General features: G+C 70.8%; 45 protein-coding genes. 30 read left to right on the top strand and 15 right to left on the bottom strand.

Features of this window, described 5'->3' with window-relative positions:
• From ON30_RS23760 to ON30_RS23730, 7 genes are all read left to right on the top strand, one after another.
• Window positions 1-353 (top strand): LuxR C-terminal-related transcriptional regulator (locus ON30_RS23760; RefSeq protein WP_040710272.1); only part of this gene is annotated, 353 nt, incomplete at its 5' end.
• 89 nt (window positions 354-442) lie between these two features.
• Window positions 443-925 (top strand): FxsA family protein, encoded by a 483-nt coding sequence (locus ON30_RS23755; RefSeq protein WP_040710271.1) that lies wholly within the window; start codon window positions 443-445, stop codon window positions 923-925.
• Between the two features lie 58 nt (window positions 926-983).
• Entirely contained in the window at window positions 984-2,582 is a 1,599-nt protein-coding gene (locus tag ON30_RS23750; protein WP_040710270.1) for an amidohydrolase, read from the top strand.
• Window positions 2,572-4,236, top strand: coding sequence for an apolipoprotein N-acyltransferase (lnt, locus tag ON30_RS23745; protein WP_083911624.1), 1,665 nt, complete (start codon window positions 2,572-2,574; stop codon window positions 4,234-4,236). The genes ON30_RS23750 and lnt overlap by 11 nt, the downstream gene beginning before the upstream one ends.
• 400 nt (window positions 4,237-4,636) lie before the next feature.
• Window positions 4,637-18,310, top strand: a complete 13,674-nt coding sequence (locus tag ON30_RS23740) for a non-ribosomal peptide synthetase (RefSeq protein ID WP_083911623.1) — start codon at window positions 4,637-4,639, stop codon at window positions 18,308-18,310.
• A 115-nt stretch (window positions 18,311-18,425) separates the two neighbouring features.
• The gene (locus ON30_RS23735) at window positions 18,426-19,421 is read left to right on the top strand and encodes a daunorubicin resistance protein DrrA family ABC transporter ATP-binding protein (protein ID WP_040710269.1); all 996 of its coding nucleotides are present in this window, start codon (window positions 18,426-18,428) and stop codon (window positions 19,419-19,421) included.
• Window positions 19,422-19,525: 104 nt separating this feature from the next.
• The gene (locus tag ON30_RS23730; protein ID WP_040710286.1) at window positions 19,526-20,308 is read left to right on the top strand and encodes an ABC transporter permease; all 783 of its coding nucleotides are present in this window, start codon (window positions 19,526-19,528) and stop codon (window positions 20,306-20,308) included.
• Window positions 20,309-20,371: 63 nt separating this feature from the next.
• Here ON30_RS23730 and ON30_RS23725 read toward each other — a convergent pair whose 3' ends face one another.
• The gene (locus ON30_RS23725) at window positions 20,372-20,707 is read right to left on the bottom strand and encodes an RNA polymerase-binding protein RbpA (protein ID WP_040710268.1); all 336 of its coding nucleotides are present in this window, start codon (window positions 20,705-20,707) and stop codon (window positions 20,372-20,374) included.
• Between the two features lie 205 nt (window positions 20,708-20,912).
• Here ON30_RS23725 and ON30_RS23720 point away from each other — a divergent pair, with 205 nt between their 5' ends.
• Window positions 20,913-21,266 (top strand): hypothetical protein, encoded by a 354-nt coding sequence (locus ON30_RS23720; protein ID WP_169334947.1) that lies wholly within the window; start codon window positions 20,913-20,915, stop codon window positions 21,264-21,266.
• Here ON30_RS23720 and ON30_RS23715 read toward each other — a convergent pair.
• Together ON30_RS23715 and ON30_RS23710 are read right to left on the bottom strand one after the other, a co-directional pair.
• Window positions 21,238-22,263 (bottom strand): hypothetical protein, encoded by a 1,026-nt coding sequence (locus ON30_RS23715; protein WP_040710265.1) that lies wholly within the window; start codon window positions 22,261-22,263, stop codon window positions 21,238-21,240. The two genes, ON30_RS23720 and ON30_RS23715, sit on opposite strands and share 29 nt — an antisense overlap.
• Window positions 22,264-22,472: 209 nt before the next feature.
• A complete protein-coding gene (locus tag ON30_RS23710; protein WP_040710264.1) occupies window positions 22,473-23,240 on the bottom strand; it encodes a M23 family metallopeptidase in 768 nt (255 codons plus the stop codon).
• A 183-nt stretch (window positions 23,241-23,423) separates the two neighbouring features.
• Here ON30_RS23710 and ON30_RS23705 point away from each other — a divergent pair, with 183 nt between their 5' ends.
• Window positions 23,424-23,783 (top strand): ArsR/SmtB family transcription factor, encoded by a 360-nt coding sequence (locus ON30_RS23705; protein WP_040710262.1) that lies wholly within the window; start codon window positions 23,424-23,426, stop codon window positions 23,781-23,783.
• Between the two features lie 177 nt (window positions 23,784-23,960).
• Here the strand turns inward: ON30_RS23705 and ON30_RS23700 are convergent, their stop codons facing one another.
• The gene (locus ON30_RS23700) at window positions 23,961-24,941 is read right to left on the bottom strand and encodes a glycosyltransferase family 9 protein (RefSeq protein WP_085999398.1); all 981 of its coding nucleotides are present in this window, start codon (window positions 24,939-24,941) and stop codon (window positions 23,961-23,963) included.
• 238 nt (window positions 24,942-25,179) lie between these two features.
• Between ON30_RS23700 and ON30_RS23695 the strand changes: the two genes are divergently transcribed.
• The 5 genes from ON30_RS23695 (at window position 25,180) to ON30_RS23675 (ending at window position 29,619) form a co-directional block, all read left to right on the top strand.
• Window positions 25,180-25,593 (top strand): VOC family protein, encoded by a 414-nt coding sequence (locus ON30_RS23695; protein ID WP_040710258.1) that lies wholly within the window; start codon window positions 25,180-25,182, stop codon window positions 25,591-25,593.
• Between the two features lie 95 nt (window positions 25,594-25,688).
• A complete protein-coding gene (locus ON30_RS23690; RefSeq protein WP_040710255.1) occupies window positions 25,689-26,267 on the top strand; it encodes an HdeD family acid-resistance protein in 579 nt (192 codons plus the stop codon).
• 158 nt (window positions 26,268-26,425) lie between these two features.
• Window positions 26,426-27,829: an amidohydrolase family protein gene (locus tag ON30_RS23685; RefSeq protein ID WP_040710254.1), complete on the top strand. Its 1,404-nt coding sequence runs from the start codon at window positions 26,426-26,428 to the stop codon at window positions 27,827-27,829.
• Window positions 27,830-27,834: 5 nt separating this feature from the next.
• Window positions 27,835-28,779, top strand: coding sequence for an antibiotic biosynthesis monooxygenase (locus ON30_RS23680; RefSeq protein WP_040710252.1), 945 nt, complete (start codon window positions 27,835-27,837; stop codon window positions 28,777-28,779).
• Between the two features lie 111 nt (window positions 28,780-28,890).
• Window positions 28,891-29,619 carry a hypothetical protein gene (locus tag ON30_RS23675; protein WP_157183815.1) on the top strand — a complete coding sequence of 243 codons (729 nt, stop codon included), beginning with the start codon at window positions 28,891-28,893 and terminating at the stop codon, window positions 29,617-29,619.
• Between the two features lie 7 nt (window positions 29,620-29,626).
• On the opposite strand, the gene ON30_RS23670 is transcribed toward ON30_RS23675, so the two are convergent.
• On the bottom strand, window positions 29,627-30,838 hold the full coding sequence (locus ON30_RS23670) for a pyridoxal phosphate-dependent aminotransferase (protein WP_040710282.1): 1,212 nt from the start codon (window positions 30,836-30,838) through the stop codon (window positions 29,627-29,629).
• A gap of 92 nt (window positions 30,839-30,930) precedes the next feature.
• On the opposite strand from ON30_RS23670, the gene ON30_RS23665 reads away from it, so the two are divergent.
• Complete coding sequence (locus ON30_RS23665) at window positions 30,931-31,515, top strand: winged helix-turn-helix transcriptional regulator (protein ID WP_040710248.1); 585 nt, start codon at window positions 30,931-30,933, stop codon at window positions 31,513-31,515.
• Here ON30_RS23665 and ON30_RS23660 read toward each other — a convergent pair.
• Window positions 31,512-33,104 carry an alkaline phosphatase D family protein gene (locus ON30_RS23660; protein ID WP_040710246.1) on the bottom strand — a complete coding sequence of 531 codons (1,593 nt, stop codon included), beginning with the start codon at window positions 33,102-33,104 and terminating at the stop codon, window positions 31,512-31,514. The two genes, ON30_RS23665 and ON30_RS23660, sit on opposite strands and share 4 nt — an antisense overlap.
• Before the next feature lie 133 nt (window positions 33,105-33,237).
• On the opposite strand from ON30_RS23660, the gene msrB reads away from it, so the two are divergent.
• The 4 genes from msrB to ON30_RS39345 all read left to right on the top strand — a co-directional run bounded on the left by msrB (window position 33,238) and on the right by ON30_RS39345 (window position 35,176).
• Window positions 33,238-33,690, top strand: coding sequence for a peptide-methionine (R)-S-oxide reductase MsrB (gene msrB / locus ON30_RS23655; RefSeq protein ID WP_040710245.1), 453 nt, complete (start codon window positions 33,238-33,240; stop codon window positions 33,688-33,690).
• Between the two features lie 44 nt (window positions 33,691-33,734).
• Window positions 33,735-34,202, top strand: a complete 468-nt coding sequence (gene msrA / locus ON30_RS23650; RefSeq protein ID WP_373282622.1) for a peptide-methionine (S)-S-oxide reductase MsrA — start codon at window positions 33,735-33,737, stop codon at window positions 34,200-34,202.
• 75 nt (window positions 34,203-34,277) lie between these two features.
• On the top strand, window positions 34,278-34,928 hold the full coding sequence (locus tag ON30_RS23645) for a hypothetical protein (protein WP_051029877.1): 651 nt from the start codon (window positions 34,278-34,280) through the stop codon (window positions 34,926-34,928).
• Window positions 34,929-34,948: 20 nt separating this feature from the next.
• Complete coding sequence (locus ON30_RS39345; protein WP_157183814.1) at window positions 34,949-35,176, top strand: hypothetical protein; 228 nt, start codon at window positions 34,949-34,951, stop codon at window positions 35,174-35,176.
• Between the two features lie 508 nt (window positions 35,177-35,684).
• On the opposite strand, the gene ON30_RS23640 is transcribed toward ON30_RS39345, so the two are convergent.
• On the bottom strand, window positions 35,685-36,662 hold the full coding sequence (locus ON30_RS23640; protein WP_051029873.1) for a fatty acid desaturase: 978 nt from the start codon (window positions 36,660-36,662) through the stop codon (window positions 35,685-35,687).
• A gap of 353 nt (window positions 36,663-37,015) precedes the next feature.
• On the opposite strand from ON30_RS23640, the gene ON30_RS23635 reads away from it, so the two are divergent.
• Window positions 37,016-37,330: a hypothetical protein gene (locus ON30_RS23635; RefSeq protein WP_040710241.1), complete on the top strand. Its 315-nt coding sequence runs from the start codon at window positions 37,016-37,018 to the stop codon at window positions 37,328-37,330.
• A 40-nt stretch (window positions 37,331-37,370) separates the two neighbouring features.
• Here ON30_RS23635 and ON30_RS23630 read toward each other — a convergent pair whose 3' ends face one another.
• The 3 genes from ON30_RS23630 to ON30_RS23620 all read right to left on the bottom strand — a co-directional run bounded on the left by ON30_RS23630 (window position 37,371) and on the right by ON30_RS23620 (window position 40,216).
• Entirely contained in the window at window positions 37,371-37,940 is a 570-nt protein-coding gene (locus ON30_RS23630; RefSeq protein WP_040710239.1) for a hypothetical protein, read from the bottom strand.
• A gap of 145 nt (window positions 37,941-38,085) precedes the next feature.
• Window positions 38,086-39,366, bottom strand: coding sequence for a glycosyltransferase 87 family protein (locus ON30_RS23625; protein WP_245554189.1), 1,281 nt, complete (start codon window positions 39,364-39,366; stop codon window positions 38,086-38,088).
• A gap of 109 nt (window positions 39,367-39,475) precedes the next feature.
• Window positions 39,476-40,216 (bottom strand): glucose 1-dehydrogenase, encoded by a 741-nt coding sequence (locus ON30_RS23620; protein WP_040710237.1) that lies wholly within the window; start codon window positions 40,214-40,216, stop codon window positions 39,476-39,478.
• 105 nt (window positions 40,217-40,321) lie between these two features.
• Here ON30_RS23620 and ON30_RS23615 point away from each other — a divergent pair, with 105 nt between their 5' ends.
• Together ON30_RS23615 and ON30_RS23610 are read left to right on the top strand one after the other, a co-directional pair.
• Entirely contained in the window at window positions 40,322-41,419 is a 1,098-nt protein-coding gene (locus ON30_RS23615) for an NAD(P)H-dependent amine dehydrogenase family protein (protein ID WP_040710278.1), read from the top strand.
• A gap of 474 nt (window positions 41,420-41,893) precedes the next feature.
• Window positions 41,894-42,220, top strand: coding sequence for a hypothetical protein (locus ON30_RS23610; RefSeq protein WP_040710235.1), 327 nt, complete (start codon window positions 41,894-41,896; stop codon window positions 42,218-42,220).
• A 3-nt stretch (window positions 42,221-42,223) separates the two neighbouring features.
• On the opposite strand, the gene ON30_RS23605 is transcribed toward ON30_RS23610, so the two are convergent.
• On the bottom strand, window positions 42,224-43,882 hold the full coding sequence (locus ON30_RS23605) for an acyl-CoA synthetase (RefSeq protein ID WP_040710233.1): 1,659 nt from the start codon (window positions 43,880-43,882) through the stop codon (window positions 42,224-42,226).
• Between the two features lie 188 nt (window positions 43,883-44,070).
• On the opposite strand from ON30_RS23605, the gene ON30_RS23600 reads away from it, so the two are divergent.
• The 3 genes from ON30_RS23600 to ON30_RS23590 are packed head-to-tail and all read left to right on the top strand — an operon-like array spanning window position 44,071 to window position 46,649.
• Entirely contained in the window at window positions 44,071-44,373 is a 303-nt protein-coding gene (locus ON30_RS23600) for a hypothetical protein (RefSeq protein WP_040710231.1), read from the top strand.
• Between the two features lie 23 nt (window positions 44,374-44,396).
• Window positions 44,397-45,374, top strand: a complete 978-nt coding sequence (locus tag ON30_RS23595) for a phosphotransferase family protein (RefSeq protein WP_040710277.1) — start codon at window positions 44,397-44,399, stop codon at window positions 45,372-45,374.
• Window positions 45,375-45,383: 9 nt separating this feature from the next.
• The gene (locus tag ON30_RS23590) at window positions 45,384-46,649 is read left to right on the top strand and encodes an acyl-CoA dehydrogenase family protein (protein WP_040710229.1); all 1,266 of its coding nucleotides are present in this window, start codon (window positions 45,384-45,386) and stop codon (window positions 46,647-46,649) included.
• A 54-nt stretch (window positions 46,650-46,703) separates the two neighbouring features.
• Here the strand turns inward: ON30_RS23590 and ON30_RS23585 are convergent, their stop codons facing one another.
• Window positions 46,704-47,045, bottom strand: coding sequence for a DoxX family protein (locus ON30_RS23585; RefSeq protein ID WP_051029884.1), 342 nt, complete (start codon window positions 47,043-47,045; stop codon window positions 46,704-46,706).
• A 117-nt stretch (window positions 47,046-47,162) separates the two neighbouring features.
• The gene (locus ON30_RS23580; protein ID WP_040710226.1) at window positions 47,163-49,040 is read right to left on the bottom strand and encodes an AMP-dependent synthetase/ligase; all 1,878 of its coding nucleotides are present in this window, start codon (window positions 49,038-49,040) and stop codon (window positions 47,163-47,165) included.
• Between the two features lie 263 nt (window positions 49,041-49,303).
• Here ON30_RS23580 and ON30_RS23575 point away from each other — a divergent pair, with 263 nt between their 5' ends.
• The 3 genes from ON30_RS23575 to tatC all read left to right on the top strand — a co-directional run bounded on the left by ON30_RS23575 (window position 49,304) and on the right by tatC (window position 53,392).
• Entirely contained in the window at window positions 49,304-50,536 is a 1,233-nt protein-coding gene (locus ON30_RS23575) for an oxygenase MpaB family protein (protein WP_040710224.1), read from the top strand.
• Window positions 50,536-52,362, top strand: a complete 1,827-nt coding sequence (locus tag ON30_RS23570) for an acyl-CoA dehydrogenase (protein ID WP_040710223.1) — start codon at window positions 50,536-50,538, stop codon at window positions 52,360-52,362. Before ON30_RS23575 ends, ON30_RS23570 begins: the two co-directional genes overlap by 1 nt.
• A 91-nt stretch (window positions 52,363-52,453) precedes the next feature.
• Window positions 52,454-53,392, top strand: a complete 939-nt coding sequence (tatC, locus tag ON30_RS23565) for a twin-arginine translocase subunit TatC (RefSeq protein ID WP_040710221.1) — start codon at window positions 52,454-52,456, stop codon at window positions 53,390-53,392.
• 63 nt (window positions 53,393-53,455) lie between these two features.
• Here tatC and tatB read toward each other — a convergent pair whose 3' ends face one another.
• A complete protein-coding gene (gene tatB, locus ON30_RS42105) occupies window positions 53,456-53,935 on the bottom strand; it encodes a Sec-independent protein translocase protein TatB (protein ID WP_083911622.1) in 480 nt (159 codons plus the stop codon).
• 123 nt (window positions 53,936-54,058) lie between these two features.
• Window positions 54,059-55,135, bottom strand: coding sequence for an alpha/beta hydrolase (locus ON30_RS23555; protein ID WP_083911621.1), 1,077 nt, complete (start codon window positions 55,133-55,135; stop codon window positions 54,059-54,061).
• A 215-nt stretch (window positions 55,136-55,350) separates the two neighbouring features.
• Here ON30_RS23555 and ON30_RS23550 point away from each other — a divergent pair, with 215 nt between their 5' ends.
• Together ON30_RS23550 and ON30_RS23545 are read left to right on the top strand one after the other, a co-directional pair.
• Window positions 55,351-56,778 (top strand): condensation domain-containing protein, encoded by a 1,428-nt coding sequence (locus ON30_RS23550; protein WP_040710220.1) that lies wholly within the window; start codon window positions 55,351-55,353, stop codon window positions 56,776-56,778.
• A partial coding sequence (locus ON30_RS23545) for an MFS transporter (protein ID WP_157183813.1) occupies window positions 56,775-57,623 on the top strand: 849 nt, incomplete at its 3' end. The genes ON30_RS23550 and ON30_RS23545, both read left to right, overlap by 4 nt.

The raw sequence follows: 57,623 nt of genomic DNA, 5'->3' as shown, positions 1-57,623 counted from the left end.
TGCTCAAGGACACCCCGCCGGAGGATCTGGTCTCGGCCATCCGCAGCGTCGCCGCGGGTGACGCGGTGGTCTCGCCGAAGGTCACCAAACGTCTGCTCGACCGGCTGATCGCCGACGATCCCGCCGGGATGCGCGACGCCTCGATGCTGGACGTGCTCACCGCCAGGGAGCGCGAGGTGCTCGAACAGATCGCGGCGGGCCGCTCCAACGCCGAGATCGCCGAACAGCTGTACCTGTCGGAGGCCACCGTCAAGACCCACGTGGGCCGGGTGCTGACCAAACTGGGGTTGCGCGACCGGGTGCAGGCCGTGGTGCTGGCCTACGAGACCGGGTTGGTGCGGCCCGGGGGATAGGCGTCCTCTCAGCGAGCTATCAGGTGGATTCGGGAGCAGAATCGGACATTCGGACGTTGGACCGGATAGACCGTCCCGGAAGGAACGCCATGCCCGCCCTGTTGTTCGTGCTCTACGCAGTCGTCGAGATCGCCGCACTGGTCGCGGTGGGGCAGTTGCTCGGCGTCGTCCCCGCGATCCTGCTGCTGATCGCCACCTCGGCGGCGGGCCTGCTGCTGATCGGCTCGCAGGGCAGACGGGTGTTCGAGCAGTTCCGCCGCGTCTCGCGCGGCGAACTCGACCCGGGCACGGCCGTCGCCGACGGCGCGCTCGTCGCGCTCGGCGGTCTGCTGATGTTCATCCCCGGCCTGGTCACCGGCGTGCTCGGCCTGCTCTTGCTGCTGCCGCCCACCCGCGTGCTGGTCCGTCCGCTGATCACCGCGTTCGCCGCGCGGCGTATCGCTCGTCTCGCCGCCGCCCGGCCCTACCGCGGCGTGGTGATCGACGGCGGCGAGGTGATCGACGGCGTCGTCGTGCAGCAGTGGTACGACGACGGCCAGGGCAACGCCCGCCGCGCCGTCGGCCCGGCCTGATTCCGGGCGGGTGTCCGCCGCGAAGGCCGCGCGCGGGCATACGGCAGACTGATCCCCCGTGAGTACCCAGTTGCTGATCGGCGGTCGTTTCTACAGTGCGAGCGCACCCGACGCGACAGCGATGGCCGTCACCGACGGCACGGTGGTGTGGCTGGGCGCCGAACGCCCAGGGCGGGCGCTGCACCCCGACGCCGAGATCATCGATCTGGCGGGCGCTTTCGTCGCCCCCGCGTTCGTCGACCCGCACGTGCATCTCACCGCGCTGGGCCTGCGCCTGACCGGACTCGACCTCGCGGCCGCCGACTCGCTGGCCGACTGCCTCGCCCGCGTGCGCGCCCACGCCGCGGCCGAACCCGGCGGCCCGATCCTGGGCGACGGCTGGGACGAGACCCGCTGGCCCGAGGGCAGGCCGCCGACCGTCGCCGAGATCGACGCCGCGGCAGGCCCGGGCCGACCGGTCTACCTGGCCCGCGTCGACGCCCACTCCGCGATCGCCTCCACCGCCCTGCTCGACGCCGTGCCCGCCGTGACCGCCGCGACCGGTTTCACCCGCGGCGAACCGGTCCGCGCGCGAGCCCACCACCTCGTCCGCGCCGCCGCGCTGGACCTGCTCGACCGCGACCGCCGCGACCGGGCCCGCCGCGCCGCGCTCGATCACGCGGCGGCCAACGGCGTCGCCGCCGTCCACGAATGCTCCGGCCCCGAGATCGCGGGCCGCACCGACTTGGCGGAACTGCGCGAGTTCGCGCACGGCGTCGAGGTGCGGACCTACTGGGGCGAGGCCGTGCGCACCGCCGAGGAGGCGAAAGCGCTGGTCGCCGAACTCGGCGTCGACGGCCTGGCCGGTGACCTGTTCGTCGACGGATCGCTGGGGTCGCGCACCGCCTGGCTGCGCGAGCCCTACGCCGACGATGCCGGCGCGGGAGTCGGCTATCTGGACGCCGACGCCGTCGCCGACCACGTGCGGGCCTGTACCGAAGCCGGCGTGCAGGCCGGATTCCACGTCATCGGCGACGCCGCGATGGACGCCGCGCTGATTGGATTCCGCCGCGCCGCCGACGCCCTCGGCACACCGGCGGTCGCCGCGCGCGGTCACCGGGTCGAACACGCCGAGATGCTCGACGCCGAGCAGATCGCCGAACTGGCCGCCCTCGGCGTGATCGCCAGTGTGCAACCGGGATTCGACGCCGCCTGGGGCGGACCCGACCGCATGTACGCCGCGCGCCTCGGCGCCGACCGCGCCGCCGCCATGAACCCCTACGCCCGCATGGCCGCCGCCGGGATCGCGCTCGCGATCGGATCGGACGCACCGGTCACGGCACTGAACCCGTGGGCGGCGGTCCGCGCGGCGGTGCACCACCGCACCCCGGGCAGTGGACTGTCTCCGCGCGCGGCCTTCGCCGCCGCGACCAGGGGCGGTTGGCGCGCGGGCGGGGTCCGCGACGGTGTCTCGGGCACGCTGGTGCCCGGCGCCCCCGCCTCCTACGCGGTCTGGGCGGCCGAGGACCTGGTGGTCGCCGCCGCCGCGGACGCCGTGCAGCGCTGGTCGACCGACCCCCGCTCGCGGGTGCCCGGCCTGCCGCCGCTGGACCCCGACACCGCCCTGCCCACCTGCCTGCGCACCGTCCACCGCGGAGTCGTCATCCATGAAGCCTGAGTCGGCGACCGCCGCGAGTCCCGAAACCTCCGCCGCGGCGGAGGTTTCGCCGGTGCGTGTGCGCTGGTTCGAGCGCTGTCCGGCGGTGACCAGGTCGGTGGCGGCGATCGTGGCGGGGCTGCTGCTGTTCGGCAGTTTTCCGCCACGGCCGTACTGGTTCCTCGCACCGCTGGGAATCGCCCTGCTCACCTTGGTCGTGCGCGGTCGGGGCCCGCTGCGCGCGGGCTTCGGCTACGGCCTGCTGGCCGGGCTCGGTTTCTTCCTGCCGCTGCTGCCGTGGACCGGCATCTACGTGGGGCCGGTGCCGTGGCTGGCCCTGTCGCTGGCCTGTGCTGTGTTCCTCGGACTGTTCGGTCTGCTGGCCCGCCTGCTGGGCGGTCTGCCGGGGTGGCCGCTGTGGATCGCGTTGGCGTGGGTGACCGCGGAATGGGGACGGTCGAACTTCCCGTTCGGCGGATTCCCCTGGGGGCGGCTCGCTTTCGGCCAGGCCGACGGCTGGTTCCTACCACTGGCCATGTTCGGCGGGCCGGTACTGATCGGTTTCGCCGTCGCGCTCACCGGCACCACCGCCGCCGCCCTCGTGGACCACCTGCTCGCCCGCACTTCCCCCGAACCGCCCGCGCTGGCCCCCGAGCGCATGACCCGCGCCGCCACGACAGTCACCGCCGCCACCCTGGTGGCCGTTCCATTGGCGGGCCTGCTGCTGCGCCCCGCGCTGCCCGCGCCCGACGCGGGCGACAGCACGGTCACGGTGGCCGCGATCCAGGGCAGCGTGCCCCGTCTGGGCCTGGATTTCAACGCCCAGCGGCGGGCGGTGCTCGACAATCACGTCCGGCGCACGCGGGAACTGGCCCGCGACGTCGCGGCGGGGCGGAGTCCGCGTCCCGACGTGGTGATCTGGCCGGAGAACTCCTCCGACATCGACCCGCTGCGCAATCCCGACGCCGCCGCGCTGATCACCGAGGCGTCGGTGGCGGTGGGCGCGCCCATCCTGGTCGGCGCGGTGCTGGTCAACGGGGATCGCACCACCACCAATTCGGTGATGGTGTGGGACGGCGCGGCGGGGCCGGGTGACCGGCACGACAAGAAGATCGTGCAACCCTTCGGCGAGTACCTGCCGATGCGTTCGTTCTTCAGCCTGTTCTCCGATTACGCCGACCGCGCGGGCTACTTCGTCCCGGGCCACGGTGACGGCACGGTCCGCGCGGCCGGGGTCAGGATCGGGGTCGCGACCTGCTACGAGGTGGCCTTCGACCGGGCTTTCCGCGAGTCGCTGGATTCGGGCGCGCAACTGCTGACGGTGCCGACCAACAACGCGACCTTCGGCGACAGCGAGATGACCTACCAGCAGTTGGCGATGTCACGGGTGCGCGCGGTGGAGCACGGCCGGGCGCTGGTCGTGGCGGCCACCTCCGGGGTCAGCGGGATCATCACCGCGGACGGGGCGGTGCGGCAGCAGACGCCGCTGTTCGTGCCCGCCGCGCTGGTCGCGGATCTGCCGCTGCGCACCGACACGACGATCGCCACCCGGATCGGCGGCGTCCCCGAGGCGCTGTCCGTTATCCTCACCGGGGTCGCGGCGGCGTTCGTGCTGTTCCGGCGCCGGTCGCGGCAGCGCGGCGGCGTGGCCGCGGCGGCCGCCGTCCAGGGGTGACGAGGGACCCGGTGACGGTGTCGACGAGTCGGGGGATTACCCCCTCCTAATCGAACAACAAGTTCGTTTCGCGCCGCTCCAGAGTGTTGCGGGTTGGTTACTGCCGTCTCGAACGGGGGTCGCCACAGTATTGCCAATCTCACACTTTTGGGTGGATTGCTCCCGGTAAACCCGACATTTGCCGCTGTTTACGCCAGGTCTGGTGGTTAGCGGATATTTTGCTGGTGAATTCGGCCACCCGACAATGCCGTTCGCTGAGAAACAAAACCGACACGCCGGCCATCCGCTGCCGTAGATGCTCCGAATCATAGGGCGTGGATCAGGTCCGACGGCTGGCGCGCGCGCACGGTCGTGGTGGTGCTCGGGGAGTTGCGTCGACTGCGGCAGAACGGAGTGTTTGATGAGTTCATTGGCCACCGATCGTGTAGACCAATGCTCTCCGGGTGAGTTCACGCCGCAGCCCTTCGCCCTTTCCCCCGCTCAGTCGGCCCTGTGGTACGCCCAGCGCATCCGGCCGGACATCCCCCTGACCATCGCCCAGTACGTCGAGATCCACGGCGACCTCGACGTGGGCAGGCTGCTCTATTCCGTCGAACGTCACGGTGTCGAATCCGAGGTCGGCCAACTGCGCCTGCTCGAGATCGACGGCGTCCCGCACCAGGTCATCGAACCGTCCGCGCGCCCGGGCTGGGACCGCATCGATATGCGCGGCGAAGCCGATCCGGTGGCCGCCGCGCACCGCTGGATGGACGAGCACGCCGAATCGCCCTTCGATTTCGACCGCGATCCGCTCATCACCAACGTCGTGATCCGCACCGGCGATGCCAGCTACTTCTGGTACGGCCGCGCCCACCACATCCTGCTCGACGGCTACGCCGCGATGAACGGCATGGACCGCACCGCCGAGATCTACACGGCCCTGGAGAACCACACCGAACCGTCCGTCTCGCGCGCCGCGCCGCTGGCCGACATCTACGAGGGCGAGTCCACCTACCGCGATTCGCGGCGCTTCGTCGGCGACCGCGACTACTGGATGGAACAGCTCAGCGGCGTCGGCGAGCCGAAATCGCTGTCCGGTGTCACCGCCACCGGCACACCGCCCGTGGCCGACCGCCGACTGGTCGGCGGCGGACTCGGCGACGCGGTCGAGGCCGCGCTGACCGAGATGACCTCGATCTACGGCACCCACACCTCCACGCTGGTGGTCGCCGCGCTGGCCTGCTACGTGCGCTCGGTGACGGGGGAGACCGACGTCGTGCTGAGCCTGCCCGTCTCGGCGCGCACCACCGTCGCCCTGCGCCGCTCGGCGGGTGTGGTGTCCAATGTGGTGCCGATCCGGATCGCCTTCGACGAGCAGACCACCGTCGCCGACGTGGTGCGCCGCGCCGAATTGCAGATCACCGGCGCGCTGCGCCATCAGCGCTACCGCCACGACGACATCAGACGCGACTGCGGCTATTCCCGCGACGCGCGCGGCTTCTTCGGTCCGATGGTCAACATCATGCTGTTCCGTCCGGAACTGCGCTTCGGCAGCATCACGGGCACGCTGCACGTGCTGGCGACCGGCCCGGTCGAGGACCTGTCGATCAACCTCTACCACGGCGCGGGCGGCGGCCTGCACGTCGATTTCGAGGCCAATCCGGTGCTGTACGGGGAGTCGGAGGTGGCGGCCCACCACGGCCGTTTCACCGATTTCCTGCAACGGTTCCTGCGCACCGAACCCGGCGCCCGCGCGCTGACGCTGGACGCCATCACCGCCGCCGAACGCGACACCGTGCTCTACGGCTGGAACTGCACCGACCGCCCGGTCGATCCGGGCACGCTGGCGAGTGTGTTCTACGACCGGGTCGCGGCCTGCCCCGACGCCGTCGCCCTCGAGTTCGAGGGACAGACGCTGACCTATCGTGAATTCGCCGAGCGGGTCAACCGGCTCGCGCGCCTGCTGGTCGCGCGCGGCGCGGGCCCGGATTCGGTGGTGGCGCTGTACATGCGGCGCGGGATCGACCTCGTCGTGGGCATCTACGCGATCATCGAGGCGGGCGCGGCCTACCTGCCGCTGGACCCGGACAACCCGACCGAGCGGATCGACGGCATCCTGCGCCAGGCGCATCCGGTCTGCGTGCTGACCGTCTCGCGCGACGGGCTGACCGTGCCGCCGCGCAGTCCCGCACTGGCACTGGACACCGTCGAGGTCTCCGGTTTCGATCCGGCCCCGCTCACCGACGCCGACCGCCGTGCCCCGCTGCGCGGGGAGAATCTGGCCTACCTGCTGTTCACCTCGGGCTCGACCGGCCGCCCCAAGGGCGTCGGCGTCTGCCACACCGCGATCGTCAACCGGTTGCGCTGGATGCAGCACGAATACCCGCTCGACGCGGGCGACGTCGTCCTCCAGAAGACCCCGGCCACCTTCGACGTGTCGGTGTGGGAGTTCTTCTGGCCCTTGCAGATCGGGGCCAGGCTGGTGCTGGCCGAGCACGACGGCCACCGCGACCCGGCCTATCTGGCCGCGATCATCGCCGAGAAGGGCGTCACCACGGCCCATTTCGTGCCGTCGATGCTGTCGCTGTTCGTCACCGACGCCGACACACGCGAGTGCGGGGTGCTGCGCCGGGTGTTCTGCAGCGGCGAAGCCCTGCCACCCGCCACGGTGCGCGCGTTCTACGCGGTGCTCGGCGGCGCCGCGCTGCACAACCTGTACGGCCCCACCGAAGCCGCCGTCGACGTCACCTACTGGCCGTGCCCGCCCGACCCGGTGAGCGTGCCGATCGGCTCGCCGGTCTGGAACACCCGCACCTACGTGCTGGACGCGCGACTGCGTCCGGTCGCGCCCGGCGCGGTGGGCGAGTTGTACCTGTCGGGCGTGCAGTTGGCGCGCGGGTACCTGGGGCAGCCGAAGCTGACCGCCGATCGCTTCGTGGCCGATCCGTTCGTCTCCGGCGCGCGCATGTACCGCACCGGCGATCTGGCCCGCTGGCAGGTCGACTCCGGTCCCGAGCGCGGCGTGCTGGAATACCTGGGCCGCACCGACTTCCAGGTCAAGATCCGCGGCCTGCGCATCGAACTCGGCGAGATCGAGGCCGTCCTGCTCGACGATCCCTCGATCGCCCGCGCGGTGTGCGTGGCGCACGCGGGCCGCACGGGTGACGAACTGGTCGCCTACGTCGTGCCCGCGCATCCGCGCGCGGACGACGCCGACCCGGCCGAATCGGTCCTCGACACCCCCGCGCTGCTGGCCCTGCTGCGCCGGACGCTGCCCGCCTACATGGTGCCCGCCGCGCTGGTCGAACTCGACGCGCTGCCGTTGAGCGCCAACGGCAAGATCGATCGCAAGGCGCTGCCCGCGCCGACCATGGCCCCCCGCGCGCACCGGGCCGCCGAAGCGCCGCGCACCGAGGTGGAGCGCACGCTGGTCGCGATCTTCGCCGAGGTGCTCGGTCTGGCCGAAGCCGAGATCGGCACCGGCGACAGCTTCTTCGACCTCGGCGGCAATTCGCTGGTCGCGGCCCGCGCGGTCGCCAGGATCAACGCCGCGCTGGCCACCGGGCTGACCATCCGCGACCTGTTCGAGGCGGGCACCGTCGCCGCGGTCGCCGAGCGGTTCGCCGACCACACCGTCGACACCGCCTCCCCGCGCCTGGTGGCCAAGCAACGGCCGGAACGGATTCCGCTGTCGCTGGCCCAGCAGCGGGTGTGGATCCTCAACCGCTTCGCCGAGCACGCGGCCGTCTACAACATGCCGTTGGCCGTGCGACTGTCCGGCCCCTTGGATCTCGAGGCGCTGCACGCGGGCCTGCTCGACGTCATCGAACGGCACGAGAGCCTGCGCACCACCTTCCCGGAATCGCCCGAGGGTCCCTACCAGGTGATCCACCCGACCGCCGAGATCCCGCTGACCATCGACCCGGTCGACGCGACGGGCGCGGACGCGGTAGCGCTGGCGACCGAATTCGCCGGGTACGGTTTCGATCTGCGCGGTCAGGCCCCGATCCGGGTGGCGCTGTGGCGCACCGGTCGCGACGAGCACGTCCTGGCGGTGGTGCTGCACCACATCGCGGGCGACGGATGGTCGATCGCGCCGCTGGCCCGCGATCTGATGACGGCCGTGGCCGCGCGCGCGGCGGGCACACTGCCGCGCTGGACCCCGCTGCCCGTGCAGTACGCCGATTTCGCGCTGTGGCAGCGCGAACTGCTCGGCGAGGAGACCGATCCGAGCAGCGCGCTGAGCAGGCAACTGGCCTACTGGCGCACCGAATTGGCCGGGCTGCCCGATCAATTGGACCTGCCGCTGGATCGCGCGCGCCCGCTGCGCCGCGGCACCGAGGGCGGGCGGGTCGCGTTCACCATCTCCGCCGAGACCCGGCGCGCGGCGGCGGAATTGGCGGCGGCGCGCGGGGTCAGCATGTTCATGGTGCTGCACGCCGCGCTGGCGACCTTGCTGGCCCGGCTGTGCGGGTCCACCGACATCGCCATCGGCACGCCGATCGCGGGCCGCTCCGATCCGGCGCTGGACGAGTTGGTCGGCATGTTCGTCAACACGCTGGTGCTGCGCACCGAGGTCGAACCGGGCGCGGGTTTCGACCGGATGCTGGACGTGGTGCGCGAGACCGACCTGAACGCCTTCGCCAACGCCGACGTCCCGTTCGAGCGGTTGGTCGAGGCCGTCAACCCGGAGCGCTCGAGCGCGCGGCACCCGCTGTTCCAGGTGATGCTGTCCTACGACCGCGTCCCCGAATTGCGCGTGGATCTGCCCGCCGTGCGCACCGAGGTGGTGCAACTCGACGGCGCGCTGGCGAAGTTCGACTTGCAGTTGGAACTGCACGACGACGTCGCGGGCGGTCCGATGACCGCCGAATTCGGCTACGCCGCCGACGTTTTCGACCGCGGCACGATCGAATCGTTCGCCCGCCGGTTCGTGGCGGTGCTGGAGGCCGCGGTGGCCGCTCCGCGTACTCCGGTCGGCGACGTCGAGATCCTCGACGCGCGTGAACGCGGCAACCTGGTGCCGATCATCGGCTCGCCCGCCGAACCGCCGATCACGCTGGCGCGCATGCTGACCCAGACCGCGCAGCGCGTGCCCGACGCGGTCGCGGTGCGCTTCCTTGGGCGCGGGGTCACCTACCGTCAGCTCGACGAGCGGTCGAACCGTCTGGCCCGCGTGCTGATCGAGCACGGCGCGGGGCCGGAGGTCGTGGTCGCGGTCGCGCTGCCGCGCGGCCTGGACTCCATCGCCGCCGTGTGGGCCGTCGCGAAGACCGGCGCGGCCTACGTGCCGATCGATCCCGGCTATCCGGAAGACCGCATCGGGCACATGATCGCCGACTCGGGAGCCCTGATCGGGCTCACCGAACCCGACTGCCTGGCCGCGATGCCGGCGTGGCCGACCGGCGGCGGCCGTCACCGCAAGTCCTACGTGGACTGGCTGGTGCTCGGCACCACCGAACTGGCCGACGAACTGGCCGCCTGCGGTACCGAACCGATCCGCGACACCGAACGCCACCTGCCGCTGCGGGTGGCCCACCCCGCGTATCTGATCTACACCTCCGGTTCCACCGGCAAACCCAAGGCGGTCGTGGTCACCCACGGCGGCCTGATCTCGCTGGCCCAGGAGCAGAACTACCTGTTCGGCATCACCGACGCCGCCCGCACGCTGCACTTCTCCTCGCCGAGTTTCGACGCCTCGGTGCTGGAACTGCTGCTCGGCTTCGCCGCGGGCGCGACCATGGTCGTGGTGCCGCCCGGGGTCTACGGCGGTGTGGAACTGGCGCGGATCCTGCGCGAGGAGCGCATCACCCACGCCTTCATCACTCCGGCCGCGCTGGCCACCGTGCCCGATGTCGGCCTCGACGATCTGGAAACGGTGATCGTCGGCGGCGAGGCGTGCTCGGCGGAACTGGTGCGCGCGTGGTCGATCCGCCACCGCATCCACAACATGTACGGGCCCTCGGAGGCCACCGTCGCCGCCACCGCCTCGCATCCGATGCGGGCCGACGAGCCGGTCCCGCTGGGCGTCCCGGTGCGCGGTATGCGGCTGTTCGTGCTGGATTCGCGGCTGCATCCGGTACCGCCCGGCACCCCCGGCGAGCTGTACCTGTCCGGGCCCGGCCTGGCGCGCGGCTACCTGGGCAGACTCGCGCTGACCGCGCAGCGGTTCCCGGCCAACCCGCACGGCAGGCGCGGTGAGCGGATGTACCGCACCGGCGACTTGGTCGTGGTGGACCGCGCGGGCGGCCTGCGCTTCCTCGGCCGCGCCGACGACCAGGTCAAGATCCGCGGTTTCCGCATCGAGCTCACCGAGATCGACCACGTGCTGCGCGCCCACCCCGGGGTGACCTTCGCGTTGACGATCGTGCACACCGACGAGACGGGCCAGCAGCGGTTGGCGGCCTACGTCACCGCCGACGACGACGTGGCGGCGGACGCGGTCGCCGAGACCGCGCGCAACCGCCTGCCCAGCTACATGGTGCCCGCCGCGATCACCGTGCTCGACACCATGCCGGTCACCCCGGCGGGCAAGTTGGACCGCAAGGCGCTGCCGCACCCCGTCTTCACCGCGCGGGCGAGTTCGCGCGCGCCGCGCACCGAGGTCGAGCACCGGGTGGCCGCGGTGTTCGGCGAGATCCTGACCCGTCCGGTCGAGGGCGCCGAGGACAGCTTCTTCGACATCGGCGGCAACTCGCTGCTGGCGACCCGCCTGGCCGCCGCCCTGCACGCCGAATTCGGCGTGGACCTGCCGGTGCGGGAGATCTTCGAGGCGCCGACGGTGGCGGGCGTCGCCGAACACATCGTGGCGGCGCCGAGCACGCGGCGGATCGCGCTGACGGCCTACGACCCGCGTCCGGCGCGCCTGCCGCTGTCGCTGCCGCAGCGGCGGCTGTGGTTCCTCAACCGCTTCGCCCCCGAATCCAGCGCCTACAACATCGCTTTCGCGATCCGCGTCGACGGTGACCTGGATGTCGAGGCGCTGACCGAGGCGCTCGCCGACATCGTCGACCGTCACGAGGTGCTGCGCACCGTCTTCCCCGAGGACGAGCAGGGCCCGCGCCAGCACGTGTTGCCGCTGAGCGAGGCGACGCCGCTGATCGTGCCGATCGAGACCGACGAGCAGGGCGCCCGCCGCGCGCTGCGCACCACCGCCCGGCGCGGGTTCGACCTGACCCGCACCACCCCGCTGCGGATCTCGCTGCTGCGCACCGGTCCCGAAGAACACGTGCTGGGCATCGTGATCCACCACATCGCCGCCGACGGGTGGTCGCTGGGCCCGTTGACGCGCGATCTCGCGGTCGCCTACGCCGCGCGCCGCGACGGCGTGGCGCCGGCGTGGGCCCCGCTGCCGGTGCAGTACGCGGACTTCGGCCTGTGGCAGCGCGAATCCCTCGGCGACGAGAGCGATCCCGAGTCGTTGGCCGCGACCCAGCTCGCCCACTGGCGCACCGCGTTGGCCGACATCCCCGAGGAACTGCCGCTGCCCTACGACCGCAAGCGGCCCGAACAGCCGCATCACGAAGCGGGTTCGGTGCGGGTGCCGATCCCGTCGGAGGTGCGCGCCACGCTGCTGCGGGTGGCCGCCGAGCAGGGCGTGAGCCTGTTCATGATGGTGCGCACCGTGTTGGCGGTGCTGCTGCGCGCGGTCACCGGCGGACGCGACATCGTCATCGGCACCCCGGTGGCGGGCCGGTCCGACACCCGGCTCGACGAATTGGTCGGCATGTTCGTCAACACGCTGGTGCTGCGCTCCGAGGTCGATCCGGACGCCGCCTTCGCCGACCTGCTGCACGCCGACCGCGACTCCGAACTGGCCGCGCTGGCCCACGCCGACATCCCGTTCGAGCGGGTCGTGGAGGAACTCGGCAACGGCTCACGCGGCAGCAACCGGCCGCCGCTGTTCCAGGTCGCGCTGTCGGTGCAGGACGCGCCGCCGCCCGCGCTGCGCCTGCCCGGCTTGGACCTGCGCGCCGAGGAACTCGACATCGCGCTGGCGAAATTCGACCTCGAACTGCGGGTGACCGACGCGGGCGAACTCGGCGGCGCGGGTATGGCGTGCGAATTCGTCTACGCCACCGAACTGTTCGACGCGGCGACCGTCGAGACGCTGGCGGGCCGGTTCCTGCGCGTGCTCGACGCCGTCACCGCGGACCCGCGCGTCCTGATCCGCGACGTGGACGCCAGGACCGAGCACGAGCGCCGCACCCTGGCGCCCGCCACCGGCGGCCCCGGCGCGCGTCCGCGCACCCTCGGCGCCTACATCACCGACACCGCGCGCCGTCACCCCGACAACGCCGCGCTGATCCACGCCGTCCCCGGCGGCGACACGCTGACCTACGCGGAACTGGACCGCCGCGCCAACCGCCTGGCGCGCGCGCTGATCGCGCGTGGCCTCGGCCCGGGGCACCGGGTCGCGCTCGGGCTCACCCGCTCGATCGAGTCGGTGCTGACGGTGCTCGCGGTCGCCAAGTGCGGCGCGGCCTTCGTGCCGGTCGATCCGAAATATCCGGCCGACCGTGTCGAGCACATGCTCACCGACTCCGGTTGCCGGATCGGCCTCACCGACAGCGCCCACCTGGCGGCGCTGAGCCGGGCCGACGCGACGACGACCTGGTTACTGCTGGACGACCCGGATCTGGTCGCCGAGATCGACGCACACGACGACGCGGAGATCGATGACGCGCAGCGGGTGCGTCCGCTGCGGATCGCCGATCTGGCCTACATCGTCTACACCTCCGGTTCGACCGGCCGCCCCAAGGGTGTCGCGGTCACCCATCGCGGCTTGTCCGACCTGGGCGACGAGTTCCGCGAGCGCATGGGCGTGGACGCCGAATCGCGCACCCTGCACTTCTCGACGCCGAGTTTCGACGCGGCGGTACTGGATCTGCTGCTGGCCACCTGCGGCGGCGCGGCGATGGTCATCTGCCCGCCGGACGTGTACGGCGGCGACGAACTGGCCGCCCTGCTCGACCAGTGGCAGGTGACCCACGCCTTCATGACGCCCGCCGCGCTGGCCACCATCGACCGGCGGCGCTGGGCGCTGCCGCACATGCGCACGCTGATGGTCGGCGGCGAGGCGTTCGGCCCGGAACTGATCACCCGCTGGGCGCCGGACCGCGCGATGTTCAACGTCTACGGCCCCACCGAGACCACGGTGGTCGTCTCCGGCGCGCCCGCGTCGGTGAGCGCGCCGAGCACCATCGGCACGGTCGTGCGCGGCGCACGCGCGCTGGTCCTGGACGAGCGGTTGCGGCCGGTGCCGATCGGGGTGCCGGGCGAGCTGTATCTGGGCGGCGGCGGTGTGGCGCAGGGCTATCTGGATCGTCCCGGGCTGAGCGCGGGCCGCTTCCTGGCCGACCCGTACGGCCCCGCGGGGTCGCGGATGTACCGCACCGGCGACGTGGTGCGCTGGGACGCGGTGGGTCAGATCGTCTACCTCGGCCGCAGCGACCACCAGGTCAAGATGCGCGGGTTCCGCATCGAACTCGGCGAGATCACCGCCGCGCTGGACGGTCATCCGGCGGTGCGCTTCGCCCACACCGAGGTCCGCGAGGTCGCGGGCGCGGATCGCATCGTCGCCTTCGTCCAGCCCACCGATCCGGCGGCCGGGATCGACCTCGACGCGCTGCGCGCGCACCTGGCCGCGCGACTGCCGGTGCACATGGTGCCCGCGGCGATCGCGGTCCTCGACCGCATCCCGCTCACCCCGGTCGGCAAACTCGACATCGCGGCGCTGCCCGAACCGCGCCTGCACCAGGCGGCCGAGACCCGGATGCCGCGGACCGCGAACGAACGCACGGTCGCGGCCGTGATGGCCGAGTTGGTCGACCTGGATTCGGTCGGCGCGGACGACAGCTTCTTCGACATCGGCGGCAACTCGCTGCTGGCCACCCAGTTGGTGGCGCGACTGGCCGCGGCCACCGGCACCCGACTCGAGGTGCGCACGGTGTTCGCCTCGCCCACGGTGGCCGAACTGGCCGCGCTGCTGGGCGAGGCCCCCGACGAGGTCGAACCGGTCGTGCCGCTGGTCCGGCGCGAACGGCCCGAACGCATTCCGCTCTCGGCGGCCCAGCAGCGGCTGTGGTTCCTGCATCGCTTCAACGAGACGCACGGCGGCGCGGGCGATTCCGGCGACGCCGCGGGCGCCTACAACGTGCCGGTGGTCCTGCGACTGCGCGGCGAACTCGAGGTGCCCGCGCTGGTCGCGGCGCTGCACGAGGTGCAGCGCAGGCACGAGACGTTGCGCACGGTCTTCCCCGAGATCGACGGCGAGGCGGTGCAGCACGTGCTCGACCCCGTCGACGCCGCCATCACGCTGTCGGTCGCCTCGGTGCGCGCCGACCGGGTCGACGAGACGGTCCGCGACATCGCCGCGCCCGGCTTCGACCTCGCCACCGCACCGCCGGTGCGCGCGGCGCTGATCACCGTCAACGACGCCGCCGATCCGACGGTCCCCGAACACGTGCTGGTGCTGGTCGTGCACCACATCGCCATGGACGGCTGGTCGCTGGAACCGCTGGCCGCCGATTTCGCCGCGGCCTACAGCGTCATCGCGGCGGGCGGCGAACTCGACCTGCCGGAACCGGAGATCCAGTACGCCGACTACACCCTGTGGCAGCGCGAAGCGCTCGGCGCCGAAGACGACCCGGATTCGGCGATCAGCGCCCAACTGGACTACTGGCGGCGCACCCTGGCCGGTGTCCCGGAACTGCTCAGCGTGCCCGCCGACCGGCCGCGCCCGCCCCGGCCGTCCTACGCGGGCGGACTGGTGGACTGCGCGGTCGACGCGCGGACCCATCGCGAACTGCACGCGCTGGCCGCCGCCAACGGGGTCAGCATGTTCATGGTGCTGCACACCGCGCTCGCGGTGCTGCTGCATCGGATGACCGGCGGCGACGACATCGCCGTCGGCACGCCGATCGCGGGCCGCGGCCGTCCCGAACTGGACCGCCTGATCGGCATGTTCGTCAACACGCTGGTGCTGCGCACCGCGGTGCGGCCCGGCATGTCGTTCACCGAACTGCTGAACACGGTGCGCGACACCGACTTCGACGCCTTCGCCAACGCCGATCTGCCCTTCGAGCGGCTGGTCGAGGTGCTCAACCCGGCCCGCTCGCGCTCGCACCACCCGCTGTTCCAGGTGATGCTGTCGGTGCGCAACGAACCGATCCGCGCGCTGGAACTGCCCGGCCTGGCGATCGAGGCGCACGACATCGACACGGGTATTGCCAAATTCGATCTCCAGTTCACGCTCACCGAGACCCACGCCGACCGCCGCGAACCCGACGGGATCACCCTGTCGGTGAACTACGCGCGTGACCTGTTCGACGAGGCGACCGCGCGCCGACTCGGCCACCGCCTGGTGCGCCTGCTGCGCGCGGTGGCGGCGCATCCGACCGCCGCGGTGGGCGATCTGGAACTGCTCGATCCGGCGGAGTGGTCGGGTCTGGCGGCGGTGCGCGGCCCCGAGGCCGACCGTCCGGTCACCCTGCCCGAGGTCTTCGAGGCCGCGGCGCGGCTGGACCGGGGCGCGGTCGCCCTGCGCGCGGAGGACACCCAGATCACCTACGACGCGCTCGACCGCTGGACCAACCGGCTGGCCCGGGTGCTCATCGCGCGCGGGGTGGGGCCGGAAACGCTGGTGGCGCTGGGTATTCCGCGCTCGGTGGAATCGGTGGCCTCGGTGCTCGCGGTCGCCAAGGCGGGCGCGGCCTTCGTGCCGATCGACCCGTTCTACCCCGAGCACCGGATCGGCCACATGGTCACCGACTCCGGGGCGCGGCTCGGCATCACCCTCGACGAGTACCGCGCCGCCCTGCCGGGTACGGCCGAGTGGATCATCCTGGACGACAACGGTTTCCGCGCCCAGGTGCTGGCCGCCTCGGACGCGCCGATCGCACCGGGCGAGCGCACCACCGAATTGCGCGTGGAGAACCCGGCCTACGTCATCTACACCTCCGGGTCGACGGGCACGCCCAAGGGCGTCGTGGTCACCCACGGCGGCCTGTCGAACTTCGCCGCCGAGACCGCTGAGCGGTTCCGCGTGCGGCCCGGCAGCCGGGTCCTGCACTTCGCCACCCCGAGCTTCGACGCGGCGATGCTGGATCTGCTGCTGGCCCTGGGCGGCGCGGCCACGTTGGTCATCACCCCGCCCGGCGTGGTCGGCGGCGCGGACCTGGCGCGGGTGTTCATCGAGGAGCGCATCACCCACGCGTTCATCACCACCTCCGCGCTAGGCACGGTCGACCCGGCGGGCGTCACCGAACTCGCGCACGTCATGGTGGGCGGCGAGGCGTTGCCGCCGGATCTGGTGACCCGCTGGGGCCCCGGACGCAACCTGCACAACGTCTACGGCCCCACCGAGACCACCATCGTCACCGTCATCGGTCCGCGCCTGGACCCGGGCGACCCGATCACCATCGGCGAACCGATCCGGGGCGTCGGCGCGGCCGTGCTGGACGCGCGGTTGCACCCCACCCCGGTCGGGGTCACCGGCGAGCTGTACCTGTCGGGGCAGGCGCTGGCCCGCGGCTACCTCGCGCGGCCCGGTCTGACCGCGCAGCGCTTCGTGGCCAACCCCTTCGGCAAGCCGGGGGAGCGCATGTACCGCACCGGCGACCTGGTGCGCTGGTTCGCCCGCGCGCAGGACGGCGCGGCGGGTGATCGCCCCGCGGCCGGGGAGATCGAATACGTGGGCCGCACCGACCACCAGGTCAAGATCCGCGGCTTCCGCATCGAACTCGGCGAGATCGACACCGCGCTCGCACGCCACGACGCGGTCGAGTTCTCGCTGACGGTCGGCCACCGCACGCCGGCGGGAACCACCGCGCTGGTGGCCTACGTCAAACCGCGCGCCGGCTCCGCCGTCACGACCGCCGAACTCGTCGAGCACGTGTCCGCGCTCGTCCCCAATTACATGGTGCCGCAGTCGATCATGCTGTTGGACCGGGTGCCGCTGAACCCGGTCGGCAAACTCGATCGGCAGGCCCTGCCGGAGCCGGTGTTCTCCGCGGCCGTCGGCTACCGCGCGCCGAGCACCCCGACGGAGGCGGCGCTGTGCGCGGCCTTCGCGGCGGTGCTCGGCGCGGACCGGGTGGGCGCGGACGACGGTTTCTTCGAGCTCGGCGGCAACTCGCTGCTGGCCACCAAGGTGGTCGCGCACCTGCGCGAACGCGATCTCGACCTCCCGGTGCAGATGATGTTCGGCGAGGCCACCCCGGCGGCCATCGCGGCGCGGATCGACGGCGCGGCGGGCCCGGAGGCGGCGATGGCCGCGGCGCTGGCCCCGATCCTGCCCATCCGGCCCGTCACCCCGGGCGCGCGCGAGCCGCTGTTCTGCGTGCACCCGGCCATCGGGTTGTCCTGGTGCTACTCCGGTCTGCTCGCCCACCTCGGCGCCGACCGCCCGCTCTACGGGTTGCAGGCCCCGCACGTGGCGGGCCGGGACGGATTCGACTCCATCGGCGCGGCCGCCGACCGGTACATCGACCACATCCGCTCGGTGCAGGCGAGCGGGCCCTACCACCTGCTCGGCTGGTCGCTGGGCGGGTTGATCGCCCACGAGATCGCGGTGCGACTGCAAGAAGCGGGCGAGCGGGTCGCGCTGCTGTCGATGCTGGACAGCTACCAGCTCTCCGACGACCTGCTGGATCTGGCGATGCCGACGGTGGCCGAGATCGTCGCCGAATTCGGCGCGGACCAGGCCGAGGACCTCGACCCGGCGATGGACCTGCGCGCCGCCGCCGACCTGCTGCGCTCGCGGCCGGGCCCGTTCGCGGCGCTGACCGTCGACCATCTCGAGCGCCTCTACGCGGGCTACGCCAACGGCACCGTGCTCGCCCACGGCTTCCGGCCGCGCGCCTTCGACGGCGACGTGCTGTTCTTCGCCGCCGCCGACGACGCGATCAACCGGGCCGATCCGAACCGCCGCGCGGCGGCGTGGGCGCCGTTCGTCACCGGCGTCGTGCACGACCATCCGCTGCCGTGCCGCCACGCGGATATGACCACCCCCGACTCGCTGGCCGTGATCGGACCGGTGCTGCACCGGCATCTCGACGCAGCGGCCGACACCGCAAAGGAGATTGTCGAGTGACCCAGCACGAGCGATCAGGCCCCGCGTCCGGCACCGCCCACCGTCGGGTCCTCCCGCCGTATCCGGACGCGCGCGTGCGCTCCGGCGCGGACGGGTCCGTGAGGGAGGCGCGCCGATGAGTTTCGCGGTGGAAGTCCTCGGACTGGTCAAGAACTTCGGCAAGGTCAAGGTCCTCGACGACGTCGACCTGCAGATTCCGGCGGGCACGATCATGGGCCTGCTCGGCCCCAACGGCGCGGGCAAGACCACGACCGTGCGGATCGTGACGACGCTGCTGCGCCCGTGCGCGGGCTCGGTGAAGGTCGCCGGGGTGGACGTGCTGAAGGATCCCGCGGGGGCGCGCACGCGGATCGGCCTGTCGGGCCAGTACGCGGCCGTCGACGGCAATCTCACCGGCTACGAGAACCTGCGCATGGTCGCGCGGCTCTACGGGATGACCCAGCGCCGCGCGGCGACCAGGGCCGAGGAACTGCTCGCCGCCCTGGGGCTGGAGAGCGCCGCGAACCGGCGCGCGGGCACCTACTCCGGCGGTATGGCGCGCCGCCTGGACCTGGCGGGCGCGCTGGTGGCCAGACCGGCGGTCGTGGTGCTCGACGAGCCCACCACCGGCTTGGACCCGCGCGGTCGGATGGACATGTGGCGGATCATCGGCGACCTGGTGGACGACGGCACCACCGTCCTGCTGACCACGCAGTACCTGGAGGAGGCCGACCTGCTGGCCGACCGGATCACCGTGATCGACAAGGGGCGGGTCATCGCGCGCGGGTCGGCCGACGAGCTGAAGACCTCCATCGGCGGCGACCGGCTCACCGTCACCCTGGCCGCCGGTCAGGAGATCGCGCCCGCGCTGCGGGTGCTGGCCCAGGTCGGCGTCGGCGAACCCGTGCACGAACCGGGCACCGAGGAGGCGTCGGTGGTGGTGGGCGACGGGTCGCGCACCATGGTCGAGGCGCTGCGGCGACTCGATGATGCCGGGGTGTGCGTCCTGGACGCCAACGTGCATCGTCCTACCCTGGACGACGTATTCCTTTCGCTCACCGGCACTCCCGCCTCCGACCAGGACGCGCGCGAGCGGGCCGACGATGACGTACAAGAGGAGATCATGTCGTGAGTGTCGCCGGAACCGTTGTGAAAGACCAAGCACCGAAAGGAGATTCGGCGATCGACCCGGCGCGGACGGTGACCGACGCCGAGGTCGGCGCACCGCGACTGCGCATCCTGCGCGACAGCGCGATCGTGGCCCACCGCAATCTGCTCACCATCCTGCGGGTGCCGACGCTGCTGGTCACCGCCACCATCCAGCCGCTGATGTTCGTGTTCCTGTTCGCCTACGTCTTCGGAGCCTCGCTCGGCGGCAGCCAATATCGCGAATTCCTGCTCGCGGGCATCTTCGCCCAGACCGTCGCGTTCAACGCGGCTTTCACCACCGTCGGTCTGGCGGGCGACCTGCACCAGGGCATCATCGATCGGATGCGCACGCTGCCGATGTCGCGGCTGGCGGTGCTGATGGGGCGCACGCTCTCGGACCTGGTGGTCAACGTGTTGAGCCTGATCGTGATGGTGGGTTGCGGGTATGTGGTCGGCTGGCGCATCCACGGCGGTGTCGCCGACGCGGCGCTGGCCTTCGGCGTCATCCTGCTGTTCGCGTTCGCGATGTCGTGGGTGGGCGCGCTGACCGGTCTGCTCTCGCCGACGGTGGAGGTGGCCCAGAGCGCGGGACTGATCTGGCTGTTCCCGCTGTCGTTCATCTCCTCGGCGTTCATCTCCGCGACGAGTCTGCCGGGCCCGCTGCGGGTGATCGCGGAGTGGAATCCGATCACCGCGGTCTCGGCGGCCGGGCGCAAGTTGTTCGACAACACCTCGCCGCCCACCTTCAGCCGGCCCACCGGGTGGGCCGCCGAACACTGCGTCGAATACGCGATCGGGTGTTCGGTGGTGATCCTGGCGGTGGCGATGCCGCTGGCCTTGTTGCAGTACCGCAAGGTCGCCAGCCACTAGGTTCTACGAACACGAACGAGGCCGCTTCCCCGGGAGGAAGCGGCCTCGTGTCGTTTCGCGTCGTTACACGCGCCTGCGGGTCTTGAGCAGGTCGAGGCGCTCCTTGAGCAGCTCCTCGAGCTCGTCCTTGCTGCGGCGTTCCAGCAGCATGTCCCAGTGCGTGCGCGGCGGCTTGACCTTCTTGGTCTCCTGGGTGGTGCCCTCGAGCAGCACCCCCTCCTGGCCGTTGCGGCACAGCCAGGTGGGCGGGATCTCCGCGTCGTCGGCGAAGGGGACGTCGAATTCCTCGCCGTTGTCGGTGCGGTACCGGGCGATCCGACGCGGAGCCAGGTCGTGGTCGCGATCGGTCTCGTAGCTCACCGCTCCGAGCCGACTACCCCGGAGTACGCGATCTGCCATGGTGTGCCTCTCCCTGTCGATACCGTGCGGACACAGTGGTCAACGCACGGACCTGCTCGAATAGTTCCCGCCCCGGCGACGGGAGAACCGTGCCATTGTAGTGGCCGCGCGGCCCGCTACCCGAGCACGCCCCGCGGGTGTCGCGGATTGCGGTGCCCGCTACGGGAATTGGCGCGGTGTGACGGGCGCGGCTATCGTGTGGCACGTGCCTCATACAGTCAGGTCGGGCAGTGCCGCCGCGGATCGTCATCTGTCCTGTCTGTGGTGCGGACGGCAGATCGTGGAATCCGAGGCCGGGCGGCGTCGCCGCTACTGCCGCCAGTCCTGCCGTCAGCGCGCCTACGAACATCGCAACAGCCTCAAGGGCACCGGGATCCCGGACGACTCGGTGGTGCTGAGCGCCCAGGAAGCCGCCGACCTGGCCGACCGCTGGTTCGCGGCCCGCTGCGCGGCCGAGGACATCGCGATCGCCATCGAGGAGGGGGCCGACGCCGCCGAATTGGCGATGCTCAGCAAATCCCTGGTCGACCTCACCCGCGAGGCCGAGCGCCTGCGGTGAGCCGGGCGCGTCCGCGCAGTCCGACCAGCACCAGCAGTCCCGCGACGGTGCTGAGCAGTCCGGCGAACACCGCCAGGGTGGCGCCGTCGGGGTGGATCAGCGACTGGGCGCGCATCGCCTGCCAGAACACCAGCGCGAACAGTCCGGCGTAGCCGAAACCCAGCACCGCGACCAGTTCGGTGCGGGTGCGTTCGGGCCGCAGCCAGGCGTGGCGGCGGGCCGCCGCCGACAGGGCGAGCACGGCCGCCGGCAGGACTTGCAGTGCGTGCAGGCCCAGGAAATGCGGGATGCGCAGGTCACCGCCGAGGGTGCTCCAGTGGGTCAGCGGCATGCCGTCGACGTCGCGGGCGGCCTCGGTGCGCGCGGCCGGGTCGAGCACGGTGTTGCCCGCGCCCAGTTCCACCGGTCTGCCCTCGGCGTCCAGGACGCGCTGCTTGCCGGTGAATCCCATCAGGTACGCCTGCGCCATGCCCAGGACCGCGAGCGTCAGACCCGCGCGGATGGCCAGGGTGGTGGGTCCGTCGACCAGTCGCTGCCGCGATATCAGCACCGCCAGGACCAGCGTCGCCAGGAACAGGCCGGGGACGCCGGAGGTGAAGATCCACTGCCCGACGACATTGACCGGGTCGCTGTCGGCGTTGTTGAAATGGCTGAAACTGCCGCGCGCGGCCTGCAGGGCGATGAAGCCGACGTCGACGATCCCGGTGACCGCGATGACCGCGCCCAGCCACCACGTCGCGCGCCGAGCGCGGTGCGGCAGGGACAGCAGCCAGGTCAGGGTGAGTCCGTAGACGGCGAAGGCGATGCCGAACTTCCAGGGTTTGAGCCAGACCGATTCGCCGAGCAGGCGTCGGTCGTCGACCAGCATGCCGACGGTGGCGACCAGGACCAGCGCCGCCATCACGGCGACCATGACCAGCAGCGGCCGGTGCGGCCCGCCGTGCGGTCGATCGGAGGCGGAAGACGTTCCCGCCGAAGGGATATCGATCGTCGACATGCTCCGACGGTAGGAATCCGCAGCCGGAGCGCACATCCCGCCGTGGGGTCATCCGGTACCGCTACCGAGGTGCCGGACTCCGGGCGCTCCCCTACCTCCGAGGTAGGGGAGGACCCGTGGACGACACTGTCCGCGGGTCCTGCTCGACGGGGCCGGAATCGGCCTCGATTCGCGCGCCCCTCATCGACGCACGAGGAACTTCGCGGGAATCAGCCGGGGAAGCCCAGGATCTGAAGGCCGCGGGCGGCCAGCCAGCCCAGCGGGTCGATCGCGCCGGCGGCGGGGTCGTGCACTTCGTAGTGCAGGTGCGGGCCGGTGGAGTAGCCGCGATTGCCGACGGTGGCGATGACCTCGCCCGCCTTCACCTGCTGTCCGACGGTCGCCAGGATCTCGTTGACGTGGCCGTAGACGCCGACGGTGCCGTCGTCCTGCTGCACGCGGACCCACAACCCGAAGCCGGAGGCGGGGCCCGCCTCGATCACGACGCCGTCGGTGACCGCGCCGATGGGGGCGCCGATGGGTTCACCGAAGTCGATGCCTTTGTGCATCTCGCCCCAGCGCATGCCGAAGTTGGAGGTCAGGATGCCCGCGACGGGGCGCACGGTGCGGGGCCGGGCGGCTTCGACGGCCTGCTGGTGCAACTCCCACAGGACCGGTTCGGGCACGGTCTGCGGGCGCTGGGCCTCGGGCGGGGTGAAGGCGGTGAACGTGTCGGGGCTCGCGGGGGCGGGCGGCACCGGCGGCGCGGGGGTCACGCTGTGGAAGTTCGCGGCCGCGGCGGCCACGAGGGTCTCGGTGTCGGGTCCGGCGACGGCGCCGGCCCGGGCGGGCCCCGCGTCGCGCAGTTCGGCGGCGGTGAGCACGCCGAGCGAGGCGCCGACGACGGCGGTGACGGCCACGGCGCGGGTGGCGACGCGGTGCCTGCGGGGGCGAGAGGCGCCGGGCCGACGGGTGGGTAACGGAACGGTCACGGGCATGAACCGAACGTACGGTAGCTCCACGCGGCGACAGTAATCCTGTGGTTACCATCACCGGCCGGCAAAACGCCTGTTGAATGATCACGGCCCGGTAACGGAACGGTGAGCTGCCGGTATCCACCTGCGGAAACGCGGTCCTACCCCGATTCGCCCAGCGAACACCGTATCGGGCACACTGTTTCAGTGCCGACTAACGGAGTGAGAGCCCTGGAAGCGCTCGCGGACCCCACGCGCCGCGCCATCTTCGAGACCTTGCCCCCGGCCCCGCGCTCGGTCGGGGAACTGGCCGCCGCGGTAGGGGTGACCAGTTCCGCGGTCTCCCAGCACCTGCGCGTGCTGCGCGAGGCCCGGTTGGTGATGATGCGGCCCGCGGGCAATCGCAGGCTGTACTCGCTGGACCCGCGCGGACTCGGCGACGCCCGCGACTACCTGGAACAGTTCTGGCCCACCGCCCTGGCCGCCTACGCCGCCGCCCTGGACGAATCCTTCGCCGCGCCGGGTGCCCGGTCCGCCCAGCCCGTGGGGGCTCGACCGACCCGATGAGAAGAGCCCGGTCGGCTCGGCGGAGCAGGCGGGCCGCGGCGGAGGCCGGGGATCGGTCGACGCGGCGGTGGGGGCTCGCCCGACCTGGCGATGAGGAGAGCCCGGTCGACTCGGCCGAGCAGACGGGTCGCGGCGGAGGCCAGGAGTGAGAACTTCAGCGGAGGCGGCGGTGGGGATTCAGCCGACGCGGCGGTAGGGGGCGCGCCGACGTTCGATACCGGGCCAGGTGCGCCGCGAGAGTTGGGTGTCGACGGCGTCCACGACCGAGTCGACGTCGATCTCGAGCAGGCCCGGGTCGGGGGTGCGCGCCTGCGGATCGCCGATCCGGCCGGTCCACAGCACGGCGTGCCTGCCGAGCAGGTGCGCGGGCGGTCCGCCCCAGCGCGGCGGCGTCGGGCCGTAGAGCAGGACGGTGCGCGTGCCGAAGGCCGTCGCCAGATTCGCCACGCCGGTGTCGCCGCAGATCACCAGTGACGCCTCGGCGACGGTGGCGGCCAGTTCGACCAGGTTCTGTTGCCCGGCCAGCACCCGGCTCACCGGGAGACCGGCACGCGCCGCGACGCCCAGGGCGAGGTCGCGCTCGAATTCGTCGCCGGTGATCACCACGTCGCGGCCCAGGACCAGCAGATGCCGGAGGACGGCGGCGAAGCGGTCCGGCGGCCACCGCCGCGCGGGCGCGCCCGCGCCGACGTGGACCACCACGCAGTCGCGGTGACTGGTGGTCGAGACCGGGGGCACCAAGCCGAGATTGCGTCGGTCGGCACCGATGCCGCCGGATTCGAGCAGGTGACACCACCGGTCGACCTCGTGCATGTCGGTGCGCCACACGGGGCCGTCCACCTCGGGCAGGGTGGGCTCGCGGTAGGTGAGCAGGCGCGCGGGCGCGGTGCCGCGCAGCGCCAGGATGGTCTCGGTGTCGGGTTCGTGCAGGTTGACCGCGAGCTTGGGCGCGGGGCCGTGCCAGCGCAGCGTGGCGGGATCGGCGGTGGGCAGCAGGGTGTCGACCGAGGCGATCAGGTCGATGATGGGCTTGAGACGCTGCGGCGCGGCGAGCACGATCTGATCGCGCGGCTCGGCCCGTCGCAGCGCGCGTAGCGCCGGGACCGCGGTGAGCAAGTCACCGAGTCCACGTGCCTGCAGCACGAGTACTACCGCCACCCTCAACTCCTCGCCACCGGAGATTCCTGACACCGATCTGCCCGTGACCCCTCGGCCCGCGGGTGCTGCCCGCACCGCCCGCCGCCGAGGACGGTCACCCTCGATGACTTCCCCGGCGCTCGGCGCGGTAAACGTCGGGTGCGTGCGGCCATAGTGCTTCGCGCGCCCCCGGCTCGGCAGTAACCTCGCAGGTGGCGACACCTACAGCGGGAACGACACCTACAGCGAGGAGAAGTCGATGGGCTCCAGGCTCAACCCGTACATCGGTTTCGGCGCGAACGCGCGCGCGGCGCTCGAGTTCTACCGCGAGGTCTTCGGCGGGGAGTTGACGCTGAGCACCTTCGGCGAATTCGGCCACGCCGAGGACGAGGGCGCGGATCTGATCATGCACGGCACCTTGGAGACGCCCGGCGGTTTCACGCTGATGGCCTCCGACACCCCGCCCGGGGCGGATTACACCCCGGGCAGCAGCATCTCGATCAGCCTCAGCGGCGAGGACGCCGACGAATTGCGCCGCTACTGGGAGCAGTTGGGCGCGGGCGGCACGGTCACGGTGCCGTTGGAGAAGCAGATGTGGGGCGATGAGTTCGGGATGGTGCGGGACCGCTTCGGCGTGGCCTGGATGGTGAACATCGCGGGGTCGGCCGCCTAACCCGTCCGCTCCGGCGCGTCGCGGTTGCCGCGACCGCGTGTCGGATGTCTGGCAAATATCCAGAAAACTTCAACTTCTCGGCATAGCATCAGCTCATGACGGCTAACAGCGTGCTAGAGGGGCCTCTGCAGACGGTCGCGAAGAGTGCCTGGCAATCGGTTCTGGTCATCGGTCTGCTGTCGGTGATCCTCGGCATCATGATGCTGGTCTGGCCGGGGCCGACCTTGGTCGTGGCGGGCATCCTGTTCGGTATCTACCTGGTGGTCACCGGCGTGCTCCAATTGATCGCGGCGTTCGGCACCAGTGTGAGCGCGGGCATGCGGGTGCTGCTGTTCATCACCGGCGTGCTGTGCATCATCATCGGCATCTTCTGCTTCCGCGACGAACTGGCCTCGATCATGTTGCTGGGGTTGTGGATCGGCATCGGATGGCTGTTCCGCGGGATCGCGATCCTGATGAGCGCGATCTCCGATCCGGTGCCCGGCCGCGGGTGGCAGATCTTCTTCGGTGTGCTGACCGCGATCGCGGGCGTGGTGCTGATCGTCTGGCCGATCACCTCGACCGCGACGCTGGTACTGGTGGCGGGCATCTGGCTGATCGTGCTCGGCGTCATGGAGATCATCACCGCCTTCGGTGTCCGCAAGGACGCCAAGAGCATTCCCGCGGGCGTCTGAGCCCGCGGTGACGCACCCGGCGACGCCTTCGAGGCGGGCGCCGGGTGTGTCGCGTCCGGGGTGGCCAGGCTCGTCCGACACACCGCGTCACCGCAGGTAGAAGCGTCTTTTCCGGCAATGTCCGGAATGTCCGCGCGATCTTGTGTTCTGCTCGGTGCGTGAGCCGGGTCCATTTGGGGCGCATCTTCCACATCACCGGACGCCCGACCGTGACGGACGCGGCGCGGGCCCTGGTCGCGATCCCGGACGGCGCGCTGGCCGTCGGCGCGGACGGTCGCATCCACTACTGCGGCGACCGCGCGGGCCTGCCGGGACATCTGCGCGCGGCGGAGGTCGTCGATCACCGTCCCGGTTACCTGGTGCCCGGATTCGTCGACACCCACGTGCATTTTCCCCAGACCTTCGCGGGCGACGCCTACGGCGGCGGTCAACTGCTGGAATGGCTCACCGACTGCGTCTACCCGGCCGAGTCCCGCTACGCCGACCCCGAATTCGCCCGCCTCGCTGCCGCGGAGTTCTGCGCGCGGCGGATCGCGGCGGGGACCACCGCGGCGCTGGTGTTCGGCTCGGCCTTCCGCCACGCCCAGGACGCGCTGTTCGCCGAGACGCACCGCCGGGGTCTGCGGATGATCAGCGGCAGCGGCATCCAGACCACCGGCGGCGCGGCCGAGGCGGCCCTGATCGTTCCCGAAGCCGAGGTGGTCCGGCGTACCAGGGCCGAGATCGACGCCTGGCACGCCGCCGACACCGGCGAGGTGGACACCGCGCTGCTGCACGTGGCGATCGTGCCCCGCTTCGCGCTCTCGGTCACCCGCGAGACCCTCTACAACCTCGGTGAGCTCTACGACGCCGTGCGCGAACGCGGCGTCTACTTCCACAGCCACCTCAACGAGAACGCTCGTCCCGGCACCGGCGAGGTGGACACCACCAAGCAGACCTACGGCGTGCACACCTACCTCGACACCTACGACGGGCGGTTCCTGCCCGGCTCGCGGGTGGGCGGCAGCAGTCTGCTGGGCAGGCGCAGCATCCTCGCGCACGCCGTGCACTGCCAGGACGTCGAACTCGCGCGGATGGCCGCGACGGGGACCTCGGTCGCGCACTGTCCGGTCTCCCAGCAATTTCTCGGCTCGGGCACGATGCCGTGGAACCGGACGATCGCCTCGGGAGTGACCGTGGCGGCGGGCACCGATTACGGCGGCGGGGACGAGTGGACGATCCCGCGGGTCCTGGCGGCGGCGTTCAAGGTGCACATCTCCGAACCGGGCGCCGACGGCGTCTCGCTGCATCCGGCGCAGTTGCTGTTCACCGGAACCCTGGCGGGCGCGCGGGCCCTGGACATGGAGAACCGCTTCGGGAACTTCGATCTCGACAAGGAAGCCGATTTCCTCGTCCTGGACCCGGCCGCCTCGCCGGCGCTGGCCGCGACGCTGGCCAACGGAACCCGCTCGGCGGACCCGATCCTGGCCCGCGACCAGGAACTGTTCGCCCTGCTGATGGGGCTGGACGAGCGCGCGGTGGCCCAGGTGTACGTGCAGGGCCGCCGCGTCGACGAGGGCTGATCCGGGTGCGCGCCACCGCGATCACCGTTTTCCACCGCCCCGCCGAGGCCGCGGCGTTCCTGACCTGGCTGACCCGGATGGCCGCGGTCGCCGCCGCCGCACCGGGTTTCGTGCAGAACACTCGCGCGGTGAGCGACGAACCGTTGCTCGATCCCGGTCTTGCGGTCGCTTTCGAGACCGAGGACGACGCGCACGCCTACTTGGACTCGCCCGCGCGTGCCCGGGTGGTCGCGGAGGGCGAAGCGCTCGGATTCCACCGCAGGAGCGCCGATCTGGTGCTGGTCGACGGACAGTTGCCGCCGCCGGGGGTCGGCGTGTTCCGACACAGCGTCGCCGCGGGCCGCTCGGCCGAATTCGTCGCCACCGAGGTCGAATTGGTCGCGTTGAGCGCGGGATTTCCGGGGTTCGACGGCGCGGCGCTGTTCGGTCCCGGCGGTCCGGGCGGCTGGTTCTCGGTGCTGCGCTTCCGCACGGCCGGTCAGTTGGCGGCGTGGCTGGAGTCCGAACAGCGCCGTGCCGCGCTGCCCGCGCTGCGCTCGGAGCTGACCGAGGATTTCTCGATGGCGGTGCACAGCACGCCCTTCGGTTCCACGCTGCGCACCGTGGACGGCCGCACCCGGGTGACGCCCACCTGGAAGGTGGCGATGCTGGTGCTGCTGGTGCTCTACCCGACGGTGATGACGTTGTCGCGGTTCCTCGGCCCGGTGCTCGACGAGTGGGGCGCGCCGCCGTGGCTGGCGATGTGGTTGAGCCAGATCGTCAGCGTCGCCTCGATGAGCTGGGTGCTCTCGCCGGCCGCCGCGGCGGCGTTCCGGCGCTGGCTGGACCCGGTCGACGGCGCCGGGTGGCGGCGCGGACTGGTCGGCGCGACGGTGGTGGCGGCGCTGTACGCGGCGACGTTGGCGCTGTTCGCCTCCGTGCCGTGGTTGCAGTACTGGGATTACCGCTGAGCGCGCGAAGTCGGTGCCGGAACAGCGGATTCGAGTCGACGGCGGGTCGGCGGTTAAGCTGATCGACGGCCGTTCGCACGGAGCGGCCCCGAACAGGGGAGTCTGGACGCGGTGTCGGTGGGGCGAATCCTGGTGGCGAGCGTCCTGGTCTGCGGTGTTCTCGGGGCCGGTTGCGCGAGCGAGGACCGGGCGGCGGGAGCACCGTCGAGCAGCGGTGCGCCCGCGCCGACGCGTCCGGTGACCGAACTCCTGCTGACGGCCGCGGACACCCCCGAGGCCGCCTACCGCACGCCGCCGCCGGAGCAGGCCGCCCGACTCGGCGCGGTGGCGGTGGCCGTGTCGGTGACGGACCCCGAGCGCGCGCCCGCCTGCCGGGCCCGTGACGCGGCGATCGCGCTGATCGACGGCGACCCGTCGGCGGGCGCGCTGGTCACCGCCGCGCCAGTCGAGGGCGCGAGCGGTTTCGAGGTGCACCTGGCCGTGCTGAACCGGGTGATCGACACCTCCGCGCTGGCCGTGCGACTGAGCGCCTGCCCCAGCCGGTGGACGGGGGAAGCGGTGACCGTCGCCGACGGTTCGCAGTCCGAACGCCTCTGGGAGGTGCCCACGTCCCGGCAGATCGCCGGCGTCGGCGCGGTCGCCGAGATGTCGGCCATGCGGCGACCGGAAGGCGAGTCCGACGCCGCGGTGCCGACCGTGATCCGGTTCGTCGAGGTCGGCGGACGGACGGTGGTGCAGTACATCAGCGCGCCCGCGTGGGCGGCCGAGATCCCCGCCGAGGGCATCGCTTTCGGCGATCGACTGCTCGACGCGCAGGTGGCCAAGGTGCGCGGGCGCTGAGCGCCGGTCACTGCTTGTAGGTGGCCAGGAACCGCCCGATCCGGCCGATGATCGCCTCGAGATCGTCGGCGTGCGGCAGGGTCAGGATGCGGAAGTGGTCGGGATGCGGCCAGTTGAAGCCGGTGCCCTGCACGATGTGGATCTTCTCCTGCAACAGCAGGTCCAGGACGAAGCGTTCGTCGTCGTGGATCGGATACACCGACCGGTCGATGCGCGGGAAGGCGTAGATGGCCCCGCTCGGCTTGACGCAGGTGATGCCGGGGATCGCGGTGAGCGCCTCCCAGGCGCGGTCGCGCTGTTCGCGCAGGCGTCCGCCGGGCAGGGTCATGTCGTGGATGCTCTGGTAGCCGCCGAGGGCGGCCTGGATCGCCTGTTGGCCGGGGACGTTGGCGCACAACCGCATCCCGGCGAGCATGGTCAGCCCCTCCAGGTAGTTCTCGGCGTGTTCGGTGGGGCCCGAGACCATCAGCCACCCGGAGCGGAACCCCGCGCAGCGATAGGACTTCGACAGGCCGGAGAAGGTCAGGCACAGCAGGTCGGGGGCCAGCGAGGCGGTGGCGGTGTGGGTGGAGCCGTCGTAGCGGATCTTGTCGTAGATCTCGTCGGAGAACACCACGAGTTGGTGGCGGCGGGCGATCTCGAGGACGCCGCGCAGCACCTCCGGCGGATAGATCGCGCCGGTCGGGTTGTTCGGGTTGATGAGCACGATGGCCCGGGTGCGGTCGGTGATCTTGGCCTCGATGTCGGCGAGATCGGGGAACCAGTCGGCGGATTCGTCGCAGATGTAGTGCACCGCGCGACCGCCGTTGAGGGTGGTGGCGGCGGTCCAGAGCGGGAAATCCGGTGCGGGGATCAGGACTTCGTCGCCGGTCTCGAGCAGCGCGGTCATCGCCATCATGACCAGTTCGGAGACGCCGTTGCCGAGGAAGACCTGTTCGACGTCGACCTCGGTCAGGCCGAGGGTCTGGTAGTACTGCACGACCGCGCGCCGGGCGGGCAGCAGTCCTTTGGAGGAGCTGTAGCCGCTGGACCCGGGCAGCGAGCGCACGATGTCCTGGAGGATCTCCGGCGGCGCCTCGAAGCCGAACAGCAGCGGGTTGCCGGTGTTGAGTTTGACCACGTAATGGCCCTCGGCCTCGAGTCGCGCGGCCTGCTCGGCCACGGGGCCGCGGATCTCGTAGGAGACTCCCGCCAATTTGCTCGACTGTTTGACCTGCATGGACATCCCTTCTCGGAGCGAACTCGGGCTACTCTACTTGGATTCGCCAAGTGTGCACTTGGATTTTCCAAGTAGCAAGCTACAGTGGTCGGGTGCCCCGCCGAACCTACGATCACTACTGCGCGGTCAGCCGCGCGCTCGACGTCGTCGGTGACCGCTGGAGTCTGCTGCTGGTCCGCGAACTGTGCTCGGGACCGCGCCGCTACAGCGACCTGTTCGCCGATCTCCCCGGCATCAGCACCGACGTGCTGGCCGCCCGCCTCAAGGAACTCGAACGCGACGGCGTGCTGGTCCGCAAGCGGGTCGGCGCCAGGGCGAGCACCGCGGTCTACGAACTCACCGAATCCGGCGCGGCGCTGCGCCCCGTCCTGGACGCGCTCTCGATCTGGGCCTCGCCCGCGCTCGAACCCCGCCGTCCCACCGACGCCGTCCGCGCGCACTGGTTCGCGCTGCCGCTGGGCCGGGCGATCGCGGAGCGGATGCCCGCCGGAACGGCGAACGTGCGGGTCGGGGAGACGGTGTTCCACGTCGAGGTCGACCCGGAGACGGGCGTCGTCCACCGCGACGGCCCCGCTCCCGCCGCCGAGCTCACCTTCGACCTCGACCTGGACACCGCGATCGCCGTGGCCGCGGGAACGAAGACGCTCGACGAGGTCCTGCCGGACGCACGGACCTAGGGCAGGTCCACCTCCGCGACCACCCGCAGTCCGCCCTCGGCGTGCGCGGTCTCCAGCACGAAACGGCCCGTACGTCCCGACAGGTGCAGCGCGGCCAGGGAATTGCCGAAATGCGGCCCGCTGACCTTCGACCAGCCCAGCGGATCGGGCGAGATCCCGGCCCGATCGGCCAACCGCCGCAGCAGCGCGGCCGCGGGGCGGGCCCAGGACAGCCGGAAGACCAGCCGGAAGATCTTGGGCGGATCGTTGTGCACGGGGGAGCAGACCAGTTGCAGCACGGTCGATCTCGTTGGCCGCGGGTAGTCGGCGCGGGCGACGTAGCTGTGGTGCACGTCGCCGGAGAGCACACAGATCGTGCTCGGCGCGTCCGGCGCGGAGCCGAGACGCCGGATCAGGTCGGCCAACCGCTCGAAGGAGGCGCGGAAGGCGGGCCAGTGCTCCAGATCGGCCGCCTGCCTGAGCTTCTCACCGAGCCGCCCGCGCAGCCCCGGCGATGCGGCGGCGCGCTCGTCCAGCGATTGCAGGTGACTGAGCGCGTGCGGCATCAGCCACGGCAGCGAGGAACCGATCAGCAGGTGGTCGACCTCGCCGCGCGCGTTCTCCTCGAGCCAGGCGAATTCGGATTCGCCCACCATGAGCCGGTCGCCGTCGAGGATGCGGCCGCTGCGGGTGTCGATCATCAGCAGCCGGACCCGGCCGAAATCGCGGCGGAAACTCCAGCGCGCGGGCTTGCCGCCGTCCACCTCGAGGTCGGCCAGCGCGGCGAAATCCTCGAGCATCGGGCCCACGTCGCCCTCGGCGTCGCGGACCGCGCGATAGAGCGGCAGCTCCTCGAGTTCGCGCGGGGTCAGATTCCCGATGTGCTGGTAGACCCAGTAGGAGGCCAGGCCCGCGCGGATGCGCCGCGACCACCACGGCAGCGCGGCCATCTGCTCGCGCCAGGTCCGCGAGGTGTTCCAGTCGTCGCGCACGTCGTGATCGTCGAAGATCATCGAGGTCTGTGTCGTCGACATCAGCCAGCGGATCTCCGGGTCCGACCAGGATTCGCGGTAGAGCTCGCCGTATTCGCGGAACGAGACCACCTCGCCCTTCGGCTCGCTGTCTCCGCGCCGGGCCTCCAGCCACTTCAGCACCCGCTCGGTCGGCTCGTCGGCGTAGACCTGGTCGCCGAGCAGGATCAGCGCGTCGGCCCATTCGCGTTCGGGGCGCGCGGCCATCCGCCGCGCGTAGGCGTCCAGCGCGTCGGGGCCGATCGGATCCGGGCCGGGATCGTTCGGATCGGTCTTGGCCGCCCGGCACGAGCCGAACAGCAGCGTGCCGACCGGCCCGGTGCGGATGCGGCTCGGCGGGAACACCGACTCCGGTTCCGGCCACACCTTCTCCCCGTCCAGGGTGACCTCGTAGGGCAGCGAGCTGTCCGGTTCCAGCCCGTCCACCACGACGAGCGCGAAATGCTGGTCGCCGACCTGGAAGGTCCGCGCGCGCCGACCCGCCACGCCGACCTCGCAGGCGGCGTCGGTCTCCACCCACACGGTCGCCGAGGTGGCGTCGACGTGCCGCAGCACCGGTCCGAGTATCAACTGCCCCACACCGCCGACGCTACGTGCCCCGGCGTCCCAGGGCCGGCGATCCGGCGAACTCGGCGACTGTGATCCGGCCGATCAACGGGACTTTCCGAGGCCGCCGCGTGGTTGTACGGGGAGCCCGACACGAGGAGGTCATGTGGCACAGGAATACCACCGCAACCCCGCGGCGACAGCCGCCCTGTCGCCCGAGCAGTACCACGTCACCCAGGAGAACGGGACCGAACGTCCCTTCACCGGCGCCTACTGGGACAACCACGAGCCGGGAATCTACGTGGACGTGGTGTCGGGCGAACCGCTGTTCGCCTCGGTGGACAAATTCGACAGCGGCACCGGGTGGCCGAGCTTCACCAAGCCGCTGGACGCGGACAACGTGGTCGAGAAGCGCGACTTCAGCCACCTGATGGTCCGCACCGAGGTCAGGTCGGCGGGCGGCGACAGCCACTTGGGTCACGTGTTCCCCGACGGCCCCCGCGCCGAGGGGGGACTGCGATACTGCATCAACTCCGCCGCGCTGCGGTTCATCCACCTCGACGATCTCGAGGCGGAGGGCTACGGCCGGTACCGGACGATTTTCGAGGAGGACGTGTGAGCGAGACGCGCAAGGCGATTCTGGCGGGCGGATGTTTCTGGGGGATGCAGGATCTGATCCGCAGGCAGCCCGGGGTGCTGGCCACCAGGGTCGGCTACACCGGCGGCCGTAACGACCACCCGACCTACCGCAACCATCCCGGTCACGCGGAGGCCGTGGAGATCGAGTACGACCCGGCCGTCACCGACTACCGGGCGCTGCTGGAGTTCCTGTTCCAGATCCACGATCCCACCACCAAGGACCGGCAGGGCAACGATGTCGGCTCGAGCTACCGCTCGGCCATCTTCTACCTCGACGAGGACCAGAAGCGGGTGGCGCTGGACACCATCGCCGACGTCGACGCCTCCGGGCTGTGGCCGGGCAAGGTCGTCACCGAGGTGACACCGGCACCCGAGTTCTGGGAGGCCGAGCCCGAGCACCAGGACTATCTGGTGCGCTACCCGAACGGCTACACCTGCCACTTCCCGAGGCCGGATTGGAAGCTGCCCAAGCGGCAGACCACCGCGAGCTGAGTTCGAACGAAACCGACCGCGTCACCGGAGATCCGGTGGCGCGGTCGTCGTCGTGTCGGTGCTAGGTTCGCTCCCATGTCGCTCGACGGGTCCAGGCGACCCGAATCCGCAGTCCTGTCCACCGAGCGGGTGATCGAGATCGTCCGTCGCGATCCGACCGCCTCGGTGCTCGACCACCAGCCCATCCCCTGGAGTTCGGGCGAATTCGCCCCCGTCCCGCCGGAGGAGTTGGCGCGGCTGAGCTTTCCGTCCGGTCGGCCGCTGCCGCCGAGCCTGCGGACCTGGCTGGCCTTCGACACCGACCTGCTGTGCCGACACGGGTGGTTCGACGAGGCGGGCAACCTGACACCGCGTCCGGTCGACGCCGTGGTCGCCGCCGAGTTCGGCGAGGGGTGGGCCGGTGAGTTCGCTCCGCTGGCCGAGCGTTTCGCCGAATGTTTCCTGCTGCCGGGCGGTTCCGATTCCCGGCGGGTGCTCAGCGTCGGTCAGCCGGACGCGTTCGGGGAGTACCCGGTGCTGGCCGTCGACCTGGACGACATGCCCTACCTCGGCCTGATGTATCCGGGCTTCGACGTCTACCTCGCGCACACCGCGGGTCTGGTCGACTACGAGTTCGAGACCTACACCGATCTGGCCGCCCATCCCGCGCACGCCTCCCGGATGCGCCGCCACGCGGGCCATCTGTTCGGGGGCGAACTGTGCGTCGAGTGGCCCTTCGACCGGTAGACAGGAGTCCGCCCCAGCTCGTGCAGGCGAGCTGGGGCGGACGCTTTTCCGGAGACGATGCGATCGATCAGGAGGCGCTGAGCGAGCTGAGGAGCGCCGTGATCAGGGTGATGAGTGTGTCCATGATGTTCTCCTTTTCCACTCGTCGGCGGAAATTCCCGCCCTCGCCACCTGTTGGCGATACGAAAACCGTAAGCGGATTCAATTTGCCGGAAAAGCGTTCTGAGCGCTTCGTTACCGATCCTTGATAGGGAGCGGCCGGGATGTCTCGATTGGCTCTCGATTACCCGAATCCGGCGCGTATCGCCGCGCGGCTCTCGGGCGGATGTGGTGGAACGCGCGTCCGGTGGGGTCCGCAGATGGCGAAATCGACCGCCTCACCTGCATGAATAGGGGGGCCGATAGCGGGTTCGGCCGTCGCGTGGTGGGCATTGGTCGGTCGGGTCGTACTCGGAGTCGGTTACCGGCGGTAGGTCACGTACCCGGGTACGGAGGAGTTCGATTGCTTCCATATGGACGGTTGAACGACTGTCGGCGTGATCGGGATCGAGGTTTTTAATATTCGCGAGAGGTTTGACGCGGTGCGTCGCGGTAATACCAGTGGCGGCGTCGCGCGAAATCGCGCATCCGGGCGCCGCCGACCGGGAAAGGGGGCCGCGACACCGATTCAGTTCTTCGGCGACAATTTGCCGAATCGACCGGGTGGCGTCTCGACCGTCTTTTTCCCGTGCGACACGTAATTGTTTCGACGTGTCGCTATTTCTCGTCGAATTGTTTCCGTGCGGACGGAATGGTGGCGTCGAGCGCGATCGGTCCGCGCATCTGCCGCGCGGCGGCGGTGAACCAGCCGTCGTCGTAGCGACCGCCCTCCGCGCCGAACGCGCCACGCAACTCGTACCAGCGCAGGCCGGGATGCCGGTGGTGCACGCCGTGCAGGTTGAAGCTCAGCGCGAACCCTTCCAGCGGCCGGGGCAGACGCAGGTTCAACGCCTGCAAGGGGGCGTCCAGGGCGGTGTCGTAGTGATAGGCGTTGTCGGACACCGAGATGATCAGCGCCCGCCCGAGCAACGCCAGCGCCAGCATCCAGGCGTTCACGCCGTAGGCGAGGAACGCGGCCAGGTGCAGGACGACGATCACGGCGGCGTCGAGGCGGAAACCCGGCAGGACACGGTCGCCCGCGAGTCGGTCGAAGACGAGTCCGGCGATCGAGTCGGGGGCCTCGACCCGCTCGCCGATCCGGCGCACGGTGGTGGCGGGCAGCAGCGCCAGCAGCAGTGCCAGGACCTCGAGCAGGTAGAGCCCGCCGAACAGACGCAGGTAGTAGCCGGGCGCCGCGCGCAGCGGCGTCGTGTGCGCCGGATCGTAGATCTCCGTGCGCTCGCGGGTCCGGCTGTAGCGGTGATGTAGCAGATGTCCGGCCTTGAGCAGCGCGAACGGGGAACCGTAGAGCACGGCCAGTGCCCGGCCGAACCGGTCGTTGAGTTCGCGGTCGCGCAGCAGCGAGCCGTGGACGGCCTCGTGGATCAGCGACCAGAACGGCGTGGTGGCCAGTGCGATCGGTACGAGCACCCACCCCCAGGCCCGGTCGCGGGGGAGCAGTACCAGGGGCACCACCAGTAGTTGGGCCAGTCCGACCGTGATCGCCGCCGCCGCCAGCCAGGCGCTGATCGATCGGTCCGGTCGCGGGGCGAGCTCCGCGCGGCGCGCAGTCCCGGCAGTTCGTGTCCGCTTCATCCCACTGCCCTCACACGCAGGTCGACCCCATACTTCGACGCATATGGTGTCACCAACCGGGGCCGTCCGGGTGTTCACGGATCGGCGGTCGCCCGCGTCGCGCGGCGGCGCACCATCCGGCTGTCGCTGGCGAAAGTGCCTGTCCAACAGTTGATTACGACGGCGGTTCGAGGTTGCGACGGTGAGGTGCGGGCGGTACCGTCGCGTACCCGGCGTGAGGTGTTCATGCCCGCGACACCACCGCGCGGACCCCGTGCACCCGCCGGAGTGTCCCCGTTTCCGAGGGGTTCACCGACCTCGACGGCGGGCGGGCCCGGTGCGCGACACACGGACCGCGACACGACAATGACGGTGTGGCAGAACAGTATCTCTCCGCTTTCGCCGTCGACCCGGCCGCGCTGACCGCCTTGGTCGGCTCCGGGGACCGATCCGTGATCGACGCCGCCTTGACGGCCGTGCCCGCCCTGACGGCATCGGGCGCGCTGCTGCGCGTCGAGGACGCGGGTGAACTCGACCGGGCGCTCACCGAGATCGTCACCGGTCGCCTGGACCCGCGGCGACCCGGCGGCTACACGTGGACGCTGGAAGCGCTCGGCCCGACCGTGGGCTGCGCTCTCGGCAGCGCGACCCTGCCGGCCCGCGGACCTGTCGCTGCTGATGCTGCGTGACGGTGGACGCTGAGGGCCTGCGGTCACCGAGGATCGGCGGCTAGCGCAGCGTGCGCAGCAGTCCGACTTCGGGTTCGAGCATGCCGTCCTGGGCGAGGGCGAGGAATTCGGCCTCCACCGAGAGCGGGGTGAGTTCGCCCGCGCGCACCGCGTGGTAGCGCACCATCGACCACACGAAGGTGTCGAGGTCGTCGAAACAAGTGTGGCCCTCCACGACCTGCTCTTCGTGGAACCACAGCGCGACCTGCCCGGTGTGCAGCAGGACGTAGAGGTTGCCGCCGCCGTCCGCGCCCAGGGAATAGAGGTCGGCGTCGGTCAATTCGGTGGCGTAGTCGCTGTCGAGGATCTCGCACTCGTTGCCGGCGAAGTCGAATCCGTAGGACCAGGAGTAGATGTCGAGGAACTGCGGCATCGTCCCGGACCGCACGCGCCGGTCGAAGGCGGCCAGCGCGGCGGCGTCGGCGGGGGACAGGCGCGTCAGGAACGGTTCGACGGCGCGGACCGGTTCGTCGGAGATGTCGACCGCGGGACTGCCCGCGAACCATCGCGCGAGGTCGTCGTCGAGATCGCGGTCGATGTAGCCGATGAGGTCGTCACGGGTGAGGGGCACCGGCGAATCCTATTCGCGGCGCACCCTGTCCGCGAGATTTCGGTCGTCGCCCCTTCGGACGGCGAGGGTTCGGCCTCGGGCGGCGGAGGATTCGGGCGGCGGAGGATTCGGGCGGCGGAGGATTCGGGCGGCGGAGAACGCGGGCTCAGGCGGTGACCGGTTCGGGTACGGCCGATCGCGCGGACCGTCGTGGGTACAGCCAGGCCGCCACGAACAGCGCCCCCGTCATCCAGAGGTAGGCGTTGCGGAACAGCGGGGCGAACGAGCCGTGCGCGCCGTAGTCCAGGACGGTGCCCACCGATGAGCCGAGTTCGGGCAGCACGCCGCCGGAGGTGACGACCGCGGCCACCGCCAGCAGCAGCGCGGCCACGAGATCGCGTCCGCGCACCGCCGCCTCGGCGAGCACGATCAGCAGCGGGGCGACCCACACCCAGTGGTGCACCCAACTGTAGGGCGAGACCGCGGTCATGGTCAGCCCGCACAGCACCACCGCGTGGATCTCGTTACCGGACAACGACAGTCGCCGGGCCAGATACAGGCACAGCGCCGCGACGAGCGCCGCGCCGACCAACCACAGCAATTGGTGCGGCCCGTCCACCCCGACCGCCCGCGCGAGCATGCCGCGCATCGACTCGTTGGAGGTGTTCTCGGGGACGCCGACCCGGGCCGGATCGGCGAAGGCCCCGCTCCAGAAGGTCAGCGAATCCTTGGGCAGGGCCGCGAAACCCAGGGCGACGGTGCCGAGGAACGCCCCGATCGCGGTGTAGCCCGCCCGCTCGCGTCCGGTGACGAACAGGTAGAGCACGAAAAAAGCGGGCGTCAGCTTGATCCCGGCGGCGATGCCGGTCAGCACGCCCTTGAAGCGGGAGGAGTCGGGCAGCGCCATGTCGGCCAGCACCAGCAACAGCAGTGCGACGTTGATCTGGCCGAAGGCCACGGTCGACCGGATCGGCTCGCACCACATCAGCAGTCCCGCGATCGAGACGCTCACCAGCGCCAGGCGCGGATCGCGGCGGTAGCCCAGCATCGACAGCGTGAGGAAGGCCGAGGCCGCGACCATGCCGATATTGCCCAGGCCGCCCACCCAGGTGTAGACATCGCCCGCGCCGAGCGCGGTCAGCGGGACGAACAGCAGCGCGGCGAACGGTGTGTAGACGAATTCCCAGACGCCGCGGGTATTGCCCAGCAGCGGGGTGTCGTAGACCGAATCGCCGTCGAGCACCCGGTCCCCGGCGATCTGGTAGACGCTCAGGTCCTTGAGGTGCATCAGCACCTGCGGCAGGTCCAGGACCTGGTACAGATACCGCGCCCCGGCCAGTCCGCCCAGCACCAGCAGCGTCCACAGGACCGGGAGCGGCAGGGTGCGCGTCCGCGCGGCTTCCGGCGCGACGGGCGCGGACTGCTTCACGATCGTTGTCGACGTCACGCATTCTCCCAGCGTTCGGTTTGCCCCGCAGTCGTGTTCCCGGGGCCATGCCGATCGAAACAGGGAGTGGCGCCCGCCACAGCGCCGCGCGACGCCGGGCGGGGGCCGATCAGGACGTCTTGTGCGGGACCGCCGCGACCAAGCCGCCGTCCACGACGAACTCCGACCCGGTGGCGTAGGAGGACTCGTCCGAGGCCAGGAACAGCACGAAGGTCGCGACCTCCTCGGACGCGGCGGGCCGTCCGAGCGGGATGGTCACCAGGTCGTCGGGGATGTTCTCGGTCATGGGCGTGCGGATCAGGCCCGGGTGCAGCGAATTGACCCGGATCTTGTGCGGGGCCAGTTCCAGGGCGGCGGATTTGGCCAGGCCGCGCACCGCCCACTTGGAGGCGACGTAGCCGTGCGCCCAGGGCGCGCCGCGCAGTCCCTCGATGGAGGAGACGTTGATGATCGACCCGCCGCCCGCGGCGATCATCGGGTCGACGACCGCGCGCATGCCCAGGAAGGTGCCGGTCAGGTTGACGTCGATGATCCTGCGCCACTTGTCGAGGTCGAAGCGTCCGAGCGGGCCGCCGTTGACGATGCCCGCGTTGTTGACCAGGACGTCGAGCTTGCCGAACGTGTCGACGGCCGTTGCCACCGCGGCCGTCCACTGGTCGGGGTCGGAGACGTCGAGGTGCACGTAGCGCGCCGCGTCGCCGAGCGATTCGGCCAGTGCTTTGCCCTCGTCGTCGAGGATGTCGCCGAGCACGACGCGCGCGCCCTCCGCGACCAGCAGGCGCGCGTGCGCCGCGCCCATACCCTGTGAGCCACCGCTGATGAGGGCGACCTTGCCGTCTACACGTCCCATGCTCGTCACGCTAGCATACGAACTGGAACGTGTTCTAGACAGTTGTCTGGAGTGATGGCCGGTGGAATGGCCCGCCGCGGAACCACGTCCCAGGAGGAGAACCGCATGTCTGTCCGTGTAGCCCATGTCGGCACCGGCAATGTCGGCAAGTTGGCGCTGGCCGGCATCATCGGCAACCCGGCGCTGGAACTGACCGGTGTCTGCGTCTCGACCGAGTCCAAGGTGGGCCGGGACGCGGGCGAACTGGCCGGACTCGACCTCACCACCGGTATCACCGCTGTCGGTGACCTCGACGCGCTGCTGGCCACCCGCCCCGACTGCGTCGTGTACTGCGCGATGGGCGACACCCGACTGCACGAGGCGCTCGAGGACTGCCGCCGCATCCTCGAGGCGGGTGTGAACGTGGTCGGCTCCGCGCCCGGCCTGCTGCAATACCCGTGGAAGGTGCTGCCCGCCAAGTTCTTCGCCCCGATCCAGGCCGCGGCCGAGAAGACCGGCGCGAGCATCTTCGTGACCGGCGTGGACCCGGGCTTCGCCACCGACCTCATCCCGCTGGCCGTCGCGAGCACCTGTCAACGCGTCGAACAGGTGCGCTGCATGGAGATCGCCGACTACGCCACCTACGACGGCTCCACCGTCATGTACGACGTCATGGGCTTCGGCAGGCCGATCGAGGAGGTGCCGATGCTGCTGCAACCGGGCGTGCTGGCCATCGCCTGGGGCACCGCGATCCGGCAGTTGGCGGCCGGACTCGGCATCGAGGTCGACGAGATCACCGACAGCTACGAACGGGTCGCCGCCACCGAGGAATTCGACATCGCGGTGGGCACCGTCCCCGTCGGCGGCGTGGTCGCGCTGCGCTTCGAGGTGCGCGGCATGGTGGCCGGACACCCCGCCATCGTGGTGGAGCACGTCACCCGGTTGCGCGAGGACCTGTGCCCCGAATGGCCGCAGCCCGCCCAGCCCGGCGGCTCCTACCGCGTGGAGATCACCGGCGAACCGTCCTACGTCGTGGACATCTGCCCGACCAGTCGCGCGGGGGACCACAACTACGCCGCGATCCTGGCCGCCGCCGGACGCATCGTCAACGCGGTGCCCGCGGTCGTGGCCGCCGCGCCCGGCATCCGCACCACCCTGGACCTGCCGTTGGTCACCGGTGCCGCCGTCTACACCCCGCCGAATACCGCGCAACCGGTGGGTTGAGGCCGCGCGGCCGGGTGGGGCGAGGCCGCGCGATCAGTGAGTCGAGGATCGCGCATCCGTGAGTCGAGGTGGCGCGGTCGGGGCGCGCCGCGTGTTCGGGGCGGGTCGATACCGCGCGGCCTGCGGGTCGGGCCGACAGGGGAAGCCCGCCGCGACCAGTTCGGCGGGTCGATACCGCGCGGCCCGCGGGTTGGCCGGTGACATCCAGGGTGCGGGCGGATCGGTCGGGCATGGGTTCGATCGGTCCGCGCGGTGATCCGGATCGATCCGCGAGCGGGCGCGGCACCGAATGCGAGGTGTGCGACCCGGACGCGCCCGGCGTTCGCGCGCACCCACGAATCCGGGAGTAGCCGTATGCCTCAGCTCGGTAGGACCCAGCTCGGTAGGACTCAGCTCGGTAGGACCCAGCTCGGTAGGACACAGCCCCATCGGACACGGCCCCGTACCTCGTCGCCGCGCGTCGCACGGCTCGCCGTGCTCTCGGCGCTCGCGGTGACGGCCGCCCTCGTCGGCGCCGGTTGGTCGGCCGGTACCGCGACGGCCGCGACCATCGGCGGCTCGGACTCGGCCCTGACCCTCACCCTGACCTCCGCCGAGGCGTCCGCGCTCGCCGTGGGGGAGGTGGGGCCGGTGCTGGCCCAGTTGCCGCCGAGCTTCACCCCGGAGGCGAAACACTCTCTCGGGCAGACGATCACGCGGCTGGCCCGCGACGCGGCGAACACCGAGGGCTCGACCATGATCATCGTGATCGAGGGTCCGCTGAGCACGCCGACCGCGGTCACGGTCGGCGTGCTGCCCTGAGGCTCAGGCCGTCGGCTCCTGATACTCCTGCAACTGCCTGCGCAGCAGTTTTCCGGTTGCGTTGCGCGGCAGTTCCGGCAGGAAGATCACATCGCGCGGCACCTTGTGCCGGGCCAACTGCGCCTTGACGTAGTCCTTGATCTCCTGCGGGTCGAGTTGGGCGTCCTCGGCCGCCACGACGAAGGCGCGCAGCCGTTTGCCGAAATCGCGGTCCTCGACGCCGATCACGGCCGCCTCGAGAATGTCGGCACGGTCGACCAGCAGGTTCTCGACCTCGAGCGGGTAGACGTTCTCGCCGCCGGAGACGATCATCTCGTCGTCGCGGCCGTCGATGAACAGCCTGCCCTCGGCGTCGAAATGGCCCACGTCGCCGCTGGACATCAACCCGTCGACCGTCTCCTTGGTGCGGCCGTCGGTGTAGCCTGCGAAACTCAGTCCGCTGGAGACGAAGATGGTGCCGATCACGCCGGGTTCGGTGATGCGCCGGCGCTTCTCGTCGTAGAGGGCGACGCGGCAGCCGACCGGCGGGCGGCCGACGGTGCCCGGCGCCTCGCGCATGTCCTGCGGCGTCGCGACCGCGGCCACCGCGACCTCGGTGGAGGCGTAGAGGTTGTAGAGCACGTCGCCGAAGACCTCCGCCGTGCGCTTGCTCAGATCGGGCGAGATCGAGGAGCCCGCGGCGAAGAGCACCTTCAGCGAGGAGGTGTCGTAGCGGGCCAGCACCTCGGCGGGCAGGTCGACGATGCGTTGCAGCATCGTCGGCACCAGGACCAGGGTGGCGGCGCGGTGTTCGGCGATCGCGGCCAGCGTGCGTTCGGCGTCGAAGCGGCGCTGCTGGAACACCACGGTGTTGCCCAGGCCGAGGCCGAGGGTGAACTGGGACAGGCCGGTGCCGTGGAAGATCGGCGCGGCCATCACGATGGTGTCGTTGCGCGGCAACGGGATTCGGTCGAGGAACTGTGCGGAGGTCAGCGGGGAGACCTTGTCGCGGGGCGCGCCCTTGGGCGTTCCGGTGGTGCCGCTGGTCAGGATGACGGTGCCGCCGGGTTTGGCCGGGGCGGGCAGCGGCGCGGTGGCGTTGGCGGCCACCAGCGCGTCTACGGTGGGGGTCGCGGGGTCGACCCCGTCCTTCTCGTCGACCCAGGTCAGGATGCGCGGGACGGTGTCGGGGATCTCGCCGAGCAGGTCGAGGAACTCGCTGTCGAGCAGGATCGCGCCGACCTTCTCGCGCGCGGCGACGTCGGCGAGTTGCGGTTTGGCGAAACCGGTGTTCATCAGCACGACCCGCGCGCCGAGTTTGCCCGCGCCGAGCAGGGTGAGCACCATGCCGCGGTGGTCGCGGCACAGCGCGGCGATCACCGAGCCGGGGCCGAGGCCGCGGTCGGCCAGCCCGCGGGCCAGCGCGTTGGACTGCTCGTCGAGGTCGGTGAAGCTCAGCGCGCCGCGCTCGTCGATGATGGCGCGGGCCGAGCCGAAGCGTCGCGCGCCGCTGGCCAGCACCGTGACGAACGGGCCGTAGACCTCGGAGTCGCGCACGGTGCGCAGGATCTCGCGCGGCTTCGAGAACTCGATCATGCCGCGTTTGCTGAGCACCGTCGCGGCGGCGACGGCGTCGGTCACCGACCGCAGCGCCTGGCGCGGGGACGGCTTGTGTGCGTTCACCGAGTAAACCTCCGGTCGAGTCGGACGACGAACCAGCTCGTGTCTGGGACGGACCTGCCCGAGCGGGTCCAGCCTATCCGGCAGGGTATAGCATCAGGTGAATTGGCGTTAACATATTCCGGCTTTCGCTCCGTGGGACCGCCGGATAGTGTCGCCAGGGCACAATGACGTCGCCGAGAGGGTCGAGTATGTCCCAATACCGCCCGTCAGCACCGGAATTGCTCACGGCGCTGGCGGAACTGCTCGAGCAGAGACTCCTGCCGGAACTGCCGGAGGGCCTGCGGCACTCGGCCCGGGTCGGCGCGAACATCGCGCGCATCCTGCGCCGGGAGTGGGAGGCGCTGCCCGCCCCTGGAGAACCGTCGGTAACAGATAGCTCGGTCGTCGCGGACGACGTCCTCGATCTCGCGGGCTGGCTGGCCCTCGTGGACGAGGTCCGGCGCGACCTGGCCGTGGCCAAACCCGGATACGACGCGTGGGAGAACGAGTGAGCGGGGCCGACTTCGCCGCGGGGATGGCCGCGTTCCTCGGCGCGGAACTGGGCGGCACGGTCGAGATCGGCGCGGTCACCGCGCTCTCGGCGGGCGCCCGGCGGCGCAACGTCTCCTTCGACGCCGTCCACGACGGCCGGACGCTGCCCCTGGTCGCCACCATCGTGCCCGCCGAGGTCGAACTGATGCCCATCGAGGTGGAGGGCGCGGTCCGCGAAACCGTGCGCGCCCAGGGCGTTCCCACCCCGCGGGTGGTGGCCTGCTGCGTCGACCGCGCGGTGCTCGGCGCGCCGTTCCTGGTCTCCGAGCGCATCGCGGGCGAGACCGTGCCGCGCCGGGTGCTGCGCCTGATCGAGGCCGAGGGCACCGCGGGCAAGGTCGCCGCGCAGATCGGCGCGGCGATGGCCGGACTGCACGCCGTCGACCCCGCGCTGGCTCCCGACGGTTTGCCCGGCGCGCCGGGGGACGATCCGGCCGCCGCCGTGCTCGAGGAGATCGGCCGCGGCGTGCGGGGCCTGCTGTGGGATCGCCCGGTGGTGCGCCACGCGCTGCGCTCGATCGAACGCCGCGTCCCCGCCCCGCCCGCGCGACGCGCGATCGTGCACACCGATCTACGGGTGGGCAATATCGTCGTCGGACCCGAAGGGCTGCGCTCGATCCTGGACTGGGAGGGCGCGCAGAACCACGGCGACCCGATGCGCGATCTGGCCTGGCCGATGCTGCGCATGTGGCGCTTCGGCGCGGACGCGAAGGAATTCGGCGGACTGGTCGATCGCGCCGAATTCGTCGCCGCCTACGAGAACGCGGGCGGAGTTTTCGACCTCGAACGTTTCCGCTGGTGGAAGACCGCGGCGACCTTGGCGTGGGGAGTTCTGCTCGCCGGTCAGGCCGCCGCCTACACCTCGGGACAGACCCGCGATATCGTGATGGCCGCCAGCGGCCGTCGGGTATCGGAAATCGAATGGGATCTGCTCATGCAGATCCGGCCGAGCGCATCATAGGAGATGTCCATGGATTTCGAGTTGCCCGCGGACCTGGTCGAATACCTCGGCGAGTTGGACGATTTCATCGACGCGGAGATCCGCCCGCTCGAACTGGCCGACGACAACATCCGATTCTTCGACCACCGCCGCGAGGACGCCCGTACTGACTGGGAACGCGGCGGTCTGCCGAATGCCGAATGGGAGGAACTGCTCGCCGAGACGCGTCGGCGCGCGGACGCGGCGGGGCATCTGCGCTATCCCTTTCCGGCCGAATACGGCGGCCGCGACGGCACCAATCTCGGTATGGCCGTCATCCGCGAACATCTGGCCAAACGCGGTCTCGGCCTGCACTGCGACTTGCAGAACGAGCACGCCATCGTCGGCAACAACGTCGGTTTGCTGCTCATGCTGGAATACGGGTCGCAGGCCCAGCGCGAGGAATGGCTGGAGGATCTCGCGGCCGGTCGGACGATGTTCGCCTTCGGCATCACCGAACCCGACCACGGTTCCGACGCCACCCACATGGAGACCACGGCCGTGCGCGACGGCGGGGACTGGGTCATCAACGGCGCGAAGACCTGGAACACCGGAATCCACGTCGCGGCCGCCGATCTCATCTTCGCCCGCACCTCCGGGAACGCGGGCGACAGCACCGGGATCACGGCGTTCCTGGTGCCGACGGACGCCCCCGGATTCAAGGTCGAGGAATATCTCTGGACCTTCAACATGCCCACCGATCACGCCCGGATCTCACTGACCGACGTGCGTGTCCCGGAATCGGCGGTGTTCGGCGAGGTCGGGCGCGGCCTGGCGGTGGTCCAGCATTTCTTCAACGAGAACCGCATCCGGCAGGCGGCGTCGAGTCTGGGCGCGGCGCAGTTCTGCATCGATCAAGCCGTCGCCTACGCCAAGACGCGCAAACCGTTCGGCGTTCCGCTGGCCCGCAATCAGGCCATCCAGTTCCCGCTGGTGGAATTGCACACCCAGTGCGAGATGCTGCGGACGTTGATCCACAAGACCGCGTGGTCGATGGACCGCAACGGCACGTTCTCGGCCTCCGAGCAGGTGTCGATGTGCAATTACTGGGCCAATCGGCTGTGCTGCGAGGCGGCCGATCGCGCCATGCAGGTGTTCGGCGGTCTCGGCTATTCGCGGCACGTGCCTTTCGAGCACATCTACCGCCACCACCGCCGTTATCGGATCACCGAGGGCGCGGAGGAGATCCAGATGCGCCGCGTCGCCGGATATCTGTTCGGATTCATGGATCGCGCCAACCCGAAGGGCGTCGGCTGAGCGAACCGCGAAGTGCCCGGCCCCGGAATTCCGGGACCGGGCACGCGGCGTGTCTCAGGCCGCGCCGCGGCGCACCTTGCGGGCGGCCAGCACCATCGGCAGTTGCAGCGGCAGGCGCGCGAGTGCGGCGGCCTTGAGCGGTGCGGGCAGTTGGTCGTTGCGCACCCAGTCCACGGCCATCTGGATATTGGCCGGATAGACGGCGATGAACAGCCATTCGGCCAGCCTGCCGCCGAGTCGACGGGTGCGCGGGGTGACCAGCGCGGCGGCCACCACGAGTTCGGCCACGCCGGAACCGTGGGTGTACAGACGCGGGCGGCCGGGCAGTTGCTTGGGGATCACCGAGTCGAACGGCGCGGGCGCGACGAAGTGCAGGACGCCGATGCCGAACAGCATCGCCGCCAACCGTCGTGCGGTGCGGGCGCTGCCGCGCGCGGCGGACTCGTCCAGGGTTTGGCCCACCGGGAGCCTCCTCACAGGTGCGGATTCGGGAAGTAGTGAATACGGGCTAACTTAGTGGTGTTTGGACGGGGCGTCGAGGGGCTTGCGACGCGGCGACAGGTCGACCACGCCCGGCCCGAGCGGGTCGGCGTAGAGCCCGTCGATGACCCCGGCGTAGCGGCGCGCGATCACGTTGCGGCGCAACGACATCTTCGGGGTGAGTTCGGGGCCGCCCGGCTCCCACACGTGATCCAGCAGCAGGAAGCGCTTGATCTGCTCCGGGCGCGAGACCGTCGTGTTGCCCTTGACCACCGCCTCGGTGACCAGTTCGCGGATGCGCGGACGCGCCACCAGGATCGCGATATCGGCGGCGACGACGCCGTTGGCCTCCGCGTCGGCGGCGATGGCCAACGCGTCCAAGGTGATCAGCGCGGTCAGGTAGGGCCGTCCCTCGCCGATCACCATGACGTTGCCGATGAGGAACGAGACCGCCTTGACCGCGTTCTCCACCGCGTTGGGCGCGATGTTCTTGCCCGCGTCGTTGATGATCATCTCCGACTTGCGGCCGATGACGTGCAGGTTGCCGTTGTGGTCGACGGTGCCGACGTCACCGGTGAGCAGCCAGTCGGTGCCCTCGAAGGCGGTCTCGGTGCGGCGCGGGTCGCGATAGTACCCGCGCATCACCATCGGCCCGCGGACCAGGATCTCGCCGTCGGCGGCCAGTTTCACCTCCGCGCCGCGGATCGGTTTGCCGACCGAGCCGAGGGCGGGACCGGGCAGGGTGGTCGTGGTGCTGACCCCGGCGGCCTCCGACAGCCCCCAGACCTCGGTCAGCGGGATACCCAGACCGTAGAAGAAGCGCAGCGTCTCCACGGGGATCGGCGCGGCGCCCGAGGCCGCGAAGCGCAGTTTGTCCAGGCCCATGCCCGCCCGGATCTTCGACAGCACCAGGGCGTCGGCGATCCGGTGACGCAGGCGCAGGCCGAAACCGGGCCGCCTGCTGTCGAGTTCGACGGTCGCCCGCTGTTCGGCCATCCGCAGCGCCCAGTGGGCCAGGCGGGTCTTGGCGCTGGGCGGGGCGGAGGCCAGTTTGGCCTGCACCGCGGCCTGGGCCTTCTGCCAGATGCGCGGCACGCCGAACACGATGGTCGGCCGCACGCTGATCAGCGCACCCGCCATCCCGCTGGGGTCGCCGATCGAGGTGACCTGGATGCCGCGCACCATGCTCGCGTAGTGCGCGGTGATCCGGTCGGCGATGTGGGCGGCCGGGAGGTAGGAGACGATCCGGTCGGTGAAGTCGGCGGGCAGCGGGTCGCCGAGGCCGACCAACTGGGCCAGCACGTTGGAATGGGTCAGCTCCACGCCTTTGGGCAGACCGGTGGTGCCCGAGGTGTAGGTGAGGGTGGCGAGGTCGTCGGGCTGTACCCGGGCCCAAGTGCTCTCGAAATCGAAGCCGCGCGGGCGTAACTTCATCAGATGGTTGAGGCTGAGCGCGCCGGGGGCGGGGCCGTCGACGCAGACGATGTGGGCGAACTCGATCCCGGTGCGCCGCACCAGGGGCAGGAAGCGCTGTTCGGTGACCACGACCCGGTTGGCCGCGTTGGTGCAGATGTAGGCGATCTGCTCGGGCGGCAGCGTGTTGTAGATGGAGAACGGCGTCGCGCCCAGGTGCAGCGCGGCCGTGTCGACCAAGTGGAATTCGGGCCGGTTGGTCAGCAGCAGCGCCACGGTCTGGCCGCGGTTCACCGACAGCGCCGCGAGGCCGGCCGCGATGCGTTCGACCGCGGACGCGTACTGCTGCCAGGTGTATTCGCGTTCGGTTTCGAAGCTGCGCAGCGCGACGGCGTCGGGCTCCGCCGCCGCGGTGGCCTGGAATGCCTCCGGCAGCGTCCGGACGAGGACGCCAGAGCTGTGCCGGAAAGAGACGAAGGGGTCGCGACGCTGCGGCATATGTGTACTCCGGGTTCATTCACAGGTGAATAAACAGTAACTTATGGAGTGGGGTTCGCGGGCCGGAATCGCCTCGACTGTGTAACTTTTCCGGTAAAGCCCAGGACATTGCCTGTTCGAGGTGACCACTCGACTGGCGATTCGTGCGTCCTCGGGGCGTCCTCATCGTCATCATACTAGTGAATCCTCACTAACATAATTGCGTATCTGCCGGGCGATCTCCCAGCGTTGACGCAATGTAACAACCTCGGTATCTTCGGTGCATGAAAACGGTCGATCCTGTTCCGCTCCGTCATCCCGACGCCCCGCGCCGCGTCCCGGGACTGCGCCCGTTCGCCTTGCTGCTCGGTCTGCGCGCCCCCCGTTCGACGCAGTGGGACGCGCTCGGCGCGGCGCTGGTCGTCGGCGACGGGCCGATGGACGAACTGGTCGACTGGATGTACCGGGAGGGGATGGCCGCCACGCGCCCGCTGTTCGAGCGAGCGCTGCGGTCGGGCATCGACTCGGTGCCCGAAGCGCCGGAACCGTTGCGCGAGTTCTTCGTCCGCGTCGAGACGCCGCCGCCCTGGCTGGACCGGGACAAGATCGCCCGCGCCGAACGCGTCTTCCAGTTGGGCGGGGCCGACGGCCTCTACATCGCCCGCGACGTGTCCTTCCTCGGCGGCTACCTCGCCTCGGGGTTCAACAAGACGCTGCTGCGCACCGGAGCCCTGGAGAAAGGGCCCGCCAAGCGGTTCGCCGAAACCCTGCAATGGGCGTTGGACGTCACCTCCGACGGCGGAATGGCGCCGGGCGGGCGCGGTTTCCGCTCCACGGTGCAGGTCCGGTTCATCCACGCGATGGTGCGCAGGCACGTCTCGGCCATGCCGGACTGGCAGGCCGATCGGTGGGGTCTGCCGATCAACCAGACCGATATGGCCGCCACCCTGGTCGGCGCGCTCATCGCGCCCTTCGCGGGGGGACTCGCGCTCGGACTGGTCGCCACCCCGCGCGACCTGGACGCCGCCGCCCACCTGACCCGCTACGTCGGCTGGCTGATCGGCGTCGAGGATCGTCTGCTGCCCACCGGCTTCCGTGACGGGGTGCGCATCCTGTACCACAGCCTCGCGGCCATCACCGATCCCGACGAGACCACCCGGCAGTTGGCCGTGCCCATGGCCGACGACCCGCTGCACTGGCACTACCCGAACCTGGCGTGGCTGCGCGGGCGGATCGCCCGCGCCCAGCACCTGTCGGTGGCGGGCGTCTTCCTCGGCCCCGCCGCGATGCGCCACCTCGGCCTGCCGCGCTTCACCCTGCCCTGGTACCCCCTGCTGCGAATCCCGGTCAACCTGGCGGCCTGCGTCCTGGCGCGCGCGCTGCCCGGCGGGATGGCCCGCGCCGCCGCGCGTGGCCGCCGCGCGCAGGAAGCTTTCCTGCGCCGACTCATCGGCGCCGACAGCGCGCGGATCGGCGGGTCCGCGCAGCACATCGGCCACGCCACCGGGAGACACTGATGACCCATTTCCGCGCCGGACTCCGCGACATGGAGTTCAACCTGTTCGAGGTGCTGGGACTCGACGCGCTGCTCGACGACGGCGTCTACGGCGACCTGGACGCCGACACCGCGCGCGGCATCCTCGCCGAGGTGCTGCGCCTGGCGCGAGGGCCGATCGCGGCCTCCTTCGAGCACGCCGACCGCAACCCGGTCACCTTCGACCCCGCGACCCAACGGATCTCGGTGCCCGAACCGCTGCGCCGGACGGTGGCCGCGATCAACGACGCGGGGTGGTCGGCGATCGGCATGCCCGAAGCCATGGGCGGGGTGGCCGCGCCCGCACCGCTGCGCTGGTGCGTCCAGGAACTGGTGATCTCGGCCAATCCGGCCGCGCACTTCTACAATCTCGGACCGCTCATGCACACGGTCCTGTTCACCGAGGGCACCGAGGAGCAGCGCCGCTGGGCCCGGCACGCCTGGGAGCGGCGCTGGGCGGGCACGATGGTGCTCACCGAACCCGAGGCGGGCTCCGATGTCGGCATGGCCCGCACCAGGGCGGTGCGCCAGGACGACGGGACCTGGCACCTCGAGGGCGTCAAGCGGTTCATCTCCGGCGGCGACGTCGGCGAGACCGCCGAGAACATCCTGCATCTCACGTTGGCCCGCCCTGTCGGCCGCGCCGCGGGCACCAAGGGGCTGTCGCTGTTCGTCGTACCCGACCGCCTGTTCGACACCCGGACCATGGTCCTGGGCGAGCGCAACGGCGTGCGGGTCACCGGACTGGAACACAAGATGGGCATCAGATCCTCGCCCACCTGCGAACTGAGCTTCGGCGCGGACGGGCCCGCGGTGGGCTACCTGGTCGGTGAGGTGCACGACGGGATCGCCCAGATGTTCAAGGCGATCGAGAACGCGCGCATGGGCGTGGGCGCCATGGCGACCGGCACGCTGTCCAGCGGCTACCTGCACGCTCTGGACTACGCGCGCACCCGCGTACAGGGCGCGGACCTGACGCGGACCTTCGACAAGCAGGCGCCGCGGGTGCCGATCATCCGCCACCCCGACGTGCGCCGGAGCCTGGCGTTGCAGAAGTCCTACGCCGAAGGGTTGCGGGCGCTCTACCTGTACTGTGCCGCCTACCAGGACGAGGCGCTGGCATCGGCGGCCTTCGGGGTGGACGGTGAATTCGCCGCGCGGGTCAACGATCTGCTGCTGCCGGTGGTCAAAGGCGTCGGCTCCGAACGCGCCTACGAGATCATCACCGAGACCCTCCAGGTCTTCGGCGGGTCGGGCTATCTGCTCGACCATCCGATCGAACAGTACGTGCGCGATCTGAAGATCGACTCGCTCTACGAGGGCACCACGGCCATCCAGTCCCAGGATTTCCTGTTCCGCAAGATCGTGCGCGACAAGGGCGCGGCCTTCGAGCACGTGCTGGGCCTGGTCGATGCCTGCGTGCACAACGTCGGCGGCGACCTCGACGCCGATCGCGCGCTGTTGGGCGTCGCCGCCGCGGACGTGCGGGCGATGCTGGCGGATCTGGGCGAATACCTCGCGGCCTCGGTGACCGATCCGGAGCAGATCTACAAGGTCGGGTTGGCGAGCGTGCGATTCCTGCACGCCTTCGGCGATCTGGTGATCGGCTGGCGACTGCTGGTCCAGGCCGAGGTGGCGCTCGCGGCGCTGGCGGGCGACCCGACCGAGACCGATATCGCCTTCTACACCGGGAAGGTGACCGTCGCCTCCTGGTTCGCGCGCAATCGACTACCGCTGCTCTCGGGTGTCCGTGCGGTGCTGGCCGCCCTGGACCTGGACCTGATGCGGATGGACGACACCGCCTGGTGATTGTCGGTCTGTCGAATGCTGTTCTCTGCTAACATTATTCGAGCCCTGCGGTATCACCGCGCCGTACGCGGTACTCGATGACGAGGCCATCATGCGAACGACAGATCTGCGACTCGGAAGACGCAGGGCCAATCCGCGCGGCACCATGCCGCTGGTGGCCCACCTGCGCGAACTGCGCGCCCGGCTGCTGAAATCCCTGGCCGCCGTGGCGATCACGGCGGTGCTCGGCTTCCTCTGGTACGCCTACCCGGTGTTCGGCCTGCCCAGTCTGGGCGAGTTGCTGTTGCGGCCCTACTGCGCGCTGCCGCCGAGCGCGCGGGCCGCGCTGAGCCCGGACGGCGCGTGCCGCCTGCTGGCCACCGCGCCGTTCGAGCAGTTCATGCTGCGGGTGCAGGTGGGCTTCACCGCGGGCGTCGTCCTGGCCGCGCCGATCTGGCTCTACCAACTGTGGGCTTTCATCACCCCGGCGCTGCGCCGCAGGGAACGCCGCTACTCGGTCGGGTTCGTCGGCACGGGCAGTGTGCTGTTCGTCCTCGGCGCGGTGCTGGCCTACCTGGTGCTCGCGCACGCCTTGGCCTTCCTGCTCACCATCGGCGACAACGCGCAGATCACCGCGCTCAGCGGCAGCCAGTACTTCGGCTTCCTGATCCAGTTGCTGGTCGTGTTCGGCGTCAGCTTCGAGACCCCGGTGCTGGTGGCGGCCCTCAACGCGGCGGGAGTGCTCAGCTACGAACGGTTGAAGCGGTGGCGGCGCGGGATCGTGTTCGGGCTGTTCGTCTTCGCCGCGATCGTCACCCCGCAGGACCCGTTCTCCATGCTCGCGCTGGCCTTCGCGCTGACGGTGCTCTTCGAGCTCGCGGTGCAGTACGCGCGCTTCAACGACGGACGCAGGCTGCGGCGCGCGCGGGCCGCGCTCGAGGCGCTGCCCGACGACACCGCCGCCGCCCTGGAACCGCCCGCCCCCGTCGAGGCGAACGCGCGATTCGTCCAGGTCGATCTCACCGAATCCCGAAGGCGCGAACGGAACTGACCGACCCCGCACCCGAGACCGCCCGCGTCCTGCAGGACGCGGGCGGTCTCGTTCGGGCTGTAGTCAGGTCGCGTCGGGGTCGATCGGCGGCTTCTCCGGGCGCGGGGGCGCGGGACGCGGCGTCTCGGCGGCGAGGGCGGCCTCGGTCACCGGGTCGAGGGCGGGCAGACCGGCCGCCTGCGCGCCGCGCGGCGCCATCACCCCGAAGTTGAACACGTCGATGGGTTCGGGCTCGATCAGCTCACGCACCGCGTCGATGGTCTCGCGCAGCGAGGCGTCGTCGTCGAGCAGATGGGCGGAGACCACCGACTGCGGTGTCATGCCGCGCAGTCTGCGCAGTTCCGCCAGCGGCTTGCGGAATTCCTCCACCTCCGGTCCTATTTCCTCGCGCAGGCGCGCCGTCGCGCCGCCGAGATAATCGCGGGCCTGCCGCAGCGAATCGGTGGTCCACCGCACGGCGGCTGGTAATCGTTCCGGTCCGAGAATTATGAGTGCTGCCACGAGCAAGATCATCAGCTCGCTCCAGCCGACGCCATCCAACATGGTTCCAGGCTAAGGCGGACGGCGGTCGCCGAATCCGCGCCGGCGACGATTCTGGATATTGCACAATTCCGTCACACAGCGAAAACGCCCGATTCGCGGGGAATCGGGCGCGGTTCGCGCGGGTCAACGCCGCAGCGCGGCTTCCAGAACCGGCCAGGATTTGTGCAGATCCTCCCCCCAATAACCCCAGGAATGCGTCCCGGTCGGCCGCATGTCGACCACGGCCGGAATATTCAACTGGGACAGCCGGTCGCGCAACTGCGCGGTGCAGGCCGCGATCACCCATTCCATGGGCGAGCCGATCAACAGCTGCCAGGTCAACTGGGTGGAATCGGCGGACACCGCCTGCAAGGTGTCCAGGTGACCGGGAATGCCGGTGCCGGTGGAGACGTAGATCGTGGTCCCGCGCAGTTTCTCGGCGTTGACGAAAGGATCGTTGACCGTCCACGCCGGGTCCTGTGGCGGCCCCCACATGTTCAGCGCGTCGCCGTTCCAGCGGGCGACGACGGCGGCGACCATGGCTTGGCCGAGGGGGTCGCTGGTGCGGATGCAGCCGCTGTAGGAGCCGATGGCGCGGTAGAGGCCGGGTGCGGCGATGGCGAGTTGGAAGACGCTGGTGGCGGCCATGGAGATGCCGGCGATGGCGTTGGCTTTGGTGGTGTGGAGTGCGGTGTCGATGATGGGGGGTAGTTCGTGGGTGAGGAAGGTGGTCCAGGCCATGCGTCCGAGGACGGGGTCGGGTCGGAGCCAGTCGGTGAAGTAGCTGCCTGCTCCGCCGATGGGGATGACGATGTTGACGTGTTTGTCGGCGAAGAACTCGGGCACGTCGGTCTGGTCGAGCCAACTCGACCCCGCGTCGCCGCCGCTGGCCCCGTTCAACAGGTACAGCGTCGGCGCGGGCCGGGTGCTGTCGCGGGCGGGCAGCACTTTGATCGGGATGACACTGTCCATGGCCGCCGAATGGACGCCGAGGTCGATTTCCCCTTGCGTTCCGCGCGCGATGTCGGCGATGAAGGAACCGTCCGGCGAAGTCGCCGAGATATCCCCGGCCAAGCGCACCGAGGTGATTTCCGGATCGACCGGAACCGGTGGCGCCGCATGTCCGACGACAGCGCCCGGCCACAGCGCCAGCAGAATGGCGGCCACCGCCGTCGAATGCCGAACTCCGCGTCGGCCGCGCCCCACCGGCTGGAACACCATCGAAGAACTCCCCTTGTCGTCCGTCGGGTCCTCGTGCGTCCGAAACTAGGCGCTGACCGCAAGGGCGACAACGGTTTCCCAGCGCGTTTGGGCCGTTGACCAGCAGGCGTCGAAACCGCTCTGGGGGCGGTCACAAGATTGTTCGACAGAACTGGTTCCGAGTGGTCCGGTGACGTTAACTCTTGTTCACCTGACGCATGAATCGAGGGTATTCCGTGATCGGATTCGGTTTTTTCGACGAGTGGCATCCCGAGGCGGGCACACTCGTCGCGTGGTCCGCCTCCCCGCGGTCGCGGGCCGAGGCGGCCGCCGCCCCGTCCCACCCGGCGCCGCCCTCGCACCAGCAGGAGGAGTACCTGCGCGCCGCCCACCGCAACGCCTCGCGGGCCGGTCGGGGGTCGCGGTTGTGCATGATGGCCTTCGACCTGCCCGGCGTCGCGGACCACGCGGCGATGACCACCGCCGTCAACGCCTTCCTGCGCAGGCACGACACCTTCTCGAGTTGGTTCGCGGTCGGGGCGGGCGGGCAGATCACCCGGCACGTCCTCGAAGCCGAGCGCATCCGGTTCACGCCCACCGACCACGGCGTGTTCCGTGACGCCGAATCCGTGCGCGCGCACATCCAGGACATCACCCCCGGACCGCTGGAATGGAACTGCTTCTCCTTCGGAATGATCAGCAGGCCGGGAAGTTTCACGGTCTACGCGGTGGTCGACCACCTGCACACCGACGGCGTCGCCCAGGCGGTGACCTTCCTGGACCTGTTCGCGCTCTATTCCGCCGCTGCCGCCGGGACCGAGGCGGTGCTGGCCCCCGTCGACGGTCATCTCGGCTACTGCGCCCGCGAGCGGGCGCACACCGCGGCGCTGACCCTGGCCGCGCCGCCGATCCGACGCTGGGTGGAGTTGTTGACGCGCAACGGCGGCGACGTGCCGTCGTTCCCCTTGCCGCTGGGCGCGGCCGGACCCGGTTTCGGCCGCGGCGGCCATCTGAGCGTCTCGTTGCTGACCGAGACCCAGGCGCTGCGCTTCGAGCGGATCTGCGAGGCGCACGGCGGCCGATTCCTCGGCGGGATCTTCGCCGCCGTCGCGCTGACCGAGGCCGTACTCGCCGGGCGGGACTGGTATTTCGGCCTGATGCCCGCCAACACCCGCACCACGCCGGGTGAGGGGGCCTCGGTGGGCTGGTACACCAGTCTGGTGCCGGTGTCCTTCGACATCGAACCCGGTGCGGGCGGCGCGTTCTCCCGGGTGGTCGGCGCGGCGCAGCGCTCGGTGGACAGCGCCAAGGACCTGGCCGGGGTTTCGCTGCACCGGGTGCTGCAACTCGCGCCGCCGCATCTGGGCATCCGGACCCGGCCCGGGTGGGCGGCCCCGATGGTGTCCTACCTCGACGCCCGCCGCATCGCGGGAGCGGCGCAGTTCGGCACGGTCAACGGCGGCCTGTACGCCAACCGGGTCAGCTCCAGCGAGGTCTACATGTGGGTCAACCGCTTCCCGGAGGCCACCACCGCGACGCTGTTCTTCCCGGAGACCGCCGAAGCGGTCGACTCGGTCGAACGCTACGCGGCGGTGCTCACCTCGATCCTCGACACCGTCACCAGGACAGGTGATTTCACCGCCGCGGTCGAGGCGCTGTCGTGACAGCGACGGGTTCGGCCGCGCTCACCGCGGCCGACCCGCGACCCCGGGACCGCGCGGCGCGCGCCGTGCTGGCGGGCTGCTTGGTCGCGGTGTTCCTCCAGATGCTGGACCTGACGATGGTCAACACCGCGCTGCCCGCGCTCACCGCTGGGCTCGGCGCGGGCGACTCCGGCCAGTTGCTCATCGCCTCGGCCTACAGCCTGGCCTTCGCCTGCGGTCTGCTGCCCGCCGCCCGCCTCGGCGACACCGTCGGGCGACGCCGGATCTACCTGACCGGGATGGCGGGCCTGATCCTGGCGGCGGTGTGGTCGGCAGCGGCGCACGGCACCGCCGAGATGGTCGCGGCGCGCGGTGCGCAGGGGCTGTGCGCCGCGCTGGTGTCCGCGCAGACCCTGGCTGTCATCGCGTCCACCTTCGACCGGTCCCGCCACCCCCGGGTCTTCGGCCTCTACGGCGGCGCGGCCGGACTCGCCGCGATCACCGGGCCACTGATCGCCGGTGTGCTGCTCGGGACCGATCCGCTCGGAATCGGTTGGCGCGCGGTATTCCTGGTGCACGTGCCGCTCGGGCTGCTCGCGCTGGCGCTGATGCGGCGCGGCCTGCCGGCGGACGGCCCGGCCGTCGCGGTGCGCCTGGACACGACCGGCATCCTGCTGGCGACGCCCGCACTGCTCGGCCTGCTCTACCCCCTGACCCGCGCGCCCGAGATCGGCTGGCCGCCGACTTCGGTCGGCGACGGTGGCGCTGGCCTCGGCGCTCGCGCTGGTCTTCCTCGCCCACCAGCGTCGGGTACGCGCGAGCGGCGCGACCCCGCTGCTGCGCGTCGACCTGTTCGCCGACCGGGG

It is taken from the genome of Nocardia takedensis NBRC 100417 (genome assembly GCF_000308695.1).
Classification (GTDB): domain Bacteria; phylum Actinomycetota; class Actinomycetes; order Mycobacteriales; family Mycobacteriaceae; genus Nocardia; species Nocardia takedensis.
The sequence above is the reverse complement of the archived record's forward strand: the minus strand, read 5'-3'. Positions and strand labels throughout refer to the sequence as shown.

Coding starts and splice junctions, on each gene's coding strand:
- ON30_RS23755 (WP_040710271.1), top strand. CDS start 443: ATGCCCGCCCTGTTGTTCGTGCTCTACGCAGTCGTCGAGATCGCCGCA.
- lnt (WP_083911624.1), top strand. CDS start 2,572: ATGAAGCCTGAGTCGGCGACCGCCGCGAGTCCCGAAACCTCCGCCGCG.
- ON30_RS23740 (WP_083911623.1), top strand. CDS start 4,637: ATGAGTTCATTGGCCACCGATCGTGTAGACCAATGCTCTCCGGGTGAG.
- ON30_RS23735 (WP_040710269.1), top strand. CDS start 18,426: ATGAGTTTCGCGGTGGAAGTCCTCGGACTGGTCAAGAACTTCGGCAAG.
- ON30_RS23725 (WP_040710268.1), bottom strand. CDS start 20,707: ATGGCAGATCGCGTACTCCGGGGTAGTCGGCTCGGAGCGGTGAGCTAC.
- ON30_RS23715 (WP_040710265.1), bottom strand. CDS start 22,263: ATGTCGACGATCGATATCCCTTCGGCGGGAACGTCTTCCGCCTCCGAT.
- ON30_RS23710 (WP_040710264.1), bottom strand. CDS start 23,240: ATGCCCGTGACCGTTCCGTTACCCACCCGTCGGCCCGGCGCCTCTCGC.
- ON30_RS23695 (WP_040710258.1), top strand. CDS start 25,180: ATGGGCTCCAGGCTCAACCCGTACATCGGTTTCGGCGCGAACGCGCGC.
- ON30_RS23690 (WP_040710255.1), top strand. CDS start 25,689: ATGACGGCTAACAGCGTGCTAGAGGGGCCTCTGCAGACGGTCGCGAAG.
- ON30_RS23670 (WP_040710282.1), bottom strand. CDS start 30,838: ATGCAGGTCAAACAGTCGAGCAAATTGGCGGGAGTCTCCTACGAGATC.
- msrA (WP_373282622.1), top strand. CDS start 33,735: ATGCAGGATCTGATCCGCAGGCAGCCCGGGGTGCTGGCCACCAGGGTC.
- ON30_RS23645 (WP_051029877.1), top strand. CDS start 34,278: ATGTCGCTCGACGGGTCCAGGCGACCCGAATCCGCAGTCCTGTCCACC.
- ON30_RS23640 (WP_051029873.1), bottom strand. CDS start 36,662: ATGAAGCGGACACGAACTGCCGGGACTGCGCGCCGCGCGGAGCTCGCC.
- ON30_RS23620 (WP_040710237.1), bottom strand. CDS start 40,216: ATGGGACGTGTAGACGGCAAGGTCGCCCTCATCAGCGGTGGCTCACAG.
- ON30_RS23615 (WP_040710278.1), top strand. CDS start 40,322: ATGTCTGTCCGTGTAGCCCATGTCGGCACCGGCAATGTCGGCAAGTTG.
- ON30_RS23600 (WP_040710231.1), top strand. CDS start 44,071: ATGTCCCAATACCGCCCGTCAGCACCGGAATTGCTCACGGCGCTGGCG.
- ON30_RS23595 (WP_040710277.1), top strand. CDS start 44,397: ATGGCCGCGTTCCTCGGCGCGGAACTGGGCGGCACGGTCGAGATCGGC.
- ON30_RS23590 (WP_040710229.1), top strand. CDS start 45,384: ATGGATTTCGAGTTGCCCGCGGACCTGGTCGAATACCTCGGCGAGTTG.
- ON30_RS23585 (WP_051029884.1), bottom strand. CDS start 47,045: ATGCTGTTCGGCATCGGCGTCCTGCACTTCGTCGCGCCCGCGCCGTTC.
- ON30_RS23580 (WP_040710226.1), bottom strand. CDS start 49,040: ATGCCGCAGCGTCGCGACCCCTTCGTCTCTTTCCGGCACAGCTCTGGC.
- ON30_RS23575 (WP_040710224.1), top strand. CDS start 49,304: ATGAAAACGGTCGATCCTGTTCCGCTCCGTCATCCCGACGCCCCGCGC.
- ON30_RS23570 (WP_040710223.1), top strand. CDS start 50,536: ATGACCCATTTCCGCGCCGGACTCCGCGACATGGAGTTCAACCTGTTC.
- tatC (WP_040710221.1), top strand. CDS start 52,454: ATGCGAACGACAGATCTGCGACTCGGAAGACGCAGGGCCAATCCGCGC.
- tatB (WP_083911622.1), bottom strand. CDS start 53,935: ATGTTGGATGGCGTCGGCTGGAGCGAGCTGATGATCTTGCTCGTGGCA.
- ON30_RS23555 (WP_083911621.1), bottom strand. CDS start 55,135: ATGGTGTTCCAGCCGGTGGGGCGCGGCCGACGCGGAGTTCGGCATTCG.